The sequence below is a fragment of the Acetobacter sp. KSO5 genome (assembly GCF_044094635.1).
GTDB lineage: Bacteria > Pseudomonadota > Alphaproteobacteria > Acetobacterales > Acetobacteraceae > Acetobacter > Acetobacter cerevisiae.
The window spans coordinates 3,122,501-3,180,171 of the sequence record NZ_CP172014.1; the positions used below are offsets into that span (position 1 = coordinate 3,122,501).

Annotated in this window: 48 protein-coding genes and 2 tRNA genes (2 of these 50 running past the window's edge); 20 read left to right on the forward strand and 30 right to left on the reverse strand. The window is 60.0% G+C overall.

Translation table 11 applies throughout. The features are described 5' to 3' along the window. Window positions 1-537, forward strand: partial view of a TetR/AcrR family transcriptional regulator C-terminal domain-containing protein gene (locus ACHQGU_RS14135; RefSeq protein ID WP_395495428.1) — the 3' portion only. Its footprint begins 135 nt before the window's first position; only the last 537 of its 672 coding nucleotides appear in the window; the start codon falls outside the window, past its left edge; it ends in the stop codon at window positions 535-537. A gap of 106 nt (window positions 538-643) precedes the next feature. Here ACHQGU_RS14135 and ACHQGU_RS14140 read toward each other — a convergent pair whose 3' ends face one another. From ACHQGU_RS14140 to ACHQGU_RS14165, 6 genes are all read right to left on the reverse strand, one after another. Further along, window positions 644-1,567: an electron transfer flavoprotein subunit alpha/FixB family protein gene (locus tag ACHQGU_RS14140; RefSeq protein ID WP_395495429.1), complete on the reverse strand. Its 924-nt coding sequence runs from the start codon at window positions 1,565-1,567 to the stop codon at window positions 644-646. Window positions 1,568-1,569: 2 nt separating this feature from the next. Then, window positions 1,570-2,319 carry an electron transfer flavoprotein subunit beta/FixA family protein gene (locus ACHQGU_RS14145; RefSeq protein WP_062141284.1) on the reverse strand — a complete coding sequence of 250 codons (750 nt, stop codon included), beginning with the start codon at window positions 2,317-2,319 and terminating at the stop codon, window positions 1,570-1,572. A 62-nt stretch (window positions 2,320-2,381) separates the two neighbouring features. Further along, on the reverse strand, window positions 2,382-4,019 hold the full coding sequence (locus ACHQGU_RS14150) for an electron transfer flavoprotein-ubiquinone oxidoreductase (RefSeq protein ID WP_395495430.1): 1,638 nt from the start codon (window positions 4,017-4,019) through the stop codon (window positions 2,382-2,384). A 138-nt stretch (window positions 4,020-4,157) separates the two neighbouring features. Beyond that, complete coding sequence (locus tag ACHQGU_RS14155; RefSeq protein WP_395495431.1) at window positions 4,158-4,817, reverse strand: 2OG-Fe(II) oxygenase; 660 nt, start codon at window positions 4,815-4,817, stop codon at window positions 4,158-4,160. Between the two features lie 150 nt (window positions 4,818-4,967). Beyond that, window positions 4,968-6,347, reverse strand: coding sequence for an oxygen-independent coproporphyrinogen III oxidase (gene hemN / locus ACHQGU_RS14160; protein ID WP_395495432.1), 1,380 nt, complete (start codon window positions 6,345-6,347; stop codon window positions 4,968-4,970). A 4-nt stretch (window positions 6,348-6,351) separates the two neighbouring features. Further along, a complete protein-coding gene (locus ACHQGU_RS14165; protein WP_395495433.1) occupies window positions 6,352-7,164 on the reverse strand; it encodes an OmpW family protein in 813 nt (270 codons plus the stop codon). Window positions 7,165-7,465: 301 nt separating this feature from the next. Here ACHQGU_RS14165 and ACHQGU_RS14170 point away from each other — a divergent pair, with 301 nt between their 5' ends. Next, window positions 7,466-8,245 carry a Crp/Fnr family transcriptional regulator gene (locus ACHQGU_RS14170; RefSeq protein ID WP_395495434.1) on the forward strand — a complete coding sequence of 260 codons (780 nt, stop codon included), beginning with the start codon at window positions 7,466-7,468 and terminating at the stop codon, window positions 8,243-8,245. Here ACHQGU_RS14170 and ACHQGU_RS14175 read toward each other — a convergent pair. The 5 genes from ACHQGU_RS14175 to ACHQGU_RS14195 all read right to left on the reverse strand — a co-directional run bounded on the left by ACHQGU_RS14175 (window position 8,225) and on the right by ACHQGU_RS14195 (window position 16,556). Then, on the reverse strand, window positions 8,225-9,763 hold the full coding sequence (locus tag ACHQGU_RS14175; RefSeq protein ID WP_395495435.1) for an efflux transporter outer membrane subunit: 1,539 nt from the start codon (window positions 9,761-9,763) through the stop codon (window positions 8,225-8,227). The two genes, ACHQGU_RS14170 and ACHQGU_RS14175, sit on opposite strands and share 21 nt — an antisense overlap. Next, a complete protein-coding gene (locus ACHQGU_RS14180) occupies window positions 9,760-12,849 on the reverse strand; it encodes an efflux RND transporter permease subunit (RefSeq protein WP_395495436.1) in 3,090 nt (1,029 codons plus the stop codon). The genes ACHQGU_RS14175 and ACHQGU_RS14180 overlap by 4 nt, the downstream gene beginning before the upstream one ends. Continuing rightward, entirely contained in the window at window positions 12,842-13,945 is a 1,104-nt protein-coding gene (locus ACHQGU_RS14185; RefSeq protein ID WP_395495437.1) for an efflux RND transporter periplasmic adaptor subunit, read from the reverse strand. The genes ACHQGU_RS14180 and ACHQGU_RS14185 overlap by 8 nt, the downstream gene beginning before the upstream one ends. Before the next feature lie 384 nt (window positions 13,946-14,329). Further along, complete coding sequence (locus ACHQGU_RS14190; protein WP_215755272.1) at window positions 14,330-15,904, reverse strand: Do family serine endopeptidase; 1,575 nt, start codon at window positions 15,902-15,904, stop codon at window positions 14,330-14,332. Between the two features lie 178 nt (window positions 15,905-16,082). Then, complete coding sequence (locus tag ACHQGU_RS14195) at window positions 16,083-16,556, reverse strand: nucleoside deaminase (protein ID WP_061507709.1); 474 nt, start codon at window positions 16,554-16,556, stop codon at window positions 16,083-16,085. A gap of 278 nt (window positions 16,557-16,834) precedes the next feature. Here ACHQGU_RS14195 and ACHQGU_RS14200 point away from each other — a divergent pair, with 278 nt between their 5' ends. The 8 genes from ACHQGU_RS14200 to ACHQGU_RS14235 all read left to right on the forward strand — a co-directional run bounded on the left by ACHQGU_RS14200 (window position 16,835) and on the right by ACHQGU_RS14235 (window position 22,096). Then, on the forward strand, window positions 16,835-16,963 hold the full coding sequence (locus tag ACHQGU_RS14200; RefSeq protein ID WP_256441421.1) for a hypothetical protein: 129 nt from the start codon (window positions 16,835-16,837) through the stop codon (window positions 16,961-16,963). Window positions 16,964-17,084: 121 nt separating this feature from the next. Further along, on the forward strand, window positions 17,085-17,813 hold the full coding sequence (locus tag ACHQGU_RS14205) for a gamma-glutamyl-gamma-aminobutyrate hydrolase family protein (protein WP_395495438.1): 729 nt from the start codon (window positions 17,085-17,087) through the stop codon (window positions 17,811-17,813). Beyond that, window positions 17,810-18,568, forward strand: coding sequence for a pseudouridine synthase (locus ACHQGU_RS14210; RefSeq protein WP_062141305.1), 759 nt, complete (start codon window positions 17,810-17,812; stop codon window positions 18,566-18,568). The genes ACHQGU_RS14205 and ACHQGU_RS14210 overlap by 4 nt, the downstream gene beginning before the upstream one ends. 2 nt (window positions 18,569-18,570) lie before the next feature. Beyond that, window positions 18,571-19,206, forward strand: a complete 636-nt coding sequence (rsmD, locus tag ACHQGU_RS14215) for a 16S rRNA (guanine(966)-N(2))-methyltransferase RsmD (RefSeq protein WP_395495439.1) — start codon at window positions 18,571-18,573, stop codon at window positions 19,204-19,206. A gap of 149 nt (window positions 19,207-19,355) precedes the next feature. Then, a complete protein-coding gene (ssb, locus tag ACHQGU_RS14220) occupies window positions 19,356-19,958 on the forward strand; it encodes a single-stranded DNA-binding protein (RefSeq protein WP_395495440.1) in 603 nt (200 codons plus the stop codon). A 78-nt stretch (window positions 19,959-20,036) separates the two neighbouring features. Next, window positions 20,037-21,353: an O-antigen ligase family protein gene (locus tag ACHQGU_RS14225; protein WP_395495441.1), complete on the forward strand. Its 1,317-nt coding sequence runs from the start codon at window positions 20,037-20,039 to the stop codon at window positions 21,351-21,353. 189 nt (window positions 21,354-21,542) lie between these two features. Further along, the gene (gene dksA / locus ACHQGU_RS14230; RefSeq protein ID WP_043549927.1) at window positions 21,543-21,956 is read left to right on the forward strand and encodes an RNA polymerase-binding protein DksA; all 414 of its coding nucleotides are present in this window, start codon (window positions 21,543-21,545) and stop codon (window positions 21,954-21,956) included. Between the two features lie 65 nt (window positions 21,957-22,021). Next, window positions 22,022-22,096: transfer RNA gene (locus ACHQGU_RS14235), tRNA-Thr, on the forward strand. A 288-nt stretch (window positions 22,097-22,384) separates the two neighbouring features. On the opposite strand, the gene ACHQGU_RS14240 is transcribed toward ACHQGU_RS14235, so the two are convergent. The 4 genes from ACHQGU_RS14240 to tldD all read right to left on the reverse strand — a co-directional run bounded on the left by ACHQGU_RS14240 (window position 22,385) and on the right by tldD (window position 27,258). Continuing rightward, the gene (locus tag ACHQGU_RS14240; RefSeq protein ID WP_395494532.1) at window positions 22,385-23,728 is read right to left on the reverse strand and encodes an IS1182 family transposase; all 1,344 of its coding nucleotides are present in this window, start codon (window positions 23,726-23,728) and stop codon (window positions 22,385-22,387) included. 197 nt (window positions 23,729-23,925) lie between these two features. Further along, window positions 23,926-24,321, reverse strand: a complete 396-nt coding sequence (locus ACHQGU_RS14245; protein ID WP_395495442.1) for a hypothetical protein — start codon at window positions 24,319-24,321, stop codon at window positions 23,926-23,928. A gap of 40 nt (window positions 24,322-24,361) precedes the next feature. Next, on the reverse strand, window positions 24,362-25,621 hold the full coding sequence (gene tyrS, locus ACHQGU_RS14250; RefSeq protein ID WP_062141315.1) for a tyrosine--tRNA ligase: 1,260 nt from the start codon (window positions 25,619-25,621) through the stop codon (window positions 24,362-24,364). 179 nt (window positions 25,622-25,800) lie between these two features. Beyond that, a complete protein-coding gene (gene tldD / locus ACHQGU_RS14255) occupies window positions 25,801-27,258 on the reverse strand; it encodes a metalloprotease TldD (protein WP_062141317.1) in 1,458 nt (485 codons plus the stop codon). A gap of 527 nt (window positions 27,259-27,785) precedes the next feature. On the opposite strand from tldD, the gene treF reads away from it, so the two are divergent. Beyond that, a complete protein-coding gene (treF, locus tag ACHQGU_RS14260) occupies window positions 27,786-29,978 on the forward strand; it encodes an alpha,alpha-trehalase TreF (RefSeq protein ID WP_395496447.1) in 2,193 nt (730 codons plus the stop codon). Between the two features lie 72 nt (window positions 29,979-30,050). Here treF and ACHQGU_RS14265 read toward each other — a convergent pair whose 3' ends face one another. Both ACHQGU_RS14265 and ACHQGU_RS14270 read right to left on the reverse strand, forming a co-directional pair. Next, window positions 30,051-30,746, reverse strand: coding sequence for a histidine phosphatase family protein (locus ACHQGU_RS14265; protein WP_062141319.1), 696 nt, complete (start codon window positions 30,744-30,746; stop codon window positions 30,051-30,053). A 15-nt stretch (window positions 30,747-30,761) separates the two neighbouring features. After that, entirely contained in the window at window positions 30,762-32,951 is a 2,190-nt protein-coding gene (locus ACHQGU_RS14270; RefSeq protein WP_231866234.1) for a hypothetical protein, read from the reverse strand. 184 nt (window positions 32,952-33,135) lie between these two features. Here ACHQGU_RS14270 and rfbB point away from each other — a divergent pair, with 184 nt between their 5' ends. The 7 genes from rfbB (at window position 33,136) to ACHQGU_RS14305 (ending at window position 41,176) form a co-directional block, all read left to right on the forward strand. Next, a complete protein-coding gene (gene rfbB, locus ACHQGU_RS14275) occupies window positions 33,136-34,194 on the forward strand; it encodes a dTDP-glucose 4,6-dehydratase (protein ID WP_253549512.1) in 1,059 nt (352 codons plus the stop codon). Further along, a complete protein-coding gene (rfbA, locus tag ACHQGU_RS14280) occupies window positions 34,191-35,102 on the forward strand; it encodes a glucose-1-phosphate thymidylyltransferase RfbA (RefSeq protein ID WP_062141322.1) in 912 nt (303 codons plus the stop codon). Before rfbB ends, rfbA begins: the two co-directional genes overlap by 4 nt. Window positions 35,103-35,151: 49 nt before the next feature. Beyond that, a complete protein-coding gene (rfbC, locus tag ACHQGU_RS14285) occupies window positions 35,152-35,709 on the forward strand; it encodes a dTDP-4-dehydrorhamnose 3,5-epimerase (protein ID WP_062272280.1) in 558 nt (185 codons plus the stop codon). A gap of 15 nt (window positions 35,710-35,724) precedes the next feature. Continuing rightward, complete coding sequence (gene rfbD, locus ACHQGU_RS14290) at window positions 35,725-36,630, forward strand: dTDP-4-dehydrorhamnose reductase (protein WP_215753749.1); 906 nt, start codon at window positions 35,725-35,727, stop codon at window positions 36,628-36,630. Between the two features lie 120 nt (window positions 36,631-36,750). Next, window positions 36,751-37,740, forward strand: coding sequence for a glycosyltransferase family 2 protein (locus ACHQGU_RS14295; protein ID WP_395495443.1), 990 nt, complete (start codon window positions 36,751-36,753; stop codon window positions 37,738-37,740). 185 nt (window positions 37,741-37,925) lie between these two features. Further along, window positions 37,926-40,508 carry a DNA translocase FtsK 4TM domain-containing protein gene (locus ACHQGU_RS14300; protein WP_395495444.1) on the forward strand — a complete coding sequence of 861 codons (2,583 nt, stop codon included), beginning with the start codon at window positions 37,926-37,928 and terminating at the stop codon, window positions 40,506-40,508. After that, a complete protein-coding gene (locus ACHQGU_RS14305) occupies window positions 40,505-41,176 on the forward strand; it encodes an RluA family pseudouridine synthase (protein WP_395495445.1) in 672 nt (223 codons plus the stop codon). Before ACHQGU_RS14300 ends, ACHQGU_RS14305 begins: the two co-directional genes overlap by 4 nt. Before the next feature lie 50 nt (window positions 41,177-41,226). On the opposite strand, the gene ACHQGU_RS14310 is transcribed toward ACHQGU_RS14305, so the two are convergent. From ACHQGU_RS14310 to ACHQGU_RS14335, 6 genes are read right to left on the reverse strand one after another with little or no spacing between them, the layout of a single operon-like run. Beyond that, complete coding sequence (locus ACHQGU_RS14310) at window positions 41,227-42,411, reverse strand: glycosyltransferase family 4 protein (protein WP_395495446.1); 1,185 nt, start codon at window positions 42,409-42,411, stop codon at window positions 41,227-41,229. A 33-nt stretch (window positions 42,412-42,444) separates the two neighbouring features. Beyond that, window positions 42,445-43,116: a glutathione S-transferase gene (locus tag ACHQGU_RS14315; RefSeq protein WP_395495447.1), complete on the reverse strand. Its 672-nt coding sequence runs from the start codon at window positions 43,114-43,116 to the stop codon at window positions 42,445-42,447. 12 nt (window positions 43,117-43,128) lie between these two features. Continuing rightward, window positions 43,129-44,211, reverse strand: coding sequence for a tRNA 2-thiouridine(34) synthase MnmA (gene mnmA, locus ACHQGU_RS14320; protein ID WP_395495448.1), 1,083 nt, complete (start codon window positions 44,209-44,211; stop codon window positions 43,129-43,131). 35 nt (window positions 44,212-44,246) lie between these two features. Next, on the reverse strand, window positions 44,247-44,561 hold the full coding sequence (locus ACHQGU_RS14325; RefSeq protein ID WP_043549910.1) for a ferredoxin family 2Fe-2S iron-sulfur cluster binding protein: 315 nt from the start codon (window positions 44,559-44,561) through the stop codon (window positions 44,247-44,249). Between the two features lie 7 nt (window positions 44,562-44,568). Further along, window positions 44,569-45,732 carry a cysteine desulfurase family protein gene (locus ACHQGU_RS14330; RefSeq protein WP_395495449.1) on the reverse strand — a complete coding sequence of 388 codons (1,164 nt, stop codon included), beginning with the start codon at window positions 45,730-45,732 and terminating at the stop codon, window positions 44,569-44,571. A 16-nt stretch (window positions 45,733-45,748) separates the two neighbouring features. Continuing rightward, complete coding sequence (locus ACHQGU_RS14335) at window positions 45,749-46,897, reverse strand: cysteine desulfurase family protein (protein ID WP_395495450.1); 1,149 nt, start codon at window positions 46,895-46,897, stop codon at window positions 45,749-45,751. Window positions 46,898-47,395: 498 nt separating this feature from the next. On the opposite strand from ACHQGU_RS14335, the gene ACHQGU_RS14340 reads away from it, so the two are divergent. Next, the gene (locus ACHQGU_RS14340) at window positions 47,396-48,061 is read left to right on the forward strand and encodes an alpha/beta hydrolase (RefSeq protein ID WP_025828379.1); all 666 of its coding nucleotides are present in this window, start codon (window positions 47,396-47,398) and stop codon (window positions 48,059-48,061) included. A gap of 89 nt (window positions 48,062-48,150) precedes the next feature. On the opposite strand, the gene ACHQGU_RS14345 is transcribed toward ACHQGU_RS14340, so the two are convergent. Then, entirely contained in the window at window positions 48,151-48,918 is a 768-nt protein-coding gene (locus tag ACHQGU_RS14345; protein ID WP_395495451.1) for an RNA methyltransferase, read from the reverse strand. Next, window positions 48,915-50,285 (reverse strand): cysteine--tRNA ligase, encoded by a 1,371-nt coding sequence (gene cysS, locus ACHQGU_RS14350; protein WP_395495452.1) that lies wholly within the window; start codon window positions 50,283-50,285, stop codon window positions 48,915-48,917. The genes ACHQGU_RS14345 and cysS overlap by 4 nt, the downstream gene beginning before the upstream one ends. Window positions 50,286-50,419: 134 nt before the next feature. Here cysS and ACHQGU_RS14355 point away from each other — a divergent pair. Further along, window positions 50,420-50,494: transfer RNA gene (locus ACHQGU_RS14355), tRNA-Thr, on the forward strand. A 59-nt stretch (window positions 50,495-50,553) separates the two neighbouring features. Here the strand turns inward: ACHQGU_RS14355 and ACHQGU_RS14360 are convergent. The 5 genes from ACHQGU_RS14360 to addB form a co-directional block, all read right to left on the reverse strand. Then, window positions 50,554-51,903, reverse strand: a complete 1,350-nt coding sequence (locus ACHQGU_RS14360; protein ID WP_395495453.1) for a bifunctional folylpolyglutamate synthase/dihydrofolate synthase — start codon at window positions 51,901-51,903, stop codon at window positions 50,554-50,556. 11 nt (window positions 51,904-51,914) lie between these two features. Next, the gene (gene accD / locus ACHQGU_RS14365; protein WP_062272299.1) at window positions 51,915-52,844 is read right to left on the reverse strand and encodes an acetyl-CoA carboxylase, carboxyltransferase subunit beta; all 930 of its coding nucleotides are present in this window, start codon (window positions 52,842-52,844) and stop codon (window positions 51,915-51,917) included. Window positions 52,845-52,975: 131 nt separating this feature from the next. Further along, window positions 52,976-53,302 carry a thioredoxin TrxA gene (gene trxA, locus ACHQGU_RS14370; protein WP_043549901.1) on the reverse strand — a complete coding sequence of 109 codons (327 nt, stop codon included), beginning with the start codon at window positions 53,300-53,302 and terminating at the stop codon, window positions 52,976-52,978. Between the two features lie 129 nt (window positions 53,303-53,431). Further along, window positions 53,432-57,031 (reverse strand): double-strand break repair helicase AddA, encoded by a 3,600-nt coding sequence (gene addA, locus ACHQGU_RS14375; protein ID WP_395495454.1) that lies wholly within the window; start codon window positions 57,029-57,031, stop codon window positions 53,432-53,434. Then, window positions 57,028-57,671, reverse strand: the final stretch of a protein-coding gene (addB, locus tag ACHQGU_RS14380; protein ID WP_395495455.1) for a double-strand break repair protein AddB. The gene runs 2,536 nt beyond the window's last position; only the last 644 of its 3,180 coding nucleotides appear in the window; its start codon lies off the right edge, out of view; its stop codon occupies window positions 57,028-57,030. Before addB ends, addA begins: the two co-directional genes overlap by 4 nt.

Sequence of the window (57,671 nt, forward strand, 5' to 3'; positions counted from 1 at the left end):
GCCATTGCGCGTGAGGCAGGCGTTTCCAAGGGCACGCTGTATAATTACTTTGCCAACAAGTGCGATCTGTTTGCCGCCTTTGTGGAAAAGAACTGCCGGGAAAAACTCGAGGTTCTGGCCCCGGTGCAGAAATTAAGCCTGTCTCCGGAAAAGACACTGACGGCTCTGGCCCGTGAGATTATCCGGCTGATCATCTCACCTGAAAGCCTGATGCTCTACCGGATTATTGTCTCCGAAGCGCCGCATTTCCCGCATCTGGCCACAACCTTTTGGCAGAGTGGCCCCAAAAGGGCGATTGAAACCCTGTCTGGCTGGATTGAAGGACAGGTAGCGCAGGGCACACTGAACGTGGATGACCCTGTTTTTGCAGCAGAGCAGTTTTTCTCACTCTGCCAGACGCGCATTGCGCACCGGAAACGCTTCAATATGCCGTTTGATAATGAGGCTGAAGACGAAGAAAAGGTGATTCACGCTGCCGTTCGCATGTTTCTGGCGGCCTATGGCGTCAAACCTTCTGAAACCCCCGCCGCAGACTGAGGCCCTCAATACATTCCAAAAAAACAAAAAGCCTGTGTGCTCTGAGTAAGAGCGCACAGGCTTTGATCTCTAAGGACCCGGAAATCCGGGCCGCAGAAGTAATCGTTTAGTTCAGCGCCTCGGTCAGAGCGGGTACGATTTCGAACAGATCCCCCACAATGCCGTAATCGGCGACCTGAAAAATCGGAGCTTCCGGATCCTTGTTGACGGCCACAATCACGCGGCTGTCTTTCATACCGGCCAGATGCTGGATCGCGCCGGAAATACCGAATGCCAAATAGAGTTCCGGAGCAACGATCTTCCCGGTCTGCCCGACCTGGAATTCGTTCGGCACAAAGCCCGAATCCACAGCCGCACGGGATGCACCGATAGCAGCACCCAGCTTGTCAGCCAGCGGTTCCAGAACGTGGAATTTTTCTTCGCTCTGAAGGCCACGGCCACCGGAGACAACCACGCGGGCGGATTCCAGTTCCGGACGCTCGGAATCGGACAGGTGAACTGCCACGAATTCCGAAACATTCGGGTTGGTTGCAGGCGCAACCGTTTCAATGGGAGCGGACCCGCCTTCTGCTGGAGCGGCATCAAAGGCGGAACCACGCACCGTCAGAACCTTTTTGGCATCGGACGAACGCACGGTAGCCAGCGCATTACCCGCATAGATCGGGCGCACGAAAGTTTCGGCGTCCACAATGCTGACCACTTCCGGGATCGGCTGCACATCCAGCAGAGCAGCAGCGCGCGGTAGCACGTTTTTGCCTACGGCACTGGCAGCAGCAACAATCTGGTCATACCCGCCAGCGAGCGAGACAATCAGGGCTGCCAGAGGCTCAGCCAGTTCATGCGCGTACTGTGCATCGGCAGCATGCAGAACCTTGGAAACACCCGGAATAGCGGCTGCGGCCTGTGCCACGGCGGCATCACCCGCCACCAGCACATGCACGTCACCCAGCTGAGAGGCAGCGGTTACGGCAGAAAGGGCAGACTTTCTGATCCGGCCCTCTTCATGATCGAGAAGAACAAGAGCGGTCATGATCAGATCACCTTTGCTTCGTTACGCAGTTTTTCAACCAGCTCACCCACGGAGCCAACCTTCACACCAGCCTGACGCTGCTGCGGTTCCGCCACGGACACCACAGTGAGGCGGCGGGTCATGTCTACGCCAAGGTCTTCAGCCTTCAGCGTTTCCGTCGGCTTTTTGCGGGCCTTCATGATGTTGGGCAGAGAGGCATAGCGCGGTTCGTTCAGGCGCAGATCCGCCGTGACGACCGCGGGCAGTGCCAGAGAGACATCTTCCGTGCCGCCATCGATTTCACGGCTGACCTTCACACGGCCATCCGCAACTTCGACCTTACCGGCAAACGTGCCCTGACCCCAGCCGAGCAGACCAGCCAGCATCTGGCCGGTTGCGTTCATGTCATCATCAATGGCCTGCTTGCCAAGAATGAACAGACCCGGCTGTTCTTTCTCGTTAATCGCCTTCAGCACCTTGGCAACAGCCAGAGGTTCCGGGCTTTCTTCAGACAGAACCAGAATGGCGCGGTCTGCGCCCATGGCCATGGCGGTCCGCAGCGTGTCCTGTGCCTGCTGCACCCCGATGGAGACAACGACAACTTCAGACGCAACGCCCTTTTCCTTGAGACGCACTGCTTCTTCCACAGCAATCTCATCAAAGGGGTTCATCGACATCTTGACGCCAGTGGTTTCAACACCGCTGCCGTCCGCCTTAACACGCGGTTTGATGTTGTAATCAACAACCCGCTTTACAGGTACTACAATCTTCATGGCTTCTTTCGCTTGCAGACGCAGGATCGTTCAAACGTTGCTTACCGTACTTTGCAACAAAATCACATACCAGCAGGATAATTAGGACCACCACCGCCTTCGGGCACAGTCCAGTCAATATTCTGGGTTGGATCCTTGATGTCACAGGTTTTGCAATGCACGCAGTTCTGCGCGTTAATTTGCAGAGCCGGCGCTGTGGCTTCATCCACCACTTCATACACGCCAGCCGGGCAATAACGGGCTTCCGGTGCACGGAACACATCCCAGTTAACCGTTTTCCACAGGGACGGATTGCGCAGGCGCAGATGCACCGGCTGATCTTCCTCATGGTTGGTGGCGGACAGGAAGACGGAAGACAAGCGGTCAAACGTCAGCGTGCCATCCGCTTTGGGATAGTTCGGCTTTTCACACAGATTTGCTGCTTTCAGGGTCTCGTTGTCCTGATGCTTGAAGTGCAGCGTCCACGGCGCACGGCCCCGCAGAAGCATGGCGTCCAGCGCGGCATAGACTGCCCCACCCTTCATGCCAAAATGCGCGAAAGCCGGACGGACATTGCGGGCTGTGCGCAGTTCTTCCCACAGCCAGCTGTCTTTAACACGCTGCGTGTAAGAGCCGGGTTCAACCCGATCCGTCTGCATGGCCTCAACAACAGCGTCCGCGGCCAGCATGCCGGACTTCATGGCCGTATGCGTGCCCTTAATTTTGGGCATGTTCAGGAAGCCTGCGGAATCACCAATCAGTGCACCGCCGGGGAAGGTCAGACGTGGGATAGCCTGCAGGCCACCTTCTGAAAGAGCGCGTGCGCCGTAGCTGACGCGACGGCCACCTTCCAGATGCTTGCGGAACGCCGGGTGCAGTTTAAGGCGCTGCATTTCGTCGAACGGAGAAAGCCACGTGTTGGGATAGTCCAGCCCGACCACAAAACCGTAGGACACCAGATTTTCACCAAAGTGGTAGAGCCAGGCACCGCCATAGGTGTTGTCATCCAGCGGCCAGCCAAAGCTGTGCTGAACCAGACCGGGGCGATGGTTTTCCGCCGGAATTTCCCAGACTTCCTTGATCCCCAAGCCGTAGGTCTGCGGGTCCACGCCCTTGCGCAGGTCGTAATGCGCCATGACCTGCTTGGTCAGGGAACCACGGCAACCTTCTGCAAACAGCGTATAGCGCCCGCGCAGCTCCATGCCCGGCTGGTAATTGGGGCCTTCTGCACCGTCTTTGGTGATACCCATGTCCCCGGTGGCCACACCAACCACGCGATTATTTTCAATCAGGACTTCAGCGCCAGCAAAGCCGGGGTAGATTTCCACACCCAGCTCTTCGGCCTGCGTAGCCAGCCAGCGGCAGACTTCACCCAGACTAACAATATAATTGCCGTGATTGGCCATGTGCGGCATCAGCCGGTCCAGCATGGGCACGCGCAGGCTGCGGGTTTCGGTCAGATAGAGCATCTCTTCTGACGTCACCGGTGTGTTCAGCGGTGCACCACGGTCCTGCCAGTCCGGCAGAAGCTCAGCCAGAGCCCGCGGTTCAATGACCGCGCCGGAGACGATATGCGCCCCGATTTCGCTGCCTTTTTCAATCAGACAGACGCTTGTTTCCGGTGAAAGCTGGCGCAGGCGAATAGCCGCAGCCAACCCGGCCGGTCCGCCACCAACGATGACGACATCAAACTCCATCGACTCACGCACAGATTCACTCATTCCCGTTCACAGCCCCCGTTGAGATCTCGGCGAGGCCTTCCTAAAGCCGATTTAACGCGGAATTGCAAAAAAACAGCCGTAGCAGACCCCGGATTCTGCCTGAAAACCCGTGTCTGAAGCCTTATTTTCAGTTCTGTTTCAGGCAGAAGCCACTGGCACACGCGGTCCAAAGGCCAGCTCATGCACGGCACGCCATGCTGGGTCGACAAAATTGACGATCAGCGTACGGCGTGTGCCCTCGATAGGCCGCTTAACAAACCCATGCCATGTTTTGTCAGACGGAATGAACAAGACACCGGAATTGAAGGCGCCAGATGCCCGCGTGACGGACCTGCCGTCCGGCGACATAAGGTCCGTACCCCATGCATGCTCTTTATCGTTTGTGGACAGCGAGATCAGCAGTGTGAGTCTTTTCGCACCAATATCAGTGTGTGGTTCCAGCCAGAAGCCATCCGTGTCCAGACACAACTCCAGCCGCAGGGCGGAGTCTTCCAGCTCTGCGCCACAGACGTCCTTGAACACTTTGCGCGCCGCCTCGCTGTCCAGCAGGTGCGCCATCCGGTCCAGCCGCGCGTCCTGCGCACGGGTTGCGGGGTCCACAAACACGCGGAACTTGTTACGGGTCTCACGACGGCCGCCGACATCACCGGCCCGCGCTTCGTCACCAGGTTCCCATTCCAGCAAGGCATCGCAGGCGTCTGGTTCCAGAACGGACTCCAGCATCCAGTGCGTAAACGGGACCTGTGCAGGCTGCATGGTAGCCAGCTTTTCTGTCAAAGCGGGGGCGTCAGAACGCATCTGTTCTGTCCTTCAGCTGTGATGCGGGTTCCTGCCCTTAAGAAGAATACCGTTCTTTTTTATGGCATCCGGGCGGGGAAAGTTCTCTCTCCATGCGCCAAAACACGCGCACGATCAACTGATGCCTCAACGAGCAAAGCCCGTGAAGGTTCAGAGTGCCGTGGCAAAACGGGGTTGAGGAGTACTCCCCGGCGTGGCGGAAGAAAGGGTCTGGCGGCGCGTATCAAACACGGCAGCCACATTCCGCAGGAAAGGCCGTCCTGCTTCCGTCACCCGCACGCAACTGCCGTCTATCTGCACGAATCCGTCCTGCACGAATGGCTTGAGGGCGGCAGATTCTACCGAAAAATCATACGCAGCGGCAGGACCCGCCTCAAGGTCCACCTGCATGGTACACATCAGCTCTTCAATCAGATGACCACGCAGTTTGTCTTCTGCCGTGCGAGCCACGCCACGAGCAACCGGCAGGCCATCCTGATCCGCGAGAGCGCGGACATACGGCGCAACAGCTGTGATGTTCTGGGTGTAGCCGTCCGGCAACATGGAAATAGCAGACGCGCCCATTCCCAGCAGCACGGTAGACGAATCGGTCGTATAACCCTGAAAATTCCGGTGGAGCGCCCCCGCCTGTGCGGCCTGAACCAGCGTATCGTCCGGCAGGGCGTAATGGTCGAGCCCGATGGGCACGTACCCTTCCGCACACAAAACCTCTTCGATACGGGCGCGCTGACGCAGGCGCTCGACGGGCGGCGGCAAGGCTTCTTCAGGAATCAGGCGCTGGCGCTTCTGCTTCCACGGCACATGCGCATAGCCAAACACTGCCAGACGGCTGGGCCGGAGAGACGCGATTTTACGCGCCGTGGCGGCAACACTCTCTTCCGTCTGATACGGCAGGCCATAAATCAGATCGACATTCACGCCGGATACACCGGCAGCACGCACGGCATTGATGCAGGCTTCGGTCTGGGCGAAGGACTGGTGACGGCCACAGGCCTCCTGCACCTTTTCTTCCAGATCCTGCACACCGAGGCTGATGCGGGTGAAACCGAGGTCACCCAGCAGTTGCGGGTATCCTGCGGGCACATGGCGGGGGTCGAGCTCCATCGCCAGTTCGGCGCCCGGCTCAATCCGGAAAAACTGACGCACACTGCGCAGCACCTGCCGAAGCGAGGCCGCAGGCAGCGTGGAAGGAGTCCCGCCCCCAAACTGAAGATGTTTGACGGGCCGCTGCGGACCCACCAGCGCCACAACACGGCGCAGCTCCTCACGCAGCAGATCTCCGTAAGCCATACGCCCGTCTTCATGGCGCATGACGGATGTATTGCACCCGCAGAAGCGGCACAGTTCATCACAGAACGGAACATGGAAATAAAGAGAAACCGGCTCATCCGCCGGGAGGGCGCGCAGCCATTGTTCGGCCAGCGCAGGCCCGACCGCATCCGTAAAGCTGGCTGCGGTCGGGTAGCTGGTGTAGCGCGGCAGGTTTCCGCCGTAACGGAGAACCAGATCAGATAAGGATACCGCGCTCATACCATTAGAACCGGTAAGCGATACCAGCGGAGACCACGGTCGGGTCCAGAGATTCGTGCGCACGAACCTTCAGGGTTTCGGCCGGGTTTTCTACCCATGCATGCATACGGACAAACATCTGCTTGACGTCTGCGTTGAAGAACCAGTTACCAACCAGCTGATAGTCAAAACCAGCATTCACAGCCGGACCACCGGTGAAGCCGGCATTCAGCTTGCTCAGACCCAGCGGGCTGCCCGTGTTGCCCTTCATGTTATGGAACCACATTGCCGTAACACCCACACCCACATACGGGTTAAAGCGCTTATGCGGGCGGAAGTGCCATGCGAAGGTCAGCGTCGGCGGCAGCACCCAGGCGCTCCCGACATCCAGTTTACCACCTACAGCACTGCCCAGAGCAGCCACTTCGTGACGGGTGCTGGTGGCAATCAGGTCAACAGAGATGTTGTCCGTCAGGAAGTATTCCAGCGTCAGCTCAGGCATTGCCTGGTTGGTGGTGGAAAGGTGCGTGCGCGGCAGAGTCGAACCGTTCAGCTTTACATTGCTATCGCGGTCCTGCGGCAGAACGCCCACACCGGACAGGCGGATCATGAAGTCACCTTTGCCCAGACCGATCTTGGTGCTGGCGCAGGTTTGAAAAATCCCGCAATGGCCACCGCCCGGACGCGGAGCAGACGGAATGTTGCTCATGACCGGAGCGTTCACATAGGTTGCGTTCGGAGCTGCCGGAGCAACAACCTGTGCCTGAGCCGCGGCCGTGCCGGAAATCGCAGCCACACCCGCCGCAAGGGCTGTAAATAAGGAACGAAGCTTGACCATACCTGTTACTCTTCCAACTGCGCTGTAAGTTTATGAGTGGGGAGAAATCACGCGCAGAGGCCGGTCACCATGATTTAGATCAAACCCACACCATGATGGGGCGAAGAGTGTGTTATTTAAACCACAGCGCACAACACAACTCTGATATTCGTTTAAAACATCCTTGCGGGTAGAGATTTTCGAGAGCTGTCGTTGATTTATATCAACAATAACCTAATATTTACGAAAGATTTCCCTGACACAGGCTTTTCCGGATAATCCTCGCATCCGCAAGAGTCGGCTTTGCCGGACCCATACCTTCATGCCGCCTGCTCCCCATTCACGGACACAGTCCATACCGCTCAGGCGCAGGTTTACGCCTGAAGCCCGGACTGATCTTCATCGTTGTCTTGTCTGTGAAATTCGCGAACACAGCGTGTGCAACGGCATTGATGACACTGAGCTGGCCATCCTCGCACAAGCCTCAAAACGGCTGACACTGCCGCCCGGCACAGCCATGATTGAAGAAGGCACACCCGCACTGTCCTTCTTCAACGTGACATCCGGCACGGTCAAACTGTTCAAATCCCTTCCGGATGGCCGCCGGCAGATTACCGGTTTTGCAGATGTCGGGCACTTTCTCGGCCTGACCACAGCCAAGACCTATTCCTTTGGCGCGGAAACGGTGGATACCGTGCAGGTCTGCCGTTTTCTGCGCCCTCAGCTGGAAACATTGCTGACCGATTATCCCCAGTTTGAACGCCGGCTTCTGGATGAAGTGACGGACGAACTGGCGGAAGCGCAGGAACAAATGCTGCTGCTGGGCCGCAAGACGGCGCGCGAGCGCGTTGCCAGTTTCCTCTTAAACCGCATGATGCCACCAGCCCCCTCCGGGCAGGGCAAAACCGAAGGCCGTCTGGTCTCTCTCCCCATGACACGGGTCGATATTGCGGATTATCTGGGTCTGACCATTGAAACGGTGAGCCGCACGATCAGCGCCCTCCGGCGTGAGCAGACCATTACCGGCACCGATAATCACGGGATCCGGGTGCTGTCCGTCCCGCGCCTGCGGGACCTCGCCTCAGGGCAGGATAGTCGCTAACCCTTTATCCGGATGCCAGGACGGCGTGCGCGGCGCGTCCGGCTCCTTGCTGTTCCACCAGCCCCCACCCAGAGCCTGAAACAGCGCAACTGTATCTGACAATCTATCCGCTCTGGCCTGTGCCAGAGCCAGCTGAGCCTGAAGCTGGGTCTGCTGTGCCTGAAGCATAGAAACCTCACTCACATCCCCAAGCCGATACTGCGCCTGTGCAATATGCCAGCTCTCTGCGGCTGCGGTAGCGGCAGAAGCATTGGCGCCCAGAGCCGTGGCGTCGGAACGTATCGCGGTGAGCGTATCTGCAACATCCTGCAAAGCCGCAATAATGGTTGTGCGATAATCGGCTGCCGCCTGATCATACTGCGCGCGGGCCGCATGTTCCTGATGCCGCAGCAGGCCGCCATCAAACAGCGGCTGGGTAATCATGGCAGCGATTTCCCACTGCCCGAATCCCGGCGAGGCCATCTGCGCGATGGACGCCGCAGCAAAACCCGGCGTTGCCCCAAGCTGCACATTGGGCAGGCGGTTTGCGACTGCGACGCCAACCTGCGCACAGGCGGCGTGCCAGTTGGCCTGCGCTGTGCGGATATCCGGGCGCTGCTCAATCAGGCGAGCAGGCAGGCTGACCGGCAAATCAACCGGCAGACTCAGACTCTCCAGCGTAAAGCTCGGCTTCGGCGCATCCGGCGCATCTCCCACCAGAGCCGCAATAAGGTGCTTTTGCTGCTCCAGCTGCTTTTGCAACGGGGCGAGAGTGGCTTCGTTTTGCGCCAGAGAGGCGCGCTGCATGGCTACATCATTGCGGGAAAACTGCCCCACCTGCTCCTGCCGTTCTGCCGAGGCCAGCAAGGTGCGCTGCAACGCCACCAGAGACTGGGTAGCCTCAAGCTGTGCATTGAGCGCTGCGTAATCAATCGCCGCCTGCACAACGGAAGAGGTGAGCGTCAGATAGACCGCTTCCAGCTGGTCACGCTGGGCATCGCGCAAGGCTTTTGCGGCTTCCACCCCACGGCGCACACCGCCCCACAAATCCGGCACATAGGAAATATTCAGCTGCGCCGTGTGCACGGTGTAAAGCCATGCGTTGCTGTTTGGCACGGGTGAGTATGTGCGGGAGGTCTTGTTCCGTGTCGGGTTGAAGCTCCCGGAAATGGACGGATACAGCGCGCTCTGCTGGGCCAGACGGTTTTCATTAGCGGCGGCCAACGCGTCCCGCGCGGATTCCAGAGACGGATTCTGGTCAAGCGCACGCCGTACCAGCCTGTCCAGATCCGGCGAATGGAACAGCGCCCACCATTGCGGCGGAATATCCTGCCCCGGATGGAACACCTGCACCACGCTCTGCGGGCCAGCAGCAGCGGCTTCAGCTGAGCCGGCCACAGGTTGCGTGCTGCTGCCTTTCCCGGCCTGCCCATACTCGGTGGGCGCTGGCGGCGCGGGTTTTTTAAAGTCCGGTCCTACGGCGCACCCACTCAAAGCCAGAGCGGTAGCTGCCCAGAGCATCAGTTTATTTGGCATCATCGCGCAGGCTCCCGTGCGGCTGCCCGGCGCTCACACCACGCTTCCAGCTCGTAATAGAATGTCGGCAGGATAAACAGCGTCAGAATCGTCGCGATCCCCAGACCGCCGACCACCACGGTCGCCAGACCCCGCTGCACGTCCGTGCCAATGCCGGTTGCCATGGCGGCGGGCAGCATGCCCATGCTGGCGACGGTGGCCGTCATCAGCACAGGGCGGAAGCGTTCACCCGCCCCTTCCAGCACGGCGTCATACAACGGCACACCCTGCGACCGATGCCGGTTGATGTTGGAAATCATGATGATCCCGTTCTGCACTGCCACGCCAAACAGCGCGATAAAGCCAACAGCTGTCGCCACGTTCAGGGTTTCACCCCGGACCTGTAGCGCGACCAGACCACCCAGCAGAGCCAGCGGCACCACGGCCAGAATCAGCACCGCCTGCCGCAGAACACGGAATTCCGCAAAGAGCAGAACCAGCATGACGATCAGCATGATGCCCAGCGCCACACTCAGGCGCGCCTGTGCGCGTTGCTGCTGCTCAAACGCGCCGGCCCATTGCAGACGATACAGGCTGGTGTCGAAATGCACCTGTGCGGCAATTTTCTTCTGCGCTTCCGCCATATAGTCGGACAGAGGCCGCTTGCCGTTATCCACGCGTAGGGTGATCTGCCGCTCCGTCATTTCATGCGAGATTGTGCCTTCACCCGTTTTCAGGCTGATCCGGGCAACCATTTCAAGCGGGATCTGCGCGCCATTGGCCGCCGTCAGCGGGAGATGCGCCAGAGAGCGCAAATTGCTGACTGTGGCCGGAGGCACGCGCACCGTCATATTGTAGGTGCGATCTGCAATATAGATTTGAGAGACCGGGCCATCGCCAATGGCGTTGCCCACCACGGCCATGATGTCTGCAACGGAAATGCCATAACGGGCTGCTGCAGGCCGATCCGCCACAATATTGAGTTCCGGAATTTCGGGCTCCTGAAAGACGGACGCTTCGGTCGTGCCCTTCACGGTTTTCAGAACATCGACAATCTGGTTGCCAATCCGCCGGATTTCGCGTGCATCATTGCCATAAACGCGCAGAACCAGCGCAGAATGCGCGCCGCCGACCTGATCGTTCATACCATCGGCAATCGGCTGACTGATGCCAAAATCGATACCCGGAATCTTCGCCAGACGTTCATGCAATTTGGCGACAAACTGAGCCTTTGTCTCGCCATGCGGCCAGGTGTTATACGGCTTGAGGCCCACCGGCACTTCGATGTGTGACGGCGTCCAGGGGTCCGTGCCGGAATCATTCCGGCCCAGCTGGGTTACGGCGTAAGAGGTTTCCGGGAACGTATAGATGGCATGGCGCACTTCATCCGCCATGGCTCCGGCTTTTTCCAGTGAGAGGCCGGAGGGCAGCTGAACCTGGAGCCACAGCGCACCTTCATCCATTTCCGGTAGAAATTCGCGGCCGGTATTCATGCCCAGCACGACCACCAGCACAAAGGCAATGACTGCACCGATATAGGCCAGCAGCGGGCGACGCATGGCGTGGGCCAGACCGTCATGGTACAGGTGATGCAGCTTTTCCAGCGGCTTGTTATGGAAAATCTTGTGTGGTTTGCGCATGGCCAGAAAGGCCAGAGAAGGCGTGAGTACAATAGCGCTCAGCAGCGCTCCCAGCAGTGCAAAACTGACGGTAAAGGCCATGGGCCGGAACAGCCGCCCCTCCGCGCCTTCAAACGCAAAGAGCGGACTGTAAGCGACAATAATTACCAGCGTAGAAAATACGATCGCGCGGCCGACATGTTTTGTCAGCCCTTCCACATCATCCAGAGACATAGTGTGGCCCGGTTCTGCTTCCCGCAGGCGAAGGATGGATTCCGTCACCACAATCGCGCCGTCTACAATCACCCCGAAGTCAATCGCACCGAGAGAGAACAGGTTGGCGGGCATGCCGAGCAGGCTCATGATGAGAAAGACCGTCGCCAGCGCCAGCGGAATGGTTACTGCCGCCACCAGCGCACTCCGCGGACTGCCAAGGAAGAGAATGAGGATAACAAAAACCAGCCCCACCCCTTCCAGAACCGTATGGGTCACTTTCTCCGTAGTGGCATTCACCAGAACGTCGCGGTCGATATAGGGCACAATCCGCACACCCTGCGGCTCCAGCTGTTTTTGCAACTCCGCCACACGGGCATGCAGCAGATTCAGCACCTTCGAGGCGTTCTCGCCCGAGACCATGCTGACAATGCCCTCAATGGTATCCGGGTTTCCGTTTTTCCCCAGAATCCCTTCCCGCACCTGATGCCCAAGTTGCATCCGGCCCAGTTCCCGCAGGAAGACCGGGGTGCCGTCATGCTGAGTCACGGGGATATCGCCCATTTCCTTCAGCGAATGGATCATGCCCATGCCGCGCACAATGTAGGACTGCTCACCCCGCGCCACACGGCCACCGCCGGCGTTAATGCTGCTGCTGGTAATAGCCGTCAGAACATCATTCACCCCCACGTGGAAGCGGGAGAGAGCGGCGGGATCCAGAAGCAACTGATATTCCCGCGTGAAGCCGCCAAAATTGTTGATGGCCGCAACACCCTGCACTTTTGTCAGAGCGGGCACCACAATCCAGCGCTGAATTTCAGACAGCTGCATCAGATTCTGGCTATCTGATTCCAGCGTGTAGCGGTAAATTTCACCCGATGGGCTGGTGACAGGCCCGAGGCTGGCCGTCACCCCCGGCGGCAGCGTGACCTGCGCCAGCTGTTCCGTCACACGCTGGCGGGCAGCGTAAACATTCACGCCATCCCGAAAAATCAGATTGATAAGCGAGAGGCCAAACGTGCTGCTGGAACGGCTGTTGGACAGCCCCGGCGTGGCCGCCAGCTGGCGTTCCAGCGGAATGGTGATCAGCTGCTCCACTTCCTCCGCAGCCAGCCCTGAGCTTTGGGTCGTGACCTGAACGGACACGGCCCCAAGGTCGGGATAGGCTTCAACCGGAAGATCTTTCCACGCCCAGCCGCCCCACAGGGCCAGCACCGCCATCGCCACAAAAACAATACGGCGTTCCCGCAGGCAGGCCGCAATAATCCGTTCAATCATCGTTCAGCAAAACCCCACCGCGCGTCACGATGCGGTCTCCGGCACTCAGGCCGCTCAGAACCCGTGTATCTTCACCTTCGTCGTAGGAAATACCAACCTTGCGCCGCTTGAACGTCCAGGGCGCGGTTTCCACAAACACCGTCACGTTGTCATTATTCATCAGCAGGGCCGACTGCGGCACCATCAGGCCCGGCGGCTGCTTGAGCTGGATATTGACCGTTGCGAACATATTGGGATGCAAGTCTTCATCCGGGTTCGGCAGCGGAATCATGGCTCGCAGACGGCGCGTTTCGGGCCGCAGATCCGGTTCAACGGTGGCGATTTCTCCATACAGCACCACCCCGTCCCGCGCGGGCAGGGTGAGGGAAACGGACTGGCCAATATGGATCTGGTCCACATCGGCTTCCGGCACATCGGCCACGGCCCAGATTTCCGAGAGGTCTTCCACACTCAGCAAGGGCGCAGTGATGTCCGTCACGTTCTGGCCGGGCGCCATGCTGACAGCAGACACCACGCCGTCCACCGGGGAGCGGAGGACCAGCTTGCCGCCTGCTGCCGCGGTATCATCAAAAGAGTTCAGACGATCCTGCGCGCGGCGTTCTTCCGCCTGCGCCTGCACCAGAGCAGCACGTGCGGCCTCAACATCCCGCGTGGCAGCCCCACCAGCCTGTTTGACCTGCTGGGCTCGCGCCATCGCAGCCTGCGCCAGTACCAGCCCGGCACGTGCTTTTTCTTCATCCGTGGTGGCCTGCGCCATATCTCCGGCAAGCAGAGTCGCCAGCGGCTGGCCGTGCTTTACATGCTGACCGGGCACGACATTCAACGCCACAATGCGCCCGGTCACGGGTGCCAGAATGGGCACCTGCCGGGCAGGTTCCGTCACAATGGCGCCGGGAACGGACAGGGTATCCTTCGGGACAACAACCTGTACAGCCTCAACCCCCAGCCGCTTCCGCAGCGGCGAGCCCTCCGGCACGCTCAGGCTGCCATCCTGCCCCACAACAAGCGGGGTTTTCTCCGCCCATGCCGGGGTATTTGCCAAACACGCCAGAGCACAAAGCAGGCCAAACACGCGCCGACCCACCCGCAACCGCATAGGAACCACCCGTCCGGCTCGCATCACGCAACCCTGCACGGCAGATCAGAAAAATGAGTGAGTGTCATTGGGCGGATCGCTCCCACTTTATGAATTACGCAGGAGATACCCGCTCAGAACCTAAGCAAACAAGCCCCGAGGCTGGAGCATAGCTTTATTGCATTTGACGCATTAAGCGGATCTTGCTGAAAATTTCATCCACAAAACATCGAATGTAATCAAAATTTTACAATGTTTTTGAGCTTCAAGGCTCTTCAAAGGCTATTTTTTACGGTTTTTAGAAATAATACCACCCTGACAACACAAAAAAACGCTGGCCCTTTGCAGAGCCAGCGTTTTGCGAGACCGGATCTTGATGCCCGGTCTTAGACGATGAAAGCCGTCTTACTGGTCGTCATCATCCCCGCCATTAGAAGAGGAAGAATCAGACCCATCCCCCGTGCCATCCGGGGAAATGGCGATAAACAGAGACTGCCCATCCCGCAGCACCCGGAGAAGAACGGGTTTTTTAGCTGCCAGCGCTCCGCGCACAGCCGTAACAGCCGCCCGTGGGGAATCGACGTTCTGGTTACTGACGGACTGGATCACATCACCGGGGCGAATACCGGCCTGATCCGCCGGGGAACCGGGCTGCACATCATTCACCACCACACCATGCACATCACTGCCCAGACCAAGCTGGCGACGGATATCGCCACTCAGCGGCGTGAGCGACACACCCAGATGCTGGCCTGAGGACGCGTTACCCTCAATCCCACCATCGTTGGAAGCTTTGGCGAGATTGCCGATCTTGACCGTCAGCGTCTGCGGCTTACCCCCGCGCAGGTATCCGATTTTGGCGTCCGTCCCCGGAGCCACAGAAGCAACACGCACCGCCAGATCATGCGGAGAGGCAACTTTCTGGCCGTTGAAGTCGGTCACAACGTCTTCCGCCTTCAGGCCAGCCTTTTCTGCCGGGCTGTCCGGGCTGGTGCTGGCCACCAGCGCACCGGCAGGCGGCGCACCCGGAGCCGGAACTGGCATGTTCAGGGCTTTCGCCATAGCCGGGGAAATGACCTGAGCGTTCACGCCCAGATACCCACGGACCACATGGCCGGTCTTGCGCAGCTGGTCTGTCACGCTGCGCACGGTGTCAGACGGAATAGCAAAGCCGATGCCAATGGACCCTCCGCCGGAGGGAGAGAGAATGGCGGTATTAACCCCCACCACCTTGCCATCCTGCGTGAACAGCGGACCACCGGAGTTACCGCGATTGATGGGCGCATCAATCTGGATGAAGTTGTCGTACGGGCCTTCATTAATGTCACGCCCACGGGCGGACACGATCCCCGCCGTGACAGTGCCACCCAGACCATACGGGTTCCCAACGGCCACAACCCATTCACCGGGCTGCACATCGTCAGATTCGCCCAGCTCGATAAAGGGCAGCTTCTGGGAGGAGGTCACTTTCAGAAGGGCCAGATCCGTCTTGCCATCACGGCCAATAATCTTGGCGGGCAGCGTGGTGCCATCATCCAGCGTGACGGTGACCTTGGTGGCCCCTTTCACAACATGGTTGTTGGTGACGACGTAACCATCGGCGGAGATCAGAAAGCCAGACCCGCGGGCTTCAATCTGCTGGCGGGACTGCTGGGGAGCCATCTGGAACGGGAAGGGAAAAGGAAAGGGCATGCCGCCCATTCCCCCCATGCCACCGCCTTCACCCTCAACAGCATCAGCCTTGATCATGGAGGTAATGGAGACAACGGCAGGTTTGACCTGTTTGACCAGATTCACAAAGTTTGGAAGCGTCTGGACCGGGCTGCTCGGCTTGATGGCCCCGGCATCCTCAGCATAGGCAGCGTGGAGGCCAGCCGGCCCTGTGCCCATCGTCCCTACAAAGGCTGCACCAGCCAGAAGGGCCAGAAGTGTCTTGCGGCTAGTCCGCCCGAAAAACTTGGATACAGATTTTTCCGACATCACGATTCCGACTGTTCCCTTAAACTCTTGCCAACAGGGTCAATCCCCGCCGGGGCGCATGATTCAGACCCTCAGGCCAGATATCATACGCTTCTGCGGTTAACATGGTTCCTTGATAACAAAAACAAAAGGTCGCCCGGCAGGAACACCCTTATTTATCTTACTCTTGTAACATGCGTCAGAGCGCGGAAGATGCCTCACTCTCCCGCTCCCGCAACGTCTGGAAAAAGGTTTTGAGCAAAGCGGCAGAGTCGCGCTCCCGCACACCGCCGATAATTTCCGGCCTGTGCAGCGCCTCGGCGCGAAAGGGCAGACGCGGCCCATGTTCCACGCCACCGCCTTTTGGGTCATACGCGCCAAACAACACGCGCCCGACGCGGAAATGCGCCAGCGCCGCTGCGCACATGGGGCACGGCTCCAGCGTGACGACAAGCGTGCAATCCGCCAGCCGTTTGCCACCCCGCGCCGCCGTTGCTGCGCGCATCACCAGCATTTCCGCATGGGCGGAGGGGTCATGCAGTTCTTCCACGCGATTGCCCGCCTGAGCCAGCACGGTGCCATCCGGCCCCAGCAAGACCGCGCCAACAGGAACTTCCCCTCTTTGCGCTGCGTTCTGCGCCTCGCAAAGTGCTAATTCCATCCCGTTTTTCATCGGTGCATGCCTCTTTTTGCCCCTGCTGGCTGTGCCGCAAACCGGTTTAGTCCCTCAGCTAAAAGGAGAAACTCACCAAATATTTCAAACCTCACTCGCCGTTCGATAAATTACGTCTTTTTGCCTTATTTCAAACGGTGGTTTTTCCTTGCAAAAGCGCGATCTTCTCTGTCATCATGCCTTATAGATGCCATGATCTGTTCTGTAACAGACATGCAACTGACACCATGTTGTCAGGGAAGTCTGCCCTGACCCAGATAGCGGAAAGGATTAGTACAATGCACAGTCTGTCTCTCATCCTCGCCGCCGCTGCGATCGGCCTCGGCCTTGCCGTTGTAGACCGGACGGTGAATGAACCGGCAACTGCCTCCTCCCACGTCCAGCGGGTTTCTCTGCTGCCGGGTTGATTTCTGCGGATTTTCTGCCGCTTTCAGAAGACGTTTGTGTTTATCCCCGTGCAAACCGTCGCAGGGTGTGGCACCTGATACGCTTCATCCGGCTTTTTCTGAAAAAAAGACACCCGAGTTCATGACTGCACGCCGCCCCGTTATCGGCATTACGCTTGACCATGAGGCGGGCGGACCAGACCGCTATTCCCGATTCCCGTGGTATGCTCTCCGGGAAAACTATATGTCCGCTGTTGCGACGGCGGGTGGTTTGCCGGTGGCTTTGCCGCTTTTCCCGCAGCTTGCCACCGAGTATCTCGACCAGATTGACGGGCTGCTGATCACCGGCGGCGCGTTTGATATTGATCCATCCCTGTATGGTGAGGCCGAGCGCCACAGCAGCGTAACCTTGCGCCCGGTACGCACACAGGCTGAGCAAGCCTATCTGGCTGCTGCCATGCAGCGTAAAATGCCGGTTCTGGGCATTTGTGGCGGCATGCAGCTTCTGGCCGTGGCCCTCGGTGGCACGCTGATCCAGCACATCCCCGAGTCCTGCCCTACGGCCCTCCCGCACGAGCAACCTAATCCGCGCGATGAAGCCAGCCATGCAGTGCATGTGGAGCCGGATACGCTGCTGGCGCGCTGCGTGGGGCGGCCCCACATGGCCGTTAATTCCTCCCATCATCAGGCCGTGCGCACACCCGGACGCGGGATTATCAATGCCCTGGCAGAAGATGGACTGATTGAAGGGGTGGAAGACCCTACCCTTCCGTTTTGCCTCGGGGTGCAATGGCATCCGGAATTTGGCATAGACCCGGGTGACCGGAGCATTTTTAGCGCCTTTGTACAGGCAGCAGGAGAACAAGAGTGACGCAGGAAACGCGTGGAGAACGCATCGCCAAATGGCTGGGCCGGACCGGTGTTGCCAGCCGGCGTGATGCCGAGCGGATGATTGAAGAAGGACGGGTGAAGCTGAATAATCAGCCCGTCACGCATCCCGCCACGTTTGTCACTTCCGACGACATTGTGCAGGTGGACGGCAAGATTGTGGACCACCCCCAGCGCACTCGCCTGTGGCGCTACCACAAGCCGGACGGACTGGTGACGACGCATAAGGACCCGGAAGGCCGCCCGACTGTTTTTGCCTCGCTGCCGGAAGGCATGCCGCGCGTCATCAGCGTGGGCCGGCTGGATCTGAACAGTGAAGGTCTCCTGCTGCTGACCAATGATGGCGAACTGGCCCGGCGACTGGAACTGCCCAACAATGGCTGGCTGCGGCGCTACCGCGTGCGCGTGTTTGGCGTGGTGGACGAGGCTCGTCTGGCGTCCCTCGCCAACGGCAGTGTGTTTGAAGGCGTGCGCTATGGACCGATTGAAGCCGGCCTCGATTCCCGCAAGGGCGATAACGCCTGGCTGACTGTCTCCCTGCGTGAAGGCAAGAACCGCGAAATCCGTAAGGTGATGATGGGCCTGAACCTGCATGTCAGCCGCCTGATTCGCACCAGCTACGGCCCCTTCCAGTTGGGCACGCTGCAACGGGGCGAGTTGGAAGAAGTGCCCGGCAAGATCCTGCGTGAGCAGATGCCCAGAGCCCCGGAAAAAACTGCTGGCAAGAAGGCCCGCTAACCATGCGGATTATTGCAGGGGCTCGCAAAGGCCGGATTCTGGCCGCCCCCCCCGGCACCACAACCCGCCCCACGGCGGACCGGGTGCGGCAGGCGCTGTTCGATATGCTGCTTCATGCCCCATGGGGGGGGCCGGACCTGCTGACCAATGCGCGCGTACTGGATGCGTTTGCAGGCACCGGAGCGCTGGGGCTGGAAGCGCTTTCACGCGGGGCAGAACACGCCACGTTTTTTGAGAATGATCGCGCGGCCCTCTCCGCCCTGCACACCAATATTGCAGGGTGCAAGTGGGAGGACCGGAGTAAGGTCATCCCCCGGGACGTCACCAAGCCCACGCGCGCTCCGGCCCCATGCTCCCTGCTGTTTCTGGACCCGCCCTATCGGCAGGATCTGCCTGCCCGGACACTAGCCGCCCTGCACGCCCAGGGCTGGATTGCACCCGGCGCCATTGCGGTGATTGAAACCGCCGCGCAGGAACCGCTGCCGCTGCTAGAGAAAAATGCGGACGGCACGACACGCCTGCCGGAAACCGCGCCCGTCAGTGAGGATGAAGAAACTCCACCTCCCCCGGCCTATGCGGGCACATTGCTGGCGGAACGACGACATGGTGCCGCGCGTCTTACTGTCTGGCAGCTGTAAGCGCGTTCCCAAACGCTCCCATCCGATTGAGGTGCGTGCGCCCGACTCGCCATTTTGGAGATAGAATCAAACCAGAACTGGCGACGGGCGCAGGAGTGCGCTACACGGGCTGGATACTCTTTTTATTGTTTTAGAAAACGGGGTCATTGATGGCTGGTAGCGTCAACAAGGTTATTCTGGTGGGCAATCTGGGCAAAGACCCGGAAGTCCGCACCAGCCAGAGCGGCATGAAAATTGTCTCTTTTTCTGTCGCCACCAGTGACACATGGAATGACCGCGCCTCCGGTGAACGCCGGGAACGGACGGAATGGCACCGTGTGGTCATTTTCAATGATCGTCTGGCCGACGTGGCAGAACGCTTCCTGCGCAAAGGCCGCAAGGTCTATCTGGAAGGCGCTTTGCAGACCCGCAAATGGACCGATCAGTCCGGGCAGGAACGCTACACGACCGAAGTGATTGTTGAGCGGTTCCGTGGGGAACTGGTTCTGCTCGACAGCCGCAGCGGCGGTGAAGGTGAAGAGTCCGGCGGCTTTGGCGGTGGCAGCAGCAGCAGCTACGGCGGCGGGAATGGCGGTGGTGGTTACGGCGGCGGAAGCGGCGGTGGCTATGGTGGTGGCAATCAGGGCGGCGACTTTGGCGGCTCTTCCGCACCGCGCCAGAACGCACCGGCCCGTGGCCCTGGTGGTGGTGGCAATGCTGGTGGCTGGGACGCCCCCGGCAACAGTGATCTGGACGACGAAATCCCGTTTTGATCGGCCTATGGGTCTGACAGTCCCTCCCCCGGCCCTTTGCCGGGGTGATGCGGTCTGTCTTAACGGGAATTTTCCGTAATGACACCTGCATCTTCTGTTCCCCACTCTTCCGGCCGCCTTGCAGCGGCTCTGACGCTGTGTGGAACAGGGTGCACTTTTCTTCTCCCCCTCCTCTTCTTTTATAGTCGCGCGCTTAGCGATGTGGCGGCGACCGTTATCGCCTGCCTGTTCCTCCTCTACTCCGCTCTGCAGAAAGACTGGCAGTGGATACGGAAGGACTGGTTACGCCCGGCTGCCGTGTTCTGCGGGCTCTGCCTGATCTCCTCCCTTTATATCGGCCAGAAAGGCGCATGGGTTCAGGCGTTATGTCTGCCGCGTCTCTTCCTGCTCACCGCCGCCATGGAAAGCTGGATTCTGGTCCCGGTCTCCCGCCGTAAGACACTGGCTTCCATTTTGTTTGTGCTGGCCCTGTGGCTGATCGGCCAGTGCTGGAAACAGTATCTGACCGGCACCAACCTGCTGGGCTACCCCCCGGCGGATGATGGTGCTCTGACCGGCCCCTTCGTGAAGCCACGGGCCGGATTTACGCTGCTCATGCTCTTTTTCCCGGCCCTGATGCCGGTGGTTTTACGCGCGTTTTATACCAAGCGTCTGCGCCCATGGATTGGCGGCGTGGTGCTGCTGGTGCTGAGCGTGACCACCATGGTGCTGATTGGCCAGCGGATGAGCAATGTGCTGCTCCTCTTCGGCCTGATGCTGACCGCCCTGATGATCCCGCGCTTTCGCGTGCCATTCGCCTTCGTGCTGGCTGGCGGTGCCGGGCTGGTGGCCAGCCTGCCCGATATCTCCCCGCGAACATATGCCAAGCTGGTGCTCAAATTCTCCAACCAGTTGCACCATTTTACTCAGAGCGATTACGGCAAGCTATATCGCACCGCTGTGACCATGATTGTCTCGCACCCCTGGATTGGGCTGGGCATGGATGGCTTCAGAAACTTCTGCCACACCCCCCTCCACACCAATGCCCTGACCACCATCGGCCTGCCCCCGCTGGACAGTGACACCGCACAGGGCTGCAACATCCACCCCCATAATTATTATCTGCAGATTGCCACCACCGCCGGACTGCCGGGACTGGTGGCGTTTGCATGGATGATCTTCTGCTGGCTGCGCACCGGCTTGCGCGCGCTCGCCCCGGTCCGAAACCCGCAGCAGGCCATGCTGTTTGTCATGTGCTGTGTGGTGCTATGGCCGGTAGCCTCCACCAGCGCCCTGTTCTCCTTCCCCACCGCAGGCTGGGTTTTCCTGTTTGCCGGCTGGCTTCTGGCCGCCTCGGAGCCGAGCAACTCCTCCCAACAGAGCAGCGCCGCTCCATCAGTTTTTAAGAAAATCTAAATATTTCCTTTTATTAGCGGCCTTCTCCGATACTATTTCTTGGGCATATCCAGCCGCCTGCATGCCTATGCTGTCCTTTTTCTTCCGCTAAAATCTCATAATGTTCTTGGCGTTCGGGGTGCACACCGCTATAAGCCGCGTCATTCTTTCAAGGCAGGTGTCCTGTCATTGCAAAGGCTGACAACTGACATGATTACTCTACCGCCAGACTATCGCCCGTCCGACAATGAAGAGTTCATGAACCCTCTTCAGACGGAATATTTCAGACAGAAACTCCTGAAGTGGCGTGCTGAACTCCTGAAAGAGGCCGGGGATACGCTTGCCAGCCTTTCTGAAGGCGGCATTCATGAAGCCGACATTACAGACCGTGCCAGTGTGGAGACGGACCGTGCGCTGGAGCTGCGCACGCGTGACCGTGCCCGTAAGCTGATCGGCAAGATCAACCTTGCCCTCCAGCGCATTGAGAACGGCTCCTACGGCTATTGTGAGGAAACGGGTGAGCCGATCACTTTGCGCCGACTGGAAGCCCGCCCGATTGCGACCCTGTCCATTGAGGCGCAGGAACAGCATGAACGGATGGAAAAAACCCATCGTGACGATTAATTCCGCTTTTTAAGCGGAAACAGACTTGCGGCGTTCGGCGTGAACAGCTAGAACGCCGCCAGCGGGCTGCTGTAGCTCAGTGGTAGAGCACTCCCTTGGTAAGGGAGAGGTCGACAGTTCAATCCTGTCCAGCAGCACCAGCTTTCTTCTTTTTTTAAAATTGCAAGACAGCCCGCCCTTCAGCCCGCTTAGGGACTGTGGGACCGATGTGCGTGTTTGGCGCACTCCCTCTTTATCCCTTTAATGTGCGGCTCTTTGCCTCCCCGTGGGTAAACCTGTGGATAACGGGTGCAACCTCGGTGCGCGACTCAGAAAACCAGTGAAAAGCGACTCCAGAGGCTGTGGATAATTAACTGGATTTCTTATTTATCCCTAGCAGCCTGTCGGGTTGGGCATTTTGCGGCTGATAACGCCGAGGCTGACCCGGCTTATGCTGCGTGAAGCCGTGCCATTCTTTTGCAGTTGTATGCGAGAGCGACGAGTGTCCATTCGGTCGTGACTTTTGCAAGGCTGCGCAGACTGAATCTTCTGAACCCCATGATGCTTTTGATAATTCCAAAGACCGGTTCAACGGTCTGTTTTCGTAGTCTGTAAACATCTCCGGCTTCTGTGGTTTCCAGCCTGTCCTTCATGGCAAGCCGCCAGGGTTCGGTTATCCGGCGTGGCTCCGTGTTTTCAGGAGGTGGCCGGAAATCATATGGCCTGCGGGCGCGAGGCCGTCCGATGGCGACCAGCGGATCGATGCCTTTTTTCCGCAGGTCCCGGACCGCCTGCCCGTTGGCGTAACCGGTGTCGGCGAGCACTGTCTTTGGGAGACCGATCGTGCTTTCCATCGACAGCACGGTGCTGGCAAAGGACGGCGCGTCCGCTGATGTGGCGACAACGTCGGTTGTCACGATCAACTGACTGCCTTCGGCGCAGACCACGGCCTGGGCATTGTAAGCCTGCCGGAACTCGTGAGCGTCCGAACGCCGCATGAGGCGGCTGTCGGGATCGGTCAGACTGATCTGCCGGTCGGGTGGTGGTTCATCATCGGGCGGTTTGGGCGCCCGGCCGCGACGCCCTGTTTTTGCGTCATACACCGCCTTCTTTTTCTCGTATGCCGATCGCGCCGCCTCGGCCTGCGCCTTCGCATCTGCTTCCAGCCGGGCGCAGGCTTCGTCCAGCTTCGCTTTCAGTGTTTCCCGTCGGGCAAGCGCTTCCGGCAATGCCTGCGGATCGCTGTCTGTGGCATCTGCGTGCTCCGCCTGGTCCATCAGTTTCGCGATATCCACCGCCAGCTGTTCGCGCAGCGCCCTGATCCGGTCGTAGCGCAGGGAACGGTATTTCGAAGCGTCGGCATCAATTTTCGTGCCGTCGATCGATACTACACCCAGACGCAGCAGACCCGTCTCGCGCGCCAGAAGCAGGACCTGCGCAAATGCAGCTTCAATGGCTGTCCGGTTCGTCCGGCGGAAGGTCGCAATCGTATCATGATCCGGATGCAGGTTCGCCGCCACGAAGCGTACCCCGATGTCGCGATATGTCGCCCGCTCGATCCGGCGTGAGGAAAACAACCCGTTCGCATAGCTGAAGATCAGAAGGGCCAACATCAGACGCGGATGGTACTGTGCCTTGCCACCCGTGCGCACTGGCACGCAGAACGCACTCATCGGAACCCGCTCAACGGCTGCGACAATGAAATGCGCCATATCGTCAGCAGGAAGCCACGACTTCAGATCAGGAGGCAGAAGATACGGCTGAGACCGGTCAAACGGGATGAAGCTGCTCATCTCACCACCTTACAACCTCACCCCTTCACAGGGTACCCCAACCCGACAGGCTGCTAGGGAAAACGCTGGTTCACTACGCATCACCCAAGGTTGATACCCTCAGGAGCCTGTACGCACACGCACTGTGAGCTGGTGATAAAAAAGGGGGCTGAATCACAGCCCCCTCTTCCATCCGTCTGATCAGACTTAATCCAGCCTCAGTGGCCCGGGCCCCCGGGTTTCCCACCGCCGCCGGGGCCACCATGGCCGCCCCCACCGGGACCACCTCCGCCTCCAGGGCCGTGCCCCCCACCGCCGGGACGTCCACCGCCACCACCACCCGGACCGGACGGGCGAGGCATACCGCCACCGCCCGGTCGGCCACCGGGGCGGGGAGCCATGCCGGGGCGGCTCCCTCCGGGGAACGGGCGGGCGCGCCTGTCGGCATAGCCCCAGCGCGGGCCGTTCCCATACCCGTAATACTCATCATAACCGCCAGCGGGGCTATAGCCGTAATAGTCATAGCCTCCGCCATACATCGGGCCTGCGCAGCCAGAGAGTGTGCCGACCAGCGTCAGCCCCAGACAGCCTAAAATCAGAGGGGTACGTTTCATGCGGCTCACTCCTGTCGCCTTATTCGGATGCAAGAAGAAACTATCCAACTTTGACCAGAACATGGTGCTTCTTGCCAGAAGACAACCGAATAGCCCCATCCACCATGTCTTTCTCTGCAATCACGCCATTTTCATCCTGCACCACGGCGTTGTTCACACGCGCCCCGCCGCCACGCACCAGCCGACGGGCTTCCCCATTAGTTTTGGCCAGTCCGGCTTCCACAAACAGGCGGAACACCGGCACGCCTTCTGCCAGCATCGTCTGCGGCACGGTATGGACGGGCAGATCTGCTGCGGCGACCTTCCCTTCCTCAAACGTCTGGCGGGCCGCTTCTGCCGCTGCCTGAGCCGCTTCGCGCCCGTGGCACAGAGCTGTGGCTTCAGTGGCCAGAATTTTCTTGGCTTCGTTAATCTCTGCGCCCTGCAGAGCTTCCAGCCGTGCACATTCATCCAGCGGCAGATCGGTAAACAGACGCAGGAAACGCCCCACATCCGCATCTTCCGTGTTGCGCCAGAACTGCCAGTAATCAAACACCGGCAGACGCTTTTCAGACAGCCAGACAGCGCCATTGGCCGTCTTGCCCATTTTGGCACCAGACGAGGTCGTCAACAGAGGCGTCGTCAGGCCCATCACGCTTTTCTGGTCCGTGCGGCGCACCAGATCCACACCGGAGACAATATTGCCCCACTGGTCAGACCCACCCAGCTGAAGCGTAACCCCATGCCGGCGGTTCAGTTCCCGGAAATCGTAGGACTGAAGAATGGAGTAGTTGAATTCAAGAAAGGTCAGGCCCTGCTCACGGTCCAGACGGTTCTTGACGGAATCGAAAGACAGCATGCGGTTGATGGAGAAATGCACCCCGACATCGCGCAGCAGATCAATATAGGCCAGCTTGTCCAGCCAGTCGGCATTGTTGACCAGAATGGCTTCGGACGCGCCGCCACCAAAGGTAAGGAACTGCCGCAGGCACCCTTCAATCCCTGCCAGATTGGTGCCGATGGTCTCTTCCGTCATCAGTCTGCGGGCTTCTTCACGGAAGGACGGATCACCAATTCTGGCCGTGCCGCCGCCTACCAGCGCCACCGGCCGATGCCCGTGCTTTTGCAGCAGGCGCAGCATCATAATCTGGATCAGGCTGCCCACATGCAGGCTGTCTGCTGTCGGGTCAAAGCCGATATAGGCCGCAACAGAGCCCTTCGTCATCGCTTCATCCAACGCCACGGGATCCGTGCACTGAAAAATGAAGCCACGCGCAGCGGCTTCCTGCATGAAGGAACTCTGAAACCCGTTTTCGACCATTCTCTTTAATTCCTGTTTACGCCTCTACCTGCCGCCGGAGCAGGATTATCCGGCCCACGCTCTAGCATGAGCACCGGCCCGGCAGAACCTCTTCCCGCGTCAGATCTCCGGTCACCCCCCTCGCCTGCGGGCAGCCGGAGTGAATTCTCTCTATGCTTTTTCTGTCCGTGCTACGGCTGTCAGGCCGTGCCGCCAACCGTCAACCCCGTCATTTTCAGGGTCGGCTGGCCAACGCCGACCGGCACGCCCTGCCCGGCTTTGCCGCAGGTGCCAATGCCGGGGTCCAGCTCCATGTCCTTACCAATCATGGAAACATGCGTCATGGCGTCCGCGCCGTTGCCAATCAGCGTCGCCCCTTTGACGGGCGCGGTGATCTTGCCGTCTTCCACCAGATAAGCCTCGGATGCCGAGAACACGAACTTGCCGGACGTAATATCCACCTGTCCGCCGCCAAAATGCACCGCATACAGGCCGCGCTTCATGGAGCTGATCATGTCGTCGGTAGAAGCCTGACCGGGCAGCATGAGCGTGTTGGTCATGCGGGGCAGTGGCATGTGCGCATAGGACTGGCGGCGACCATTGCCGGTCGGGGCCACACCCATCAGGCGCGCATTCAGGCGATCCTGCAGATAACCTTTCAGGATTCCGTCTTCAATCAACGTGGTCCGGCCTGTGGGTGTGCCTTCATCATCAATGGTCAGGCTCCCACGACGGTCCGGCAGAGAGCCATCATCAATTACCGTGACACCAGGAGCCGCAACACGCGTGCCCATACGTCCGGCAAAAACTGATGTGCCCTTACGGTTGAAGTCGCCTTCCAGCCCGTGTCCAACCGCTTCATGCAGCAGAATACCGGGCCAGCCTGCGCCAAGCACCACTTCCATCTCACCCGCAGGCGCAGGGCGCGCCTCCAGAGCAATCAGTGCCTGCCGCAGCGCTTCATGCACCGCGCCCTGCCATGTTTCCGCTTCCAGCAGGCGGTTGATTTCATACCGGCCACCCAGACCGTGGCTGCCGCTTTCACGTTTGCCGTCCTGCTCGACCACCACAGAGACGTTCAGCCGCACCAGCGGGCGCAGATCGGCTACGCGAGCACCATCGGCCCGGATAATCTGCACCGCCTGCCATTCACCAGAAAGAGAGGCCATAACCTGCACCACGCGGCTATCCTTGCCACGCGCATAGGCATCAATCTGGGTCAGCAGGCCAGAACGAGCCGCAAAATCCGTCTCACCCAGCGGGTTGGCATCCGTATAGAGGCGACGGTTAGTCGAACGCGGCGCATCAGACATTGTCCCGGACCGACCGCCACGCACCGCACTCACCGCCTCTCCAGCGCGGGCCAGAGCCGAGCGACTTAAATCATCGGAATGAGCAAAGCCGGTCTCTTCCCCCAGCACAGCTCGCAGGCCAAACCCGCTGCTGGTATCAAAGGAGGCGGAGCGGATAACGCCGTCATCCAGCGCGATACCTTCACTTTCCCGATATTCCAGAAACAGTTCGCCATCATCCATCCCGTCCAGCGCCTTGCGGGTCAGGGCTTCTGCATCGGCGCGGTCCAGCAGGGCTCCGGGTCTGTCAAAAAACATCTGGTCTGTAACCGCCAGAGCGCCAGGGCTTGAAGGAATGGATGACATGGACGAAACTCCTGACAGGACTAAGGCTCCGGGTAGCGGGTTCTCCCGGCAGAGCGGCCAAAGCATAAACAGTTAAGTGCTACCGCAAAACCCGCAAGGGGTTTCATCGTTTCTGTTTGATGACCAGATACGAGTCCTGACGCTTTTTCAGGACCCTTGCCAGACTGACCGCTGCGGCCCTCCTCCTGGTGCCCCGGCGTTCCGCCGCAGCCAGAGGAAAGACAACTATGAGTGCCTATCAGGACGGGACACGCTCCGGCCATCCCCTGCCCGTATCGCCCGCTTCCGGCCAGCACGCCCCCTCCCGCTCTATAGTCCATCTTGCTCTGATCTGTTTTCTGGCGGCCAATCCTGCCGCGGCTCTGGCACAGACCGCCGCACCGGCACCACGAGCCCCCACCGTGTCCGCCCCGGTTCTGACGCACGACACCACGCCCACACAGCCCGACACAGCCCATGCGCCACACGCTGATGCGGCCGCTTCGTCAGGAGCGCAGCAACCGGCGACCATCCCCTCAGATCAGAAGATGAGCGCCCCCTCGGTCGCTGCTCCTGCTCCTGCTCCTGCTCCTGCTCCTGCTCCTGCTCCTGCTCCTGCTCCTGCTCCTGAAAAGGTGCCTGAGGCCTCACCGCAGGCAAGCACGGAAGCGGCGCAGCCCACGCTGGATGAGGAAAATTCAGCCCCCCCTGTGCAGGTCAAACTGTTCGATGTGCAGCCCGCCACCCATGCTGGCGAACATGCAGCGCCAGATTTTGTGCCACAGGACCTGCGGCCACCCTCAATTGCACTGGGCGATCTGTTTTCTGCCATTCATGCGGCCCGGATCTTTACGGATGCGAAGGCTGTGGCGGATGCCATCCCGGATCAGGCGCCAACGGATCTGGTCGCCGCGTGGCGGCAGGAGAAAGATCTGCCCGATTTCGATCTGAAGCGGTTTGTCTCACAGCACTTCACCATCCCCGTGCTGCGCTCGGCGGCCTATAGCCGCAAACCGGGCGAGAACGTGCGCGATTACATTTCCGGCATGTGGGACGTGCTGACGCGTGAAGCTGATACAGCAGTACCCTGGTCTTCCCTGTTGCCGTTGCCGGAGACTTATATCGTGCCCGGTGGCCGGTTCTCAGAGTTTTATTACTGGGACAGCTACTTCACCATGATCGGCCTGTATGAAGACGGGCGGATTGATCTGCTGCGCAATGTGGTGCGCAACATTGCCTCGCTGATGGACCGCTACGGCCATATGCCCAACGGCAACCGCACCTATTATCTCAGCCGCTCCCAGCCGCCGTTTTTTTCCGTGATGCTGGACCTGCTCGCCAGCCATGACGGACAGGTGGTCTACACATCCTTCCTGCCTGAATTGCAGCGTGAGTATGACTACTGGACGCATGGAGCCGACGCCCTGAAACCCGGCGCAGGCTGGCAGCATGCTGTCCGCCTAAGTGATGGCACCCTGATGTTCCGCCCGTGGGACGACATGGATTCCCCGCGCGATGAAAGTTTTCCGCAGGATTTAGCCACCGCAAAACGCTCTCGCCGCCCTTCCCCCGAACTCTGGCGTGACCTCCGGGCCGGGGCAGAAACCGGGTGGGATTATTCCTCCCGCTGGCTGGCGGATGACAAGACGCTGGATACCATCAACACCACCTCCCTGATTACCGTCGAATATAACTGTCTGATGGTGCATCTGGAGCAAACGCTCTCCCACGCCTACGCCCTGAACGGAGAAAAAGACAAAGCTGCCTTTTACGCGCAGCAGGCCACGCAGCTTAAAAACGCCATCAACCATTATCTGTGGAATGAGAAGGATGGCGCGTATTTCGACTATAACTGGCGCACCGGGCAGCTCAGAGACGTGCTTTCCACCGCGACCGTTGTGCCGCTGTTCCTGCATATTGCCCCGCAGGATAAGGCCGATGCCGTTGCCCGCACCGTCAAGGCGCGCCTTCTCCATGTGGGTGGCCTAACCGTCACAGACCGTGAGACGGGGCAGCAATGGGATTACCCCAACGGCTGGGCACCAGAAGAATGGATGGCCATCAAAGGGCTGGAACAGTATGGGCATGATGATCTGGCAGCCGACATTGGACGCCGCTGGATGGCCCGTGTGATCGGCACCTATGAAAAAAGCGGCGTGTTGCTGGAAAAATATGATGTCGTCTCGCCCGAGATCAGCGCCACAGGCGGTAAGGGCGGCGGTGAATACCCCATGCAGATCGGCTTTGGCTGGACCAACGGCACTTTGCTGGGATTGATGAACCGTTACCCGCAGAACACCCGTAAAGTGCTGGATAACAACCCGCTGGCTGATCAGCCCTCTCAGCAGCCCCTGCCGCCGGTCGATGCATGGGACGCAAAAGGACCGGAAATCCCGGTTACAGAACACTCTCCGCTGAAAGGTGTGCCGGTTTCCACTCTGAAAGCCGAGCATCCGACGCAGGAGAACGATAGCCCGCCCGCCCCGTCTGCGTCACCGGAAGCTCACCCCGCTGTGCCAGACTCTGAGCACCCCTCATCCGGGCAGATACCGGCAAAACCGGAAGACCACACACAGCCTTCCACGCCGGACCAGAAGCAGGACAACAAACCGGCAGCTCAGGAAGAACCGGCTCCGGTTGTTCCGCAACTCAGTCCGACACAAAACCCGCAGCCAACCAGTGCACCAGCACCAGCACCAGCACCAGCACCAGAGTCAAAAACTTCTGCGCCGGGGCCGTAAAGCAGGTTTTGTTGGAAAAGCGGTCTTGAGGGCCAGCAATCACCTCAGGCCCGAACGAGACTGCCTGAATCCTCAGATACCGGGCAGCTCGTTTACTGTGACAACACGCCAGCCCTCATCCAGCCTTTCCAGAATAGTCAGGGAAAGGTTCTGGATGGAGAAATGCAGCGCGGTCTCCGGGTGAATACGCAGCGCATGCGCCAGAGCAGCACGAATAGCTCCCCCGTGGCTGACAGCGACAATATTCTGCCCTTCATAGGCTTCTGCCAGCCGGTCCAGCGTTACGCCGACCCGCCCGCATACATCCAGCATACTTTCGCCACCCGGTGGGCATTCCGTGGCCGAGATGGACCAGAACGGATGCGGGGCCAGACGCAGATGCTGCGGTAACTCCTGATGCGGCATGTTGTGCCACTCACCGAGGTTCTGCTCGATCAGCGCAGGTTCCACGTCCATCGGCACCGGGCCGTAACCGGCTTCCTGAATAGCCTCAGCCGTGCGTCGTGTGCGGGACAGGGGACTGACAAGCCAGTGCGCCTCACGCGGCAGGCGCGCAGCCAGAGCCTCATACATCGGGCGTTGCGCAATCAGGCTATCCGGGCAAAGGGGGACATCCAGCGCCCCATAAAGACGGAGACGCGCATTCTGCTCGACCAGCGCATGGCGAATCAGCCAGAAGCGCGTAATGCCGGGCGCAAGCTGCGGCGTATCGAGAAAATTACCCTGATTGATCTGCTGGGCGGCGGGATGTGTGAGGCTGACAGTCATGGGTCTGTTGTGCTGTCAGGGACCGCCCAACGCAAGAGCAGAAATGGAACGCCGCATTGCGTCTGCTTTCTGCTCGTCTGTGACACCCTCTTTCCCCGAGCGCTCTGACCAGTGAGACTCATCCGCCGTGTCTTCCGGCTCCCAGCGCGGCGCGTAAGAGGGCAGCGGGTCCGCCTGTGCTATGGCATCCCAATACGTCAGAATGAGACTGATTTTTTCCAGAACCCGAAGCGCATCCTGAATTTCCCGCGTCATGCGAGCAGTAGCGTCGAGACCTTCATGAGACGGCTCCCCGGAAACAAGACGCGCCCCGGCGGACAATCTCAGTGCCCCGACCAGCCCACCAGCGGCCTGCGCGTGCGGAATGGGGACGGGCTGGCCGATATGGCACAGCAGCGCGGCAAGCACCTTCTTCTCCTGCGGAACATAAGACGAAAGATCCGCATTCAACCACTGATAGAGCTTACGACATCGCTCCAGATCCAGTGGAATTGCGCCCTCCGTTCCCTCAGGCGCACGGACCAGAAAGGACAGAATTGTCTGCTGACGGTCCCAGTCGTCGGATAACGCGTCCCGCTGCGGAGCAGGCTGCGGCAGAAACGCGAGGTCGGCGTTAGCTTCAATCCCTTGCGTAACGGCCCCCAGAAAACCCTGCAACCGTTCCGCCACAACGGCTGACAGAATTGCCCCGAGCGCTGCCATTTCGGCCTGTGCTGCCCGCCAGCGCAGGAGCAAACCATGATTAAAGCCTGACGCCAGACCACGGCAGGCCGGGCTAGCGGGCCATTCACACTGGTTGGCATAGGCTGCGAGTCCTTCAGGCAACATGCCCTGATCCAGTCGGGCTTTCCAGCAGTCTGGCAGCAAAAGCGCCCCGCAGAACGGCGGCCCAGTGAAAAATTTGGACCCCGTCACCATCACTGCCCAGCCACGAGCCAGATAGGCCTGAACACGCTCCGGCATCAGCCGGGCCTGACAGGCATCCACCACCACATCCAGTTGCCCCGGATACTGGTCACACAGCGCCTCTAAAGCTTTCAGGTTGGGAGCCAGCAGGCCGGTTTTGGACAGATCCAGCACATGCAGCAGCACACGCCGCCCTTTGGCTACCTGATTTTGAATGTCTTTCCGGCAGGCAGCCGTCACCTCTCCCTCCGGCCGCAACTGCCCCTCGGCATCCCGCAAAGGCAGATCCACACACACAGTATCATTCGGGAATCCGGCCACCAGATCCCCTTTGCAGACGGACGCCCCGAGCGCTGTTTCCTGCGCAAAATGCCGCCCATGCGAGGCCAGGGGCACACCACTACCCGTTTCTTCCGGCGCGGTCAGAACTGTTGTCACCGGTTGCCCCGGTAAGGTGGATAGCGCCAACACAGCCAGCGCCGCATCTGTGCCCGAAGAAGCCAGAACGACATGGTCCTGCCCCGGCAACCCGAACCAGCCTGCCAGAAAATGCCGGACATCAAGCGCCAGCGCATGCAAGGCTTCCGGCGCCTTACCCTCAAGAACAGCGCGGGCCAGATTCACCCGCGCGAGTTCTCCGCCGGTAAAGCCTCGCTCTGAGAGGGAAGAGGCTGTGGAAGATGCAAAAGTCACTGCCCAGGGGCGCGGACGGTGCGAGCAGCCGTAATGATTGAGGCCCGTGCGCACATCAATATTGAGGCGCGCATCGCCCCCTTCCGCCATCAAAGCCTCAACCGGGCCAATCAGCGGCCAGGCTGGTACAAGCCACGCGTAGAGCTCATCCCATAGAGCAGAACTATCGTGCGCAGCTTTGCCCGGAACACTGACTAGGGGATGCAAAGCCGCAAAAAGCTGAGGGAGATCGTCTCTGGCGGGAGGATATGCGCTGGCAAGCGTCCGCACCCATGCCTCGGGGGCGGGTAAATCCGCTGGCGCATCGAGCATCCAGAACCGGGCTGCTGTTCTGGCGGCGGAAAAGGAAATTTTCAGCGCCTGACGAAAGTCCGGCTCCTGCGCGTCTGACAAAACCGCCAGTTCCAGCGCATGACGCAAATGGAACGCCACCACCCGACGTTCCCCCAGACACGGCGCGCCCAGAACAATCTGCCCCGGAGGCTGAACATGGAAAGGATGCGCTACAGCCGGATCCAGCATGATCCGGCATTTTGTTGCCAGCAGGCGCAGCTCCGGGCGATCCAACACATGCAGCAAGGTTTCCGTCAGGTTTCTGGCAAACATTTTTCCGCTTTCAACTCCCTGACAAACCATGCTCTCTGGCTGCCTACACGCTTGTTTTTCATACAGCCAAGCGCAAGAAAATCGCAAATCTGCCAAGATTGCTGGCGAAGATTGTACTTCTGAGCTATGCCCAAAGACTAGTGATTTTAATCGTTTGTTTCGGTCCACAGTATACGGAATACCAATGCGTATCTTATTGACAGGCGGGTGCGGTTTTATCGGATCCGCAGTGATCCGCCATATTATTCGGGACACCAGTCATTCTGTCCTGAATGTTGATTGCATGACTTATGCGGCTTCTGAAGAAACCGTGGAAGACGCAGCCGCCAGCGGGCGCTACGAATTTGCACGCGCCAATATCGTCAACGGCAGCGAACTGAGCCGTCTGTTTGAAACGTTCCGTCCGCAGGCGGTCATGCATCTGGCAGCCGAAAGCCATGTGGACCGTTCTATTGATGGACCCGGCGTGTTCATCCAGACCAACGTGGTGGGCACCTATTCCCTGCTGGAAGCCGCCCGCAAATACTGGCTGACGCTGGACAAGGCCGATCGCGCTGCCTTCCGCTTCCATCACATCTCAACCGATGAGGTTTTTGGGGCGCTGGAGCCGAACGATCCGCCTTTTACCGAAACCACGCCGTATGACCCCCGCAGCCCGTATTCTGCCAGCAAGGCCTCGTCCGACCATCTGGTCCGTGCCTGGTACCATACCTACGGCCTGCCCACGTTTGTTACCAACACGACCAACAATTACGGCATCTGGCACTTCCCGGAAAAGCTGATCCCGCTCATCACCATCAACGCTATCGAAGGCAAGGATCTGCCTGTGTACGGCGATGGTAAGAACGTGCGCGACTGGCTGTTTGTGGAAGACCACGCCGAAGCACTGGTCAAGGCTGTTGAAACCGGCGTGCCCGGCGAGACTTACGCCATCGGCGCCCGCCAGCCGCGCACCAACCTGCAGGTCGTGGAAACCATCTGTAATGTTCTGGACGAACTGGTGCCCGACCCGGCCGGCCCGCGTAGCCGTCTGATCCGTTTTGTGACAGACCGCCCCGGCCATGACTTCCGTTACGAAATTGACCCGTCCCACGCTGAAAAAGCGCTGGACTGGAAAGCAAAGCATACTTTTGAAGCCGGCATTCGCCGCACCGTTCAATGGTATCTGGACAACCGCGACTGGTGGGAAGGCATCCGCGCCCGCCGTTACACAGGCAACCGACTGGGAAGCACCGTAGAATGACACAGAAACCTGCAATCCAGACAAAAATGAAGGGTATTCTGCTGGCCGGTGGTTCCGGAACGCGCCTGTACCCAATGACGCTGGCCGCCAGCAAACAGCTGCTGCCGGTCTATGACAAACCGATGGTCTATTATCCGCTCTCCACGCTGATGCTGGCGGGGATTCGGGATATCATGATCATCAGCACCCCGAACGATCTTCCGCAGTTCAAGCGTCTGCTGGGCGATGGATCTCAGTTTGGGGTCACGTTTGAATATCGCGCCCAGCCCTCGCCGGATGGCATTCCGCAGGCGTTCCTGATTGCGGAAGACTGGCTCGACAACTCCCCCTGTGCGCTCGCACTGGGTGATAACCTGATTTTTGCCGATCATCTGAGTGCCGCCCTGCAATCCGCTGCCGTGCGCCCGACAGGTGCCACCGTGTTTGCGTATCAGGTACGTGACCCGGAACGCTATGGCGTCGTGTCTTTTGATGAAACGGGCCGCGCTCTGAGCATTGTTGAAAAGCCGAAAGAGCCTGTTTCCAACTGGGCTGTGACCGGCCTGTATTTCTATGACAATCGTGTTCTGGACTTTGCCAAGCGCGTAAAGCCCTCCGCGCGCGGTGAGCTGGAAATTACAGACCTCAACCGGTTCTATCTGGAAGAAGGTAGCCTGCATGTCGACCGTCTGGGCCGTGGCTGTGCCTGGCTGGATGCCGGTATTCCGGACAGCCTGATGGAAGCCGGGCAGTTTGTGCATACCATTCAGGCGCGTCAGGGCATGCTGGTTGGCTCTCCGGCGGAAGTTGCCTACCGGCTTGGCTTCATTGATGCGGACCAGCTCCGCGCACATGCCTCCCGCATGGGAAAAACAGAACTGGGACGGCTCCTGATGCAGGTTGCCAACACAGCTCAGCCCGCAGGCTGAACTTCCCCTTTTCTTTTTCTGACCATTTGCAGACAGGAGCTTTCCTTTCATGAAAGTCGAACGCCTTGCCATTGAGGACGTGATTCTGGTCACGCCGCCGCGTTTTCAGGACAATCGTGGGTTTTTCTCTGAAACCTACAATATCGATCGGATGCGGGACGCAGGCATTACCGAACCCTTCGTGCAGGATAACCAGAGCCTTTCCCGCCAGAAAGGCGTGATCCGCGGCCTGCACTGCCAGCTGACCCCCTATGCTCAGGGCAAGCTGGTGCGCTGCACCAAAGGTGCGATCTGGGATGTGGCTGTAGATGCCCGGACCGGCTCCCCCACCTATGGCAAATGGGTTGCGGCTGAACTGTCTGAAGAAAACTGGTCACAGCTTTGGATCCCGCCGGGCTTCCTGCATGGATTCTGCACCCTGACCGAAGATGCGGAAGTGCAGTACAAATGCACAGGCCTGTATAACAAGGCCTCCGAACGTGCCGTCATCTGGAACAGCAAAGAGCTGGCCATTGACTGGCCCATCAAGACAGAAGACGCCGTTCTTTCTGAAAAAGATCTGGAAGCTCCGGAATTTTCTGCCGCCAAAGGCTGGTTTCATCTGTAATCAGGAGCAGACCTCATGAGTCGTCTTGCACAAAACGGTGGTCCCATTCTGGTTACGGGTGGCAAAGGCCAGCTGGCAACCTCTCTGGTCAATCTGGGTGGCCCGCGCATCCGCTGCGTTGGCCGGCCGGGCTTTGACTTCGACAAGCCTGAAACCCTTGCAGCCACACTGGACGCCATCAAGCCGGTTGCGGTGGTGAATGCTGCGGCATGGACAGCGGTTGACCTTGCGGAAACTGAGGCCGAAGGGGCTGCCCGCGCCAACGCCACCGGGCCGGAAGAACTGGCCCGCCTCTGCGCCCAGCGCGGTATTCCGTTAATCCAGGTCTCCACGGATTATGTGTTTTCCGGAGACAAGGGCGCACCGTATGTGGAGACAGACCCGGTTTCACCCGAGACTGTCTATGGCCGCACCAAGGCGGAAGGCGAAAGCAAGACGCTGGCTGCCAACCCCAAAACCATCGTGCTGCGCACCTCATGGGTTTACTCCGCACACGGTAAAAACTTTGTGCGCACCATGCTCAATGCCGGCGCTAAAAACCCGGTTCTGAAAGTGGTGGGCGACCAGAAAGGTAATCCGACCAGCTCGGATGACCTAGCTGAGGCCATTCTCTCCATTCTTGCGGTTCTGGAAAAAGACGGCTGGAAAGATGCGTTCGCAGGCATTTACCATGCCTGCGGCACGGGAGAGACAACCTGGCACGGTCTGGCTGTTGCAGCCCTGCAGGATGCGGTCCCCCATGGCCAGAAAATGCCGGAAGTAACCGCCATCCGCACGGAAGACTGGCCGACTCCCGCAAAGCGTCCAGCTGATTCCCGTATGGACAACAGCAAACTGACGCACGTTTTCGGCGTTACAATGCCTGCATGGCAGGACAGTGTGCGGAAAACGGTTGATCAGATTTTTGCACAGTCTGCGTAAAAACTCCTGCAAAGCTGTTTGAAACGGTCTGAAATTTGACAGATTTTCCAGGCAGCTTTGCTGCACGCCCACACGGGAGGCGTTTCGTATCCCGCAGGACCTGAAGGAAGAGCATCACAGGTGCAGGAGACCAGCCAGCACACTCTTATAAACCGCCAGAATGCTCCTTTGGGCGGTGGCTCTTCTGTTGCCATTCTTATGTCTCTTTATAATGGCGTCCCGTATTTACAGCAGCAGCTGAACTCGCTCCTGCACCAAACCCACCCTGACTGGATTTTATATTGGCGGGATGACGGCTCTACCGATACCAGTCTGACCATCATGCGCCAGTTTGCCCAACAGGTTGGCAAAGAGCGCTGCGTGGAAGTCATGCCGCGCAATGCTGAGCATCTCGGGGTCACTGCCTCCTACGCCACACTCCTGGCCCATACGCCCCCTACCCTTTCTGTCGCGTTTTGTGATCAGGATGATGTCTGGTTTCCCGACAAGCTGGAACGTGGCCTGCGCGCTCTGGCTACGGTGCCAGAATCTACGCCAGCCCTGTACTGCACACGCCAGACCCTGACGGACAAAAACCTGCGTCCGACCGGCCTGTCTCCCGAATTGCCAGACACCACCGGCTTTTTGCCCGCCATGACGCAGAATATTGCGACAGGTTGCACCCTTATGCTGTCTCCTGCGGCCTGTGCCTTGCTCCGCAAAGCCATGCCCGCCCCTACATTCCTCCTGCATGACTGGTGGGCTTACCTGATAGTAAGTGGCGCAGGCGGACGCATCCTTACGGATAATCAGCCGTCTCTGTTCTATCGCCAACATGAAAAAAACGCCGTGGGGGCACGCAGCCAGTTCCTGCACCGCGCGCTGGCTGCCCTGAAGCGTGGCCCGACCGCATTCATGAATATTTTCCGGGCCAATACGCTGTATCTGCTTAACCGGCAGAACCTGCTCACGCCTGCCGCAGTGAACGCTCTGCGTCTGCTGCGCAAAGCGCAGACGCCCGGCTGGAGGGGAGCACTTTCCCGAGTCTCTCTCATGCACCGTCTAAAGCAGCTCAGACGGCATAAAAAGCTCGAACAACTGGTTTTCCGGGTGTGGTTTTTGCTGGGATAAGCTTTTGTTCCCGCGTTTTGCGCAAAGACTCGCCTCTCAACCTTCTTTAGGACACCAGTTCAGGCTAGGTTACGGGCTGTTTCAGCCTGAAACAGCATCATCAACTATCCGTCGCCGGTCTCCCTTTTCAGACAGAGGAGGGTGCGGGCGGCCTTTTGGAGTCAGGATCCAGGCCCTTGGCGCGCGTGAGCCACTCAAGATCTTCCGATTACGTCCCCTCCCCTTACAAAAGCGCGTTTCGTCTACGCCTTGAAGAAGGCGGGGGAATTTTGCTGTGCCTGCTCGCCTGCGTCTTGCTGGTCGCACTGGTTACGTACAACCCGAACGATCCCTCCTTTAACACCGCAACTGGCCAGCCGCCTACTAATCTGCTGGGCATGACCGGGGCTGTGCTGTCTGACACCCTGCTACAGGGAATCGGACTGGCTGCTGTTCTGCCGTCCCTGATCCTGATGGCCTGGGGCTGGCGTTTCCTCAGCCACCGTCTGCTCGGGCATGAAGCACCAATGGTGTTCGCCCTGCGCGTGGTGGCGCTGATCTGCCTGCTTCCCGTTGCCGGGGCCCTTCTTGCCGCCATTCCGCTCCTGTTTACCGCCCTGCCCCCCATCCACTGGCCGACACAGGCTGGCATTGGGGGAGGCATCGGCTTTTCCATTGCCCAGACATCCCTCTCCGCTGGCACAGCCGCCATTGGCCCGGCCGGCGGCATGGTGATCTGGATTCTCGGGGGGCTGCTCGCCATTCTGCTCACCGCCCTCTGCACAGGTCTGCGGCGTGAAGAATGGCTGACACTCTGGCGCGGTATGATGGTGCTTGTTCGCCTGCCCGGCCAGCTTGGCATGCGCTTTGTGCGCTATTACGCCAGCCGCAAACCCCAGACCGCCGAAGTCTCCGGCCCGCTGGGAGGTTATGCGAGCGGGGAAGAAACGACCTACGCCAAAGGCAGCAGCGCGTCTGCGCACAGCCTGTTTCAGGATGATGAGGACGAGGAGGATATCCCGGTCTCGGCCAGAGCAGGAAGTGCAGCCCCTGCCGCCTATGCTCCGGAACCGGAGGAACCTGCTCCCACTCAGGCAGCAGCCACTGTAAGGGAAGAGCCTGTTGCTGCCTCTGGCCTGACTCTGGAGCCTGCCCCGTCCGCAGCCCCTGCACAGGGCCGGAATGGCCTTCTGGGCCGGTTGTTTACCGGCAAGGATGCTGCAACCTCCGGCAGCCCGGCCAAAGCGGCTAAAGCTTCTTCCTCCCCGACCCGGAAAGGCGGCTGGGAACTCCCGCCTCTGGATCTGCTGAAGCCCGCTCCGGCCCGTACACAACACGGTCCCTCGGAAGAGGACCTGACCAAAACAGCCCGCCAGCTGGAGCAGGTACTGTGTGATTACGGCGTGCAGGGCACGATTGTCGGCATGAGTGCTGGTCCAGTCGTCACGCTCTATGAGCTGGAACCCGCAGCTGGTATCCGGTCTGCCCGCGTGATTGGTCTGGCGGATGACGTCGCCCGCTCCCTCTCCGTGCTGAGTGTCCGTATTGCAACCGTCCCCGGCCGCAATGTGATCGGTATTGAAGTGCCGAACAAAAAGCGTGAGACGGTTTATCTGTCCGAGCTGCTCAATCAGCCAGACTGGCGGGAAGATCCGGCGCATCTGTCTCTTGCACTGGGGAAAGATATTGAGGGCGAACCCGTCTTCAGTGATCTGGCCCGCATGCCGCATCTGCTGGTGGCAGGCACCACCGGGTCGGGTAAGTCTGTTGGCGTCAACGCCATGATTCTCTCGTTGCTCTACCGGCTTTCCCCGGATGAGTGCCGCCTGATCATGATTGACCCCAAGGTGCTGGAACTCTCCATTTATGATGGCATTCCGCATCTGCTGACCCCGGTGGTGACAGAACCGCCCAAAGCCGTGAACGCTCTGAAATGGGTCGTGCGGGAAATGGACCGCCGTTACCGCACCATGGCGCATCTGCAGGTGCGTAATATTGCAGGCTACAACGCCCGCGCGGCAGAAGCTCGCGCGGATGGGGAAGTCGTTGTCCGCCGTGTGCAGACAGGCTTTGACCCGGAAACCGGTAACCCGGTGTTTGAGGAACAGTCCGTCACACTGGACCCGATGCCTTATATCGTCGTGATTATCGACGAGGTGGCCGACCTGATGATGACCGCCGGTAAGGAAATTGACGCCTGTGTGCAGCGTCTGGCCCAGAAGGCCCGTGCGGCGGGTATCCACGTGGTTATGGCTACACAGCGCCCCTCCGTGGACGTGATTACCGGCACCATTAAAGCCAACTTCCCGACCCGTATCTCCTTCCAGGTGATCAGCAAATTCGACAGCCGCACCATTCTGGGTGAACAGGGTGCTGAACAGCTGCTCGGGCAGGGTGACATGCTGTTCATGCAGGGCGGCGGTCGCATTACCCGCGTGCATGGTCCGTTTGTGGCCGATAACGAGGTCGAACAGGTCGTCAACTTCCTGAAGGAACAGGGCGAGCCGATTTATGATGATGACGTTCTGTCCGAACCGGTGGAAGAAGCCCCGGCCAGCAGCGGCAAATCCGGCGGCGGTGATAACGGCGAATCCGATATGTATGACGAAGCCGTGGCCATTGTGACGCGGGAGGGCAAGGCTTCGACCTCCTTCGTGCAGCGGCACCTGTCCATTGGCTACAACCGGGCCGCCAAACTGATTGAGCAGATGGAGCGTGAGGGCATTATCAGCCGCGCCGACCATGTCGGCCGCCGCAAGGTGCTGACGGGCCCCAACCGCGAGGAATGACTAAACCAACCCCCTGCCCGTTTCCGCTCAGTGTGCTGTATCAGGATCAGCATGTGGTGATTCTGGATAAACCCGCCGGTGTGCCCGTGCATCCCGGCCCCAAGGGCGGCCCATGCGTGGAAGACTGTTTCCCCCTGCTCTCCCGACGCAAGGACGGCCCTTGGCTCGCGCATCGGCTGGATGCGGAAACGTCCGGCTGTCTGGCCATTGCCCTCCGCAAGCAGCCGCTTCTGGCCATGCAGAAAGCCTTTGCCGACAAAACAGCCCGCAAAACCTACTGGGCCATTGTGAAAGGTGGACCGGACGCAGAGCTAGGTGAAGTCTCCCTGCCTCTGACTAAAAAAACGACTCCGTCCGGCTGGCGTATGATTACTGATCCCGATGGCGCTCCGGCCCGCACAGACTGGCGTGTGCTGGGACGCGGCGAGGGGATGTGCTGGCTGGAACTCTCTTTGCACACAGGACGCACGCATCAGGCCCGTGTTCATTGCGCTGCCATGGGCTGGCCGATTCTGGGAGATACGCTCTACGGGCAGCCTCACCCGGAAGGGCTGCATTTGCTGGCCCGCAGCCTGATGCTGCCGCTCACACCGCCGGTTTCCGCCACAGCACCTCCCCGTAAAGGCATGGAAGCCGCACTCCAGGCTTGCGGGTGGCAGGGCATCTAAGGCCTGAAAAAACGATTTTCTAAGCAAAGGACGGTCTTGAACGGGCACCATCAGGCACGGAACAGTCCTTTCCAGCGCCATTCCCGCACAATGTCTTCATGCAGGAGGCGACGTTTTTCCCACATCGGGCCAGCATCAAATAACCGGGCACGGGCGCGGCCGGCCTGACCGGTTTCCGCTCGCAGGGCTGGCGAGGTGATGAGGCGTTCCAGAACATCGGCCAGATCATCCGGTTCATCCGGGTCCGCATACAACCCGGCATCTCCGACCACATCCGGCAAGCCGCCCCGGTGCGAGGCCACAACAGCCGCTCCGCATCCCATAGCTTCCAGAGCCGCCATACCAAACGGTTCCGGCCACCGGCTGGGGACTGCCACAACTGCGGCCCGGCTCATGGCCTGCAACACAGCCTCATGCGGTTGATAGCCACGCAGCACCACACCGGCCTGTTCAGCCTGCGGACGTAAAGCGTTGAGAAACGGAGTCTCTGGCGAGTCGGGACCAAAGCGATCCGCGCCAATCATCTCAGCGCGCCAGCCTGCGTGCCGGGGCAAGATGCGGGCGCAGGCCGCCACAAAAGCATCGGCCCCTTTGTCCGCCACAATACGCCCGGCAAACAACAGCACCGGGTCACGCTGTTCCGCTGGTGGCGGCAAGGCAGAAAGATCCAGACTGTTGGGCAGCACCCGCACGCAGGACGTCACACCCTGACTGATAAAGCGCCCACGTACCCATTCTGAGACGGCAACCACCGCTACAGCCTGCCCCAGATGCTCACGCTCTGCCGCTGTGCGGGCGCGCTTCATACCGCAGGGGTCATTATGCAGCACCAGCACAATCGGCAGGCCGGGGCAGGCTTTGCGCAACGCGAGAGCAACATCGGGCCGGTTATGGACTTCAATCAGGTCGGGCCGGACAGACCGGGCCACACGCGCAACGCCCGCCGCATAACGCTGAATACGGCTGAAAGGCCGAAAGACCGGCACCACAGGCACAAACCGCACCCCGGCAAAGGACTGCCCGACAGGCGGAAGCCCCACGACGGTTTCCGCACTATCCGCCATGCGCCGCACCAGCAGCGCAATGGCCCCGGCCTCACCCGGTGCAAAGCGCTCTCTTGGAGTCAGCACCGTCAGAACGCGCAAGGCTGAAAGCGCGCCTTGTGCGCCGCTTCCTCCGGTTGCTTCGGTGGGTGTGGGAGTCGCGGGCGGCCCCACGCCGGAACGCGCCATCATATCTGGCAGAACATCACAGAAAAACGGCCCTGCTCAGGCCAGAGATTCATAAACGTCCAGATACCAGTCTTTGGGTTCCTGCGCAGCCTGATCATACCATTCCTGCATGAGCGGATGCTGGCGGACAGCCGCCATATACTGGCGGGAAATATCGGAAAGGCCGGGCACATCGTAGGACAGGAAACGCGCCACGATGGGGGCATACATGGCATCGGCATTACCAAACTCTGCCCCAAACAGAAATGCACCATCCTGCCCGAAACGGATACGGGCATCGGTCCAGAGGGCATCAATACGGGCGATGTCTTTCAACACGTCCTCATCAAACCCGGCAGCAGGCGGACGTTTATCGCGGCCCAGATTCATGGGCAGAGCAGCCCTTACAGCGCGAAAACCGGAATGCATTTCAGCAGAAATGGACCGCGCAACGGCGCGGGCACAGCGGTCTGCAGGCCACAGATCCGGGTCCTGTTCCGCACAATATTCCGCAATGGAGAGCGAATCCCACACCACGGCACCATGATGTTCCAGATACGGCACACACCCATTGGGAGAGAGGGTTTTAAGGGCTGTCGTCTTGCCGCCACCGGCCAGCGGGATGACATCAATATCGACATTCAGTCCGGCCAGCCGGACCGGCAGCCAGCCCCGCAGAGACCATGAAGAATAGCGCTGCGTTCCAATAACAAGCCGTCCGTCTGCCATTTTTTCTCTCCTTCAGGCCGCCGACGTTGCCTCCGCCCGGCGAATAAAGCCGCCGCCCAGAATGCGGCTGCCATCATAAAACACACAGGCCTGACCGGGGGCGGGCATGGCGGGTTCTTCCAGCAGAACAGTCGCGCCCTCCGCAGTCGGCACAACACGAGCCGGGCGAGGCTCTTCCCGCGCCCGCATCTGCACGCGGCAGACCAGACCTTCCGGCGGGGCATCCACCAGCCAGTTCACATCGCGCACGGAAAGGGTGCTGACATAAGATCCCTCACGCGGGCCAATCACCACACGCCTGCGGCCCGGTTCCACACCCACAACCATCTGGCGCTCACCATCCAGCCGGGCCGCGTTGCCCAGCCGTTTGCTCTGCCCAACGGTAAAGCGCATCACGCCTTCATGCTGGCCGACAACACGTCCGGAACCGTCCACAATCTCGCCGGGACCAGCCATCTCGGGGTGCATTTTTTCCACGAGGTCCACATAGGACCCATCGCTGACAAAGCAGAGATCCTGACTGTCCGGCTTACCCGCCACAACCAGCCCGAACCGCTCGGCTTCCTCACGCACGGCGGCCTTGTCCGGCATATCGCCCAGCGGAAAACGCAGGAAATCCAGCTGCTCGCGCGTGGTGGCGAACAGGAACCAGGACTGGTCCCGTGCCTCATCAACCGGGCGGTGCAATTCCGCCCCGTTCGGACCTTCCACACGACGTACATAGTGGCCGGTGGCCATGGCGTCGGCCCCGATTTCCTTCGCCAGCCCCAAAAGGTCGGTAAATTTCACGCCCTGATTACAGGCCACACACGGCACCGGCGTCTCACCTGCCGCATAGGCATCGGCAAACCGCTCGATCACGCTGTCCTTAAACCGGCGTTCCGCATCAATCACGTAATGCGGGAATCCCAGACGGTCGGCCACGGCACGGGCATCGCGGATGTCCTGCCCGGCACAGCACGCGCCTTTTTTGGCTGCACCGCGGGAATCATAAAGCTGAAGGGTCGCCCCGATTACCTCGTGCCCTTCTGCCTGAAGGCGGGCGGCAACCACGGAACTGTCCACCCCCCCGGACATGGCCACAAGAATGCGCATCGGCGCGTCCCCTTTATTCTCTCTGTAAACGGTGTTCAGGCCGTGCGCGGCAGGCGCACAACAAGACCATCCAGTGCTTCTGTCATGACAATCTGGCAACCAAGGCGGGACGTCTTTTCCAGACCAAAGGCCAGATCCAGCATATCTTCTTCATCATCCGTGGCGGCAGCCAGTTTCGGCGCCCAGGACGGGTCCACAACCACATGGCAGGTTGCGCAGGCCAGAGAGCCTTCACAGGCTCCTTCAAGATCAATGCCATGCTTGTGGGCAATTTCAAGCACAGAAAGGCCGAGCGGTGCATCAACCGTGCGTTCGGTTCCGTCCTGTTCAACAAACGTCATCTGGGGCATTCGTTTTTTATCCTGCCAAGGCTGTCTTTGTCATGGCGGCCTGCACCAGCCTGTCCGCCGCGCGCTCCGCCTCGGCGGCTGAGGTAAAACGTCCGGGGGAGAGACGCAAGCTTCTTCCGGCCTCATCGTGCCCCAGCCCCATGGCCTCCAGCACATAAGACGGGGCGATTTCCGCCGAAGAACAGGCCGAGCCCAGAGACACCGCAAGCCCCGGCATGGCGGCAATTGCGTCCAGCGCCTTCAGGCCTTCCGGCAGACGCAGACTAAACAAACCCGGCAGACGAGGCGCTGCTACGGCATTGACCACAATCCCCGGCAGGCTGCGTTTCACGCGCGCCAGAAACACGTCCCGCAAATGCGCAAGATGAGCGGCATCTTTCGGCCCTTCTTCCCGCGCAATCCGGCAGGCCGCCCCGAATCCGGCCAGTAGAAAACCCGGCAATGTGCCGGACCGCAGCCCGCGCTCCTGCCCGCCGCCTGAAAACAGGGGCTGCAACCGCACCCGTGGACGGCGACGAACAAACAGCGCTCCAGCGCCCTTAGGACCGTAGAGTTTGTGCGAGGAAATGGACCCTAAAGCCAGACCCATCTGCCGCACATCGACCGGAACTTTCCCCGCCGCCTGTGCAAGGTCCGAATGCAGCAAAGCTCCGGCCTGCTCCACCAGCGGGGCAAGTGTTGCCACATCCTGCAACACGCCCGTCTCATTATTCGCCGCCATGATGGAGACCAGAGCGGTCGGGACCTCAAGCGCCTTTTGCAAAACAGCCGGGTCCAGCAGCCCATTGGCATCCACAGGGAGAATAACCGGCTCAAAACCTTCCTGAGCCAGATCCCGCACGCTTTCCAGAACGCATTTATGTTCGGTAGCCACGGTAATCACGCGGCGGCGCGGGCTGCCCTGTGCGGCCAGATAACGTGCAGCACCTTTAATGGCCAGATTATTGGCCTCGGTCGCCCCCGACGTGAAAATAATCTCACGCGGGTCAGCCCCAATGAGAGTTGCAACTTCCGCCCGTGCCGCCTCCACCAGCGCCGCAGCCCTCCGGCCCGAAGCATGGGTGCTGCTGTGCGGATTCCCATTCTCTTCTTCAAGAGCAGTCATCATCACAGCGCGTACACGGGGGTCACACGGGGTGGTCGCCGCATGATCGAAATAAAGCTCGTCCATGTCCTCCCCTTTATGATTAGCCCGCAATGGTCGGGGCAGCACTTTGCGCCATGGCCTCATAAGCCCGGATAAACTGATTTATGTCGTCTTCCGTCACATTCCAGGGCAGGGACACACGAATAGCCTGCGCCGCAAGATCTCTCAGCCCCATGGCATCCAGCACATGAGAGGCCGCAACCTTGCCGGATGAGCAAGCCGACCCGGCAGAGACACACACGCCATCCAGATCCAGCCGCATCAGCTGCCCCTGCGCTCTGCGCCCCGGCAAGGACAGATTGGTAGTGTTTGCCAACCGGGGTGCATCACCGCCGTTCACCACAGCGCCTGCGGCAACAGCCGCTTCTTCCAGCTTATCCCTCAACACTGCAAGCGGCTGAGCAGGCTGGACCAGAGACGCCTGCAAGGCTGCCGTCAGCCCCGCCAGTGCTGGCAATGGCGGGGTCCCGCCACGGCGGCCCTGTTCCTGACCGCCCCCTTCAAACAACGGGGCCAGACGCGCGGGAGCCGGACCACGCAGCAGCAAGGCCCCAGCGCCTTTGGGGCCACCCATTTTGTGCCCGGAGAGAGCAAGGCTATCCATGCCCATCTCTTCAACACACAGCGCCATGCGGCCTGCCGCCTGCACGGCATCCACATGCACATGTGCGCCATAGACTCGACAAAGGCGCACAATCTCCGCCATCGGGTGCAGAACACCCGTCTCGTTATTGGCCAGCATCAGACAGACAAAGGCAGGCGGACCGTCCTGCGCCAGTTCGGCTTCCAGAACATCCAGCCGCACCTGACCGGCAGTGTCCACGGGCAGCCAGGTCAGCGGCGCGCCTGCCGGCACGCCCTTGCGCACGGCATCATGTTCCGTCTGGCCGACCAAAAAGCGCCTGCCCTGCCCCAGCCCGTGCATGGCCAGAACATTGGCTTCCGTTCCACCGGATGTAAAAATACAATTCAGCGGGGCCACACCAAGGGTTTTTGCAACCTGATCCCGCGCATCTTCCAGCACGGCCCGCGCCATGCGCCCGGCCCGGTGCACGGAGGACGGATTGCCTGTCAGGTCAGCCGCCGCAAGCATGGCCTCGCGCGCTTCCGGCCGCAGCGGTTCCGTGGCGTTGGCATCCAGATAAATCCTACGCGGCGTCTCACTCCCGCTGCGCGTCCAGAGACTCATACTCTGCTCCTCTTTCCGGCCAGTTGCTGGTTCTGTCCGATTGTCTTCACTTGTCCGTGCGCTCCCCTGCAAGGGGCACAAAACAGCCATTAGAACGATTTATGTGGAAATTATGACTGCACACCCCTTATAGAAGGGCACATGGTCGATACCATACAGTGCAGCAAGGTGGGCCAGCATGGAATGTCTGTTTTCCGGTGTCTTTGGTGGCCACAAGACAACACAGGAGCAGTATGCCCCTGCCGGCGACAAGGTCAATCTCAGATTTTGCGCCTCACCCCTTTTCCTGCCTCCTGCATGATACCATGTCCATAACAGACCTTTCTCAGCCGCGTCTTTCCTGCATGCGGCGGTGGGTGGCCTGTTTTTAAGAATGTTTTGCGGGCCGCCTGACCCGCCCGCACCGGCTTGTAGCGTGGCATCGCCGCCTGCCGGAGCATCTGCCAAACCGGGATGCGTCATGCCCACGGACGCATTTCAAAACAATGCGGAACCCGAATGCCTGAGGTTATGTTTGCCGGCCCGGACGGGCGTCTTGAAGGGCGTTACCACCATTCCAACCAGCCCAATGCCCCCCTGGCACTGGTGCTGCACCCGCACCCGCTGCATGGCGGCACAATGAACAACCGCATTACCTACGCTATGTACCGGTCCTTTGAAAAAATGGGCTTTTCGGTCATGCGCTACAACTCCCGTGGTGTCGGGCGGTCTCAGGGCCGGTATGACGGTGGGATTGGTGAAATTTCCGATGCCGCCGCCGCTCTGGACTGGATGCAGATGGTCAACCCGAATGCCAGCGGTCTGTGGATTGCGGGCTATTCGTTTGGGGCTTTTGTGGGGATGCAGTTGCTGATGCGGCGTCCGGAAATTACCGGCTGGATCAGTGTCGCACCCCCGGCCACCTATTATGATTTTGGCTTTCTGGCACCCTGTCCCTGTGGTGGCCTGATGATTGCAGGCGGCAAGGATGACATGGCTCCGGAACCCGCCATCCACAAACTGGTGGATAAGCTGAACACCCAGAAAGGTGTGACGGTGGACTACCGCGTGTTCCCCGATGCAGACCATATCTTTGCCAAACAGGCAGACAAGGTGACGGCTGCTCTGGAAGACCACGTGACGACAGCCATGGCGCACCGCAACATGCCGCTGGCTGCTGACTGATTTTCTTATGCATGGGGCAGAACGTCCGTAGGTCTGCCCCTGCATACCGAACCACCGCCTAACAAGGGCGTGCAGTTCGGTCGTTCAGATTATTTTCTGCGCGGATGCGCCAGTTCCCGCACCACGCCATGCAGCGTGCGCAGCTCCTGCTCAGTAACTTCCCCACGCGTGAAAAAGTGCCGAAGATTGCGAACCATACCGGGGCGCTTCTGCTCGTTATGCAGGAAGCCGCAGTCGTCCAGTTCGCGGATCAGATGCCCCATGAAGTTTTCCAGCTCGCCTTTAGTGGCCACATGGGTCTCGTTGGTCATAAGTTCGCGCGGCGCGGTCTGATCTTCCGCCATCCACCATTCATACGCCATGATCATGACGGCCTGCGCCAGATTGAGCGACATGAAGGCCGGGTTCAGCGGGTAGCGAATGAGCGCATCCGCCCGCGCCATATCTTCATTATCAAGGCCAGCACGTTCCGGCCCAAACAGCAGACCCACTTTCAGGCCCCGATTGGTGGCCGCTCGTAATTCCGCTGCCCCACCCCGTGCCGTCATCACCGTTTTGACGATGTGGCGCGGACGCGGACAGGTGGCGAAAACGTGGTGCAGATCGGCAATGGCGTCATCCACGCTCTCATGCACCGTAGCGGCTTCCAGAATCCGGTCCGCGCCAGAGGCGGTTCGCCAGGCGCGGTCCTGCGGCCAGCCATCCCGCGGGCTGACCAGCCGCAGGTGAAACAGCCCGCCATTGGCCATGGCTCGCGCGGTGGTGCCAATATTTTCCGCAAGCTGCGGACGCACCAGAATGACAACCGGCGTATTGCCAACAGGCTCCAGCGGTGCCCCGCCGTCACGCCCGGTCATGCGCGCCTCCAGATGGTGCCGTCTTTCGTATCTTCAAGCACAATGCCCTGCCCCTGTAGCTGGTCACGCAAGGCATCAGCCTTTGCAAAATCCCGAGCCTTCTTGGCGGCTGCACGTTCGGCAATCAGGGCGTCGATTTGTGCATCTTCATCCGAACTGTCGCCCTTGAACCACTTTTCCGGGTCTTCCTGCAAAAGCCCAAGCATGCCAGCACCAGCTTTCAGAGCCCCGGCAGCCTGTCTGTCGCCTGCCAGTGCCTGACCGGCGAGAGCATGCAGTTCAGCAATCGCCATCGGCGTGTTCAGATCTTCCGCCAGAGCCTTCATGACCGCTTCTGACGGAGCAACCTCCGGCACAGGGCCTGCGGCCAGAGCGCGATAGAACCGGTCCAGCACCTTGCGGGATTCCTGCAAACCGGCCTGCGTATAGTTCAGTGTGGAGCGGTAATGCGCCCCCAGAAGCAGCAGACGCAGGGCCTCCGCCGGAGCCTGTTTCAGCACATCCCGAATCGTCAGGAAGTTGCCGAGGGACTTCGACATCTTCTCGCCTTCAACGAGAAGCATGGCGTTATGCACCCAGTAATTGGCGAACTTGCCCTGCGGGAAGCAGCACAGGCTCTGGGCGCGCTCATTCTCATGGTGGGGGAACAGCAGGTCTGACCCGCCACCATGAATGTCAAAGCTTTCCCCCAGATAGCGGTGCGACATGGCCGAGCATTCAATATGCCAGCCCGGACGCCCGCGGCCCCACGGGCTTTCCCATCCCGGCTGATCTGCATCGGAGGGTTTCCAAAGCACAAAGTCACCCGGATTTTTCTTGTAGCCCGCCACTTCTACGCGGGCACCGGCCACCAGTTCTTCCGGGTCCCGGCCAGACAATGCGCCGTAAGACGGGAAAGACGCGACCGAGAACAGCACATGGCCATCCGCCTCATAGGCGTGGCCGTTTTCAATCAGGCGGGCAATCAGCGCCTGCATTTCACCAATATTATGCGTGGCGCGCGGTTCAATGTCCGGCGGCAGCACGTTCATGGCGGCCAGATCCTGATGGAATTCTTCCGTGGTGCGCTGCGTCAGGGAGCCAATATCTTCCCCATTGGCGCGGGCACGGGCGGTGATCTTATCATCCACATCCGTGATGTTGCGCACAAAGGTTACACGCGGATAGGCATGGCGCAGGAACCGCACCAGCACATCGGCTGTCAGCATGGCGCGCAGATTGCCGATATGGGCCAGATCATAGACCGTAGGTCCACAATAATAGACTTTCACATGCTCCGGATCGAGCGGCGTGAACGGCACGGTCGCGCGGCGCTGACTATCGTGCAGAGAGAGTGCTGGCAAAGATGCTGAGGCAGAGTGCGACATAAGCGACTAGATGCGCCAGCGTGTGGTTCGATGCAATATCCACACAACCAAAAAACTACGGTAAGATCGAAAAGCGGATCTTGACGCGCCGCGCGTTTTACAGTTTTAATCCGCCCCTGCACGTCACGTGCTGTGCCCTTATAGCTCAGTGGTAGAGCAACCGCCTTGTAAGCGGTAGGTCTTCAGTTCAAATCTGAATGGGGGCACCATTCTTTCCAATTTTCAAAAAAGCTCTTTTGCTGCCTCTCAATGAGCCTGAGGCGCGCTTTTACGCGCCCGGTTTCCAGCCATCCTGCGTGAGCGCCACACCGGCCAGATACAGGCTGCCGCAAATCAGCACACGGGCGGGTTTGCCGTCTGATTGTGCCTTGAGGCCTTCCAACGCCTTTACCAGTGTCGGGCCAACCTGCGCTTTGCCTGCTGAAGCCTCGACAATTGCTTCAACCGGCAGGGCCAGATGCTGCGTGGGTTCACTGATAGCCCACAGTGTGGTGGCGTAAGGCAGAACCGGGTTCAGAAAGCCCGTGGCATCCTTGGTCTGTTTCATGCCGACCAGCAGGTGCAGGGGTTCATCGCCCCACTTTTGCAGTTCCTGCGCCAGAGCATGACCCGCGCCGGGGTTGTGTCCGCCATCCAGCCACAGCTCCCACCCTGCGGGCAGGCTTTGCGCCAGTTTTCCGTGCAAGCGCTGCATGCGTGCAGGCCACGAGACCTTGCCTACTCCCTGCCAGCCAGCAGCAGGCACGCTCAGGCCAGCAACGCGCAGAGCCTCCACCGCCAGACCGGCATTTTCCATCTGCCATGGGCCGGTAAGAGCCGGCGCAGGGAGCATGAGCGTCCCCTGGGAATCGGTAAAGATAAGGCTGCCCTCTGGCGCGGAAACACCCACAGATGCGGCTGGCGCGATCTGCCAGGCGTCACCTCGGCTGGCGAGCGGTGCACCCACTTTGCGGGCCTCCGCTTCCAGCACATGCCACACAGCGTCTGGCTGCGCGCCGGTTACGGCAGGAACACCGGGCTTGAAAATACCGGCTTTTTCCGCGGCAATCGCTTCCAGCGTGCTCCCCAGAAACGCTTCATGATCCATGGAAACAGAGGTAACGATGCAGGCCGCCGGGTGCTTCAGCACATTGGTGGCGTCACACCGGCCACCCAGACCAACCTCGATAATGGCCAGTTCCGCCGGGTGGCGCGAGAACAGCAGGAAGCCCGCTGCCGTCAGCACCTCAAACACGGTGATGGGCGCGCCCGCGTTCACCTGTTCGATTTCTTCCAGTGTGGCGACCAGTTCGGTTTCACTCACCAGCTTTCCGGCAATGCGGAACCGCTCCGTCACATCCACCAGATGCGGGGACGTCATGACATGCACGCGCCAGCCAGCCGCCTCGCCAATGGCGCGCAGCGTGGCGCAGGTGCTGCCTTTGCCATTGGTGCCCGCCACATGGATAACGGGCGGCAATTTGTCTTCCGGATGGCCCAGTTTACCGAGCAGGGTTTCCAGCCGCCCCAACGAGAGATCAATCAACGCCGGGTAAAGGCTGTTCAGGCGCTCCAGCACTTCGCCGGTGCGGCCAGAAAACTCAGTTGTCGGGGCAGAGCCGCCAGAAGAGGATGTCACGCGCCAATCGCTCAGGCAGCGGGTGCCGCAGGGGCGGCATCCGGCACAACCGTAGCGGCAGGAGTGGGGGCAATCTTATCACCGTCCGGCGTAACAGGCGTGCGCATCAGCAAGCCAATGATCCGGGCCAGTGTTTCCCGCATGTCTTTGCGCTTCACCACCATGTCCAGCATACCATGGTCCAGCAGGTATTCCGACCGCTGGAAGCCTTCCGGCAGCTTTTCACGCACGGTATCTTCAATCACGCGCGGACCGGCAAAGCCGATCAGAGCGTTGGGTTCGGCAATCTGCACATCGCCCAGCATGGCAAAGGAGGCCGTCACCCCACCCGTGGTCGGGTTGGTCAGCACCACAATATAAGGCAGGCCCGCTTCTTTGAGCATCTGCACGCCAATGGTGGTGCGCGGCATCTGCATCAGGCTGATCGCACCTTCCTGCATACGCGCGCCACCAGACGCCGTGAAAATAACCAGCGGAGATTTCTGCAGCACGGCCAGCCGCGCGGCGGCCACAAAACGCTCACCGAAGGCCGCGCCCATGGTACCCGCCATGAATTCAAACGCCATGACACCCACAACGCTCGGGTGACCGCCGATGGTGCCGTGTGCAACAATCAGGGATTCATCCAGCTGGCTCTTGGCACGGGCGTCTTTCAGGCGGTCGGTATATTTTTTCTGGTCACGGAAACCGAGCGGGTCCACCGGGGCTGGCGGCAGTTCGATCTGGGTGCATTCCCCATTATCAAACGTCCAGGCCAGACGGTCAGCCACCGGCGCTTTCATGTGGTGCCCGCAATGGGGGCACACATTCAGGTTGCGGTGCAGTTCCTTGGTCAGAACCATCTGACTGCAGGACTCGCAGTTGGTCCACAGATTATCCGGCACGTCACGACGCAGCAGGCCGCGAATTTTGGGACGGACGTATTCGGTGATCCAGCTCATTTTGAACCCTGCAACTGCGATAAATCAAAAAAAGGGAACATAGCCCTGTTGCAGCGTGCCTTACGCTGCTTGCGCCGTCCTGCCAAGCATTATGGCCGGGCGGGACGGCACGTCAGGCTGTAAGACGCGCCTTACAGAGCGCCCTCAACCCAGGCTTTCAGCTGGCTTTTGGGCAGAGCGCCCACCTTGGTGTCCAGCACCTGACCATCGCGCACCAGCATCAGGGTCGGGATGCTGCGCACACCATAAGTGTTGGGGGAGACGGGGTTATCATCAATGTTGATCTTGGCCACCGTCAGCTTGCCCGCAAAGTCCTTGCCGAGTTCTTCCAGCGCCGGGCCGATCATCTTGCACGGACCGCACCATTCTGCCCAGAAATCAACCAGCACCAGACCAGAAGCCTTGAGCACATCGGCATCAAAGCTGGAATCTGTAACAGCACGTGTATGTTCACTCATGGATTGTCTCTTCCTTGGTTTAAGGGACGGATCACGCAGGTGCGTCGTGCAGGGCCAAACCCAGCTGCGTGCAAACGGTTCCCCATTCCCTTCTGTGTCTCTCTACACTTAAGGGGCCAGCGCATCCGGTCAAGATGCGCTGTATGAGCCGCCCCCCGGCGCATGCAGATCCAGCAAGGCATCGGGCAGCACATCCGCGCGCGGCCCTTCCGTCCAGACCAGCACGCACCGGACTGGTTTATCGGGATACAGCCCCTGCAACAAAGCCCGGTAGGCCGCCATCTGGCGCAGATACAACACTGGCGTGGCCGCCACCGTGCGCGGCGTGTGCCGCCCGGTTTTGAAGTCACACACCAGCACCTTGTCCGGCAGCAGAATCATGCGGTCCACCTGCCCCACAATCACCTGGCCACCTGCCACACCGGCCAGACGCTGTTCAGCCCGCGCCTGCGGGGAGAACAAGGGGGCCAGATCCGGCAGCGCCAGCACACCCAGCACCTGTTCGGCCAGCGTTGCGGCCTCTTCCGGTTTCAGTCCGCTGGCAGGCCGACCCAGCCAGACATGCGCCATCTGGGCCTGCTGCTCTGGTGGGTAAGCGGGCAAATACTGCAAAAGCGCATGCACCAGTGTGCCGCGCCGGAAGGCCGCCTCACGCGCCGCAGCGGGCGTGACCGTGGCCACATCCAGCGGAGAGCGGACCGGGGGCAATGGCCCCAGCATGGCATCGTCCGGGCGGCTGGGCGCCAGAGGCCGGGCTAGTGGGGCATCGGGCACTGGCGGCATGCCCTGCCACGTGGGGGCATGCCCCAGCCATGCGGGCAGAGCTGACGGGGAGGCCGCAACCGGCAACTGACTGCCTGACTGGTCTTTCACGCCTTCTTTCGGACCATGCGGCTGAGGCTTTTCCTCCAGCACCAGCATTTCGCCCGTCCAGCCGCCGGCATCCCACTCCTGCGGCACAGCGCCGACGACTTCAAACCCCTTGCGGCACCGCTCATACCAGCTTTCCGGCGGCACCACGCGCCCCGGCTTCCAGCCACAGACCACCAGACGTTCTGCGGCACGCGTAAGCGCCACATAGAGCAGGCGGTTATATTCCTCGATCGCGCTGGCCTGCATGGCCGCCCGCAACTTTTGCGTCACGCTCACGGCCAGTGCACTCCGTGGCACATAAAGCGGCACGTCCAGCCCGGTTGGACCGTCCTTTACCCAGAACAGACGATCCTCAAACCGGGGTGTGCCCACCGTATCGGGCAGAATGACCAGCCGCGCCTGCAACCCCTTCGCCCCATGCGCGGTCATGACACGCACAGCATCGCCCCCGGCTTCGGCCTCGCGCTTCACAGTTTCTTCCGAATTACGCAGCCAGTGCAGAAAGCCCTGCAAGGAAGGCGGATGCATATCCTGATAGCGCAGAGCCGCCGAAAGCAATTCATCAATCGATTCGGCAGCCTCCGGCCCCAGACGGGCCAGCAAACGCGCCCGCCCTCCAGAGCGCCCCAGCGCCTCGGAGAGCAGTTCATGCGGGGTCAGATAATCCACACGCCGGAACAGGCCATCCAGCATCTGCCAGGCCTGCGTCCAGTCTGGCCGTTCCGCGTGATGCTCCCGCAAGGCGGACCAGAGCGGCTCCGCCTTGCCGCGCCCGGTTGCCAGCACCATCAGGCTGTCATCTGAGAGGCCACCCAGAGGAGACGTCAGCACACAGGCCAGTGTCAGATCATCCTGCGGCAGCAGCAGCGCACCGCAGAGTGCCATCAGATCCTGCACGGCAAGCTGATCAGCCAGCCCTGTGCGCACCAGAGTCGCAACCGGCACATTCTCCGTTTTCAAAGCCCGAATCAGCGCAGTGACAAACGAGGACCGACGCGGCACCAGCACCAGTACATCACCCGGCGTCAGCGGTGCCACGCCCTCTTCCGGGGGGCTGTTCAATTGCCGCGCAATAAAACGCGCCAGTGTATCAGCCAGTTTCTGCTGCGGGTTCTGGCGGGTGGTATTGGCGGTGGGCGGTTCCCACGGACTGAGGGCATCTTCCTCATCCATCTGCGCCTCAGCCAGCGGCCACAGTTCCACGCGCCCCCCTTCGCCCGGTCGGGCTGTGAGGTGGCGCATAGCACGGCCATCTTCTTCCGCCACGCCACGCGCAGCATCCGGCACGGAAAATACCGCATCCACCAAAGCAAGAACCGGAGCAGTGGAGCGGAAAGACACTGTCAGATCCGGCTCCTGCCAGGGCAGGGACGCAAAAGCCGCGCGGTTTTTGAATTCCCGCCGCCACAGACGAAAAGATTCCGGGTCAGCGCCCTGAAAACCGTAGATAGACTGTTTATAATCGCCCACAGCAAAGACGGTGCGTGGCCCCTGCTCCCGCGTATGTGTGCCTTCACCCGCAAAAAATTCTGCCGTCAGATCGCCAGCAATGCGCCATTGTTCGCGTGAGGTATCCTGCACCTCATCCAGCAGCAGATGGTCAATCCCGCCATCCAGCTTATACAACACCCACGCTGCACCCGGTTGTTGCAAAAGCCCAAGTGTACGACGTATAAGATCATCATACTCTACAAGACCGCGCTGACTCTTACGGATGTCATACAAAGCCGCAACCGGAGCCGCTGTTTTCAGCAACGCCAGACCGAGCCGTGCCAGCCGTCTGGCCCGCAAAGCTTCTTCCACTTCAAGAATCCGCGCAGCTTCCCGCTCAAGAGCCGTCGCCAGATCTGCGTAATCATTCGCAAGTTTGGTGGTAATCAAACCCCGTTTGCGAGGCTTTCCATCCTTTGTGAGCAGGGCATTCCGCCATACATCCCACTGCGCAGCCCGCTCAACTGAAGGCAAAGCCAGCCAGTCCAGAAGACGATATGCCGTCGCCTTAACGGTCTCCGTCCCTTTATCCACTAGTGTGGGAATATACGCCCGCAAGCGGTCCTCACCCGGAAAATTCGTGCAGGCCGCTTGAATTTGCGCCGCATCACTCCCCCTCAACGCTCCCTGCGGCAAGCCTAACACGCGGCAAAGAATGGTTGGCAGCAGAGCTGGTAGTTTCAGCACCCGCTCCCGAATAGCTTCTGCTCGTGAATCATGGCGGAGTGCACCGACCAGATTAACGAAATCCCCGAGGCTGATTTGTCCAGCCAAGGGTGCAATGCTCGCTGTCGGGCTATTCCCCAGCACCGTTTCCACACAGCCCTGCAAGGCCAGTGTAGCATCGGTTTCTTCCATGACAGTGAAATGCGGGTTCATGGCCGCTTCCAGCGGGAAGCGCCGTAACAACGACTGACAGAAAGCGTGAATGGTGCCAATGCGCATCCCGCCCGGCAAATCGAGAACCTCTGCAAATAATGCCCGAGCCCGCCGGCGTGTTTCTTCAGTGCAGGGCACGGACAAGCCCTGCAATTCCTTGTTCAGTGCATCATCCGGCAAGGTCACCCAGCGGCCAAGGCGCGTCTGGAGCCGGATCGCCATTTCTGCCGCAGCAGCCTTGGTAAAGGTCAGGCACAAAATCCGGGCTGGCGGGCTACCCGGCAAAACCTCTCCCCCTGCGGGACTGGCGCGCGGCAGCATCAGCCGCAGCAGACGGTCAATCAGCAGTTTGGTTTTACCACTCCCTGCGGACGCCGAGACAAAAACAGACGCCGTTGGGTCAGACGCCAGAGCCTGCTGACGGTTAGCCTGATCAATTGCTTCTGAAAATGCAGGATTTTTTAACATCGTTTGGCTGCCACTCATGCCTCATCCTCCACCCGCGCGGTGTTCCATTCCGGCACACGAGCCAGACGCGCGTAATCCGCAAAACGCGGTTCCCGACCGGGATGCGGGTGCGACAGATAAGGCTGTGCCGGGTTGTCATACGCGCAGATGCGGTCCCGCAGGCTCTGCCATGTTTGCTCTGCCAAGGCAGTGAGAGAGGCCTCCCCTTCCGGCTTGATCGCCACTTCCTCACCGGGGTCAGCTCCCCCGGTCAGCCGCCAGTACACCAGACCGGCAATATCCTCCGTACCGGGCAGGCCGGAAAAGCCACCTCGCAAAATCATTGCTGCTTCCAAGGGTAATTGTGGACTCCAGCCGGAGCGCACATCCCGCACGGACGGCAGCGTGCCGGTTTTGTAGTCACGCACAATCACGCGGCCTTCAGCATCATAATCAATTCGGTCTGCACGCCCGACCAGCCGGAACGCGCCATGGGGCGCATCCAGAATATCCACTTGTCCGCGAGATTCCGTGCGAATAGCAGCGGGTGTTCCCGCCTCTTCGCGCAAAGCCGATTCCGCATGGGCCACCCATGAGGCAATGCGCATCAGCCGGGGCTCCCACCAGGCCTGTAACGCCGGACGCAGAGTGCGTTTAAGCAAGCCTTTCCGGAAAGCCT

Bases quoted from the DNA above. Each gene is read 5' to 3' on its own strand.
- ACHQGU_RS14140 (WP_395495429.1), bottom strand. From the start codon at position 1,567: ATGACCGCTCTTGTTCTTCTCGATCATGAAGAGGGCCGGATCAGAAAG.
- mnmA (WP_395495448.1), bottom strand. From the start codon at position 44,211: ATGCGCATTCTTGTGGCCATGTCCGGGGGGGTGGACAGTTCCGTGGTT.
- ACHQGU_RS14340 (WP_025828379.1), top strand. From the start codon at position 47,396: ATGCCTGAGGTTATGTTTGCCGGCCCGGACGGGCGTCTTGAAGGGCGT.
- ACHQGU_RS14165 (WP_395495433.1), bottom strand. From the start codon at position 7,164: ATGGTCAAGCTTCGTTCCTTATTTACAGCCCTTGCGGCGGGTGTGGCT.
- trxA (WP_043549901.1), bottom strand. From the start codon at position 53,302: ATGAGTGAACATACACGTGCTGTTACAGATTCCAGCTTTGATGCCGAT.
- ACHQGU_RS14305 (WP_395495445.1), top strand. From the start codon at position 40,505: ATGACTAAACCAACCCCCTGCCCGTTTCCGCTCAGTGTGCTGTATCAG.
- ACHQGU_RS14270 (WP_231866234.1), bottom strand. From the start codon at position 32,951: ATGTTTGCCAGAAACCTGACGGAAACCTTGCTGCATGTGTTGGATCGC.
- dksA (WP_043549927.1), top strand. From the start codon at position 21,543: ATGATTACTCTACCGCCAGACTATCGCCCGTCCGACAATGAAGAGTTC.
- ACHQGU_RS14205 (WP_395495438.1), top strand. From the start codon at position 17,085: ATGACTGCACGCCGCCCCGTTATCGGCATTACGCTTGACCATGAGGCG.
- rfbA (WP_062141322.1), top strand. From the start codon at position 34,191: ATGACACAGAAACCTGCAATCCAGACAAAAATGAAGGGTATTCTGCTG.
- ACHQGU_RS14200 (WP_256441421.1), top strand. From the start codon at position 16,835: ATGCACAGTCTGTCTCTCATCCTCGCCGCCGCTGCGATCGGCCTCGGC.
- ACHQGU_RS14315 (WP_395495447.1), bottom strand. From the start codon at position 43,116: ATGGCAGACGGACGGCTTGTTATTGGAACGCAGCGCTATTCTTCATGG.
- ssb (WP_395495440.1), top strand. From the start codon at position 19,356: ATGGCTGGTAGCGTCAACAAGGTTATTCTGGTGGGCAATCTGGGCAAA.
- ACHQGU_RS14145 (WP_062141284.1), bottom strand. From the start codon at position 2,319: ATGAAGATTGTAGTACCTGTAAAGCGGGTTGTTGATTACAACATCAAA.
- ACHQGU_RS14330 (WP_395495449.1), bottom strand. From the start codon at position 45,732: ATGGACGAGCTTTATTTCGATCATGCGGCGACCACCCCGTGTGACCCC.
- ACHQGU_RS14310 (WP_395495446.1), bottom strand. From the start codon at position 42,411: ATGATGGCGCGTTCCGGCGTGGGGCCGCCCGCGACTCCCACACCCACC.
- ACHQGU_RS14335 (WP_395495450.1), bottom strand. From the start codon at position 46,897: ATGAGTCTCTGGACGCGCAGCGGGAGTGAGACGCCGCGTAGGATTTAT.
- ACHQGU_RS14265 (WP_062141319.1), bottom strand. From the start codon at position 30,746: ATGACTGTCAGCCTCACACATCCCGCCGCCCAGCAGATCAATCAGGGT.
- ACHQGU_RS14195 (WP_061507709.1), bottom strand. From the start codon at position 16,556: ATGAAAAACGGGATGGAATTAGCACTTTGCGAGGCGCAGAACGCAGCG.
- rfbB (WP_253549512.1), top strand. From the start codon at position 33,136: ATGCGTATCTTATTGACAGGCGGGTGCGGTTTTATCGGATCCGCAGTG.
- hemN (WP_395495432.1), bottom strand. From the start codon at position 6,347: ATGAGCGCGGTATCCTTATCTGATCTGGTTCTCCGTTACGGCGGAAAC.
- tldD (WP_062141317.1), bottom strand. From the start codon at position 27,258: ATGTCATCCATTCCTTCAAGCCCTGGCGCTCTGGCGGTTACAGACCAG.
- ACHQGU_RS14150 (WP_395495430.1), bottom strand. From the start codon at position 4,019: ATGAGTGAATCTGTGCGTGAGTCGATGGAGTTTGATGTCGTCATCGTT.
- rfbC (WP_062272280.1), top strand. From the start codon at position 35,152: ATGAAAGTCGAACGCCTTGCCATTGAGGACGTGATTCTGGTCACGCCG.
- ACHQGU_RS14180 (WP_395495436.1), bottom strand. From the start codon at position 12,849: ATGATTGAACGGATTATTGCGGCCTGCCTGCGGGAACGCCGTATTGTT.
- tyrS (WP_062141315.1), bottom strand. From the start codon at position 25,621: ATGGTCGAAAACGGGTTTCAGAGTTCCTTCATGCAGGAAGCCGCTGCG.
- cysS (WP_395495452.1), bottom strand. From the start codon at position 50,285: ATGTCGCACTCTGCCTCAGCATCTTTGCCAGCACTCTCTCTGCACGAT.
- accD (WP_062272299.1), bottom strand. From the start codon at position 52,844: ATGAGCTGGATCACCGAATACGTCCGTCCCAAAATTCGCGGCCTGCTG.
- addA (WP_395495454.1), bottom strand. From the start codon at position 57,031: ATGAGTGGCAGCCAAACGATGTTAAAAAATCCTGCATTTTCAGAAGCA.
- ACHQGU_RS14190 (WP_215755272.1), bottom strand. From the start codon at position 15,904: ATGTCGGAAAAATCTGTATCCAAGTTTTTCGGGCGGACTAGCCGCAAG.
- ACHQGU_RS14155 (WP_395495431.1), bottom strand. From the start codon at position 4,817: ATGCGTTCTGACGCCCCCGCTTTGACAGAAAAGCTGGCTACCATGCAG.
- rfbD (WP_215753749.1), top strand. From the start codon at position 35,725: ATGAGTCGTCTTGCACAAAACGGTGGTCCCATTCTGGTTACGGGTGGC.
- ACHQGU_RS14245 (WP_395495442.1), bottom strand. From the start codon at position 24,321: ATGAAACGTACCCCTCTGATTTTAGGCTGTCTGGGGCTGACGCTGGTC.
- rsmD (WP_395495439.1), top strand. From the start codon at position 18,571: ATGCGGATTATTGCAGGGGCTCGCAAAGGCCGGATTCTGGCCGCCCCC.
- ACHQGU_RS14225 (WP_395495441.1), top strand. From the start codon at position 20,037: ATGACACCTGCATCTTCTGTTCCCCACTCTTCCGGCCGCCTTGCAGCG.
- ACHQGU_RS14240 (WP_395494532.1), bottom strand. From the start codon at position 23,728: ATGAGCAGCTTCATCCCGTTTGACCGGTCTCAGCCGTATCTTCTGCCT.
- ACHQGU_RS14325 (WP_043549910.1), bottom strand. From the start codon at position 44,561: ATGCCCCAGATGACGTTTGTTGAACAGGACGGAACCGAACGCACGGTT.
- ACHQGU_RS14175 (WP_395495435.1), bottom strand. From the start codon at position 9,763: ATGATGCCAAATAAACTGATGCTCTGGGCAGCTACCGCTCTGGCTTTG.
- treF (WP_395496447.1), top strand. From the start codon at position 27,786: ATGAGCGCCCCCTCGGTCGCTGCTCCTGCTCCTGCTCCTGCTCCTGCT.
- ACHQGU_RS14345 (WP_395495451.1), bottom strand. From the start codon at position 48,918: ATGACCGGGCGTGACGGCGGGGCACCGCTGGAGCCTGTTGGCAATACG.
- ACHQGU_RS14170 (WP_395495434.1), top strand. From the start codon at position 7,466: ATGCCGCCTGCTCCCCATTCACGGACACAGTCCATACCGCTCAGGCGC.
- ACHQGU_RS14185 (WP_395495437.1), bottom strand. From the start codon at position 13,945: ATGCGGTTGCGGGTGGGTCGGCGCGTGTTTGGCCTGCTTTGTGCTCTG.